The sequence below is a fragment of the Okeania sp. SIO2C2 genome, assembly GCF_010692625.1.
In the GTDB taxonomy this organism is placed as follows: Bacteria; Cyanobacteriota; Cyanobacteriia; order Cyanobacteriales; family Microcoleaceae; genus Okeania; species Okeania hirsuta.
On the sequence record NZ_JAAHGM010000044.1, the window covers coordinates 1 to 57,671 of the forward strand.

The window sequence follows — 57,671 nt, forward strand, 5'->3', positions numbered from 1 at the left end:
ATTGGCAATATTTTGGGATGCCGCAACTTATCATAATTATCAAGAATTTCGAGAATATTTGATAAAAATTAATCAAGATTTACCAGAAGAAGAATGGTTGATAAATTGTACAAAATTTACCCCGAATTCCCCGGAGCAAAACCCTATTGAAGATATTTGGTTACAAGTCAAAAAATTCATCAGACAGTTTGATCATCTTTGCAATTCTTTGAAAGTAGTTAAGTGGCTATTTAAGTTTTTTGCAGATGGTCAAATATTCGATTTCCCAAAGCTTTTTCAGTATGGAATTTTGCCAGAACCTATTTAGGATTACTATATGTTCTAGTATTTCAGTATTAACGAAGTATTTGGGATTTTGAGAAAAAACATCCCGCACTTCATCTAACTTTTTTCCTAGTGTTTTGTTTTCCAAATCAGCACTTTTTATAATCGTTAAAATGATATTTGCGACTTCTTCAACTCCAGCAGAGGAAGAAAAAATAGAATGACGATAACTATAGGTTTCTTCAGTTACTTCACCAATTAAGCAAGAATTTACCCCAGATAAAAGCGATTCTCGTAAATGTTCAATATCAAATCCAGAAGGTAATAAATTTGTTAGGCAATTTACAAGATCGTTCATATTTAAGCGATGGCGTAAAACTTCTGTGTAATTTAATTTTCCGAAATTATCAAATTAAGGTGTTTAACATTTCTAAATCCTGTTAGCGGAGTTTTTCCGCACCGAAAACCCTTTAACAGTTTACTATTCCATATTTCCTATTCCCTATTCCCTATTCCCTAGCGCGTAGCGCTATAAAAAAATTAGTTGCCAGTAGAAATTTTTCCTACCAACAACTAATAATAATTAATTATTAAATAATTAATCGACTTACCTAGGAACAGGCAAAGAAAGTTGAGGTTTAGTATCTGGTTGATGACCATTACCATTACCATTAGAATGCTCTGGAGATAATAATACTTGACGAACTAAACGAGCGATCGCCCGTTGAGTCAAACCACTTGCAACTTCTTGCCCCATCTTTTGCATTTCTGGTTTAGCTAATAAACTTGGCACCAACTGTGCTAACTGCATAGCATCAAAACCAGGGGTATCTTGAATAATTTGCCAAATACGTTGAATATGCTCTGCTCTTTTTTCTTCTGGAGAATTTGTAGATGTAATTCTGGTCGGTTTTTCTTCCTTCATACCCAACAATTCACCCACTCTATTTCTCATATTAGAAAAAGTATTTCTGGATGCTAAGTCGAGACTATTAATCAACTCTTCAACTAAACGCACCCTAATAAAATCACCACGTTCAGATAATAAGAAATCTAGAGCTTGGTCTAACACCTTGCTAATATCATAATCATCACTATTACTCGCATTTCTTAATAAATTTTCTAATCTATTCCAACGAAAATCACCATCTTTAAAAAGTAAATCTTTCAGAGAAGTTCTTAACTCAGGAGCAGGGTCAGTTAGTAAACGTTTAGCCACATAAGGATAAGCTTTACTCAACACCTTAAAATTAGGCTCGACATTAATCGCAATACCTTCCAAAGTCACCAAAGAACGAATAATCAAAGCATAATAAGCAGGCACAGTAAATGGATACTCATACATTAAAGCTGATAACTGGTCTGTAATACTCTTAAAATTAAGTTCTGCCACACTAGCACCAAGAGCATTATTAAACACACCAGCTAAAGCAGGAATAATCGGAGTTAAATCAGTATCAGGAGTCAAAAATTCCAGCTTAATATAATCCTGAGCCAAAGCTTCAAAATCACGATTTACTAAATGTACAACTGCCTCTAATAAACCATATCGTTGATAAGGTTTAACCTCACTCATCATGCCAAAATCTAGATAAACCAACTTACCTTCTGGACTAGCCAATAAATTACCAGGATGAGGGTCAGCATGAAAAAAACCATGTTCTAATAACTGTCTCAAAGAACATTGCACGCCTACTTCTATCAGATATTTAGCATCAATATTTTTAGCTTTTATAGCTTCCAAATTAGTCAGCTTAGTTCCCGTTATCCACTCCATTGTTAATACACGACGACCCGTATATTGCCAATAAATTTGAGGAACATAAATATCTGGAAGATGACCGTAGAGTTGTTTAAATTTTTCCGCATTACGACCCTCTTGAGTGTAGTCCATTTCCTCAAATATTCGATTCCCAAACTCATCCATAATAGCTACTAAGTCACTGCGGAGTCGCTTAATACTTTTATGTGCCCAAATAGCTAGTGTTCTTAATATATAAATGTCTAAAGCAATATTTTCTGCTAAACCAGGACGTTGTACTTTTACTGCTACTAATTCCCCTGTTTTAAGTTTGCCTTTATAAACTTGTCCAAGAGAAGCTGCAGCAATGGGATTAGGTGTTAATTCTGCATAAATTTCTTCTGGACGAAAACCTAATTCTTCTTCTATAAAACGATAGGCTAATTCATTAGGAAAAGCGGGTAATTGGTCTTGTAATTTAGTCAACTCTTCTAAATATGTGGGAGAAGCTAAATCTGGTCGAGTAGATAGTGCTTGTCCCACCTTAATAAAAGCAGGACCAAGATTTGTCAAAATTTCTCTTAACCTAATTGCCCGTTTTGGTTCATTTTTAGTGGCATTACCTGTAATTTTGTCCAACCACAAACTAAAAGCAAATGATAAAAAAGTCCATAAAACACTGATGCGCCTTTTCCATACTGGCAAAGGGCGTTTACTGTAGAAAGCTGTTATTACTTCTGGGTCATAGCGTAGAGCATTACTTTCTACTGGTTTTGAATAATCTTGAGACTTAACCATATCTATATTTGTGACTGGTGTTGCCTCTATTTCTAATGTGTCTAATTTCTTACTATGTGAATTCAAATATTCTCGTTGAGGAGTAGATGATATTGTTTCCATATTCATAAAATTTCAGATTTTTTTTATAAAGGTTGTTAAATATTGTAACAATATGGCTGTCGTTTCAACTTAAGTCAAAAGTCAAAAGTCAAAAGTCAAAAGTAAGATTTTAAAAGTTGGAAAAATGTATTTTCTCAGCAAGAAAGTAAGAAACAGGTTTCACTGAGGTCATACTAAATATCGAAAAATTAATTGTTAAATCTCACTGTTGCGACATACGCAATAGTAGAACATCAAACCTAGAGAGCAAGGAAACTCAGAGTTGATTTCCACATCTAAGAAAATATTTGACTCTGTCTCTCTACCCGGAATTTCCTCTAGTCACAGAAAAATTATTAGTTAATCAAGAATCGAAAAATTAATTGTAAAAATGGCTATTGCGACATACGCAACAGTAGAACATCAAACCTAGACTGCAAGGAAATTGAGAGTTGATTTTCACTGCCAGAAAATATTTGACTCTATCTCTCTACCCGGAATTTCCTCTAGTCACAGAAAAATTGTTAGCAAATCAAGAATCGAAAAATTAATTGTCAAATTTCACTATTGCGACATACGCAACAGTAGAAATTAAGTCTAGAGAGCAAGGTAACTCAGAGTTGATTTTCACTGCCAGAAAATATTTGACTATCTCTCTACCGGGAATTTCCTCTAGTCACAGAAAAATTGCTAGTAAATCAAGAATCGAAAAATTAATTGTTAAATCTGACTGTTGCGATATACGCAATAGTAGAACATCAAACCTAGAGAGCAAGGAAATTGAGAGTTGATTTTCACTGCCAGAAAATATTTGACTATCTCTCTACCGGGAATTTCCTCTAGCCACAGAAAAATTATTAGTAAATCAAGAATCGAAAAAATAATTGTTAAATTTCACTATTGCGACATACGCAACAGTAGAACATCAAACCTAGAAAGCAAGGAAACTGAGAAAGGTGAAATAATACCAAATAGAAATTTGATTTTATTTCAAAAATTCTTGCAGTTTTACTTTAATCAGTAATACCCAGATTGTTGTTTCTGTCAGGATAGTAAAAGAAAATAATCTGAAAAATCTTTGACAAAATTTGAGCGTATCTCTCTACCTAAAATTTCCTCCACTCACAGAAAATTAATTGTCAAATCTGACTATTGCTCTATACACAATAATTAGAAAATACACCCATCTCCCTATCACCCCATCTCCCTATCACCCCACCTCCCCATCTCCCCATCTCCCTATCACCCCACCTCCCCATCTCCCCATCTCCCTTTCAGCTATAATTACCAGGAATCCTCAACAAAAGAAAAAGCCTTACCCCATGCTAAAAAACGACCCACTTTGGTTCAAAGACGCCATAATTTATGAAGTACCAGTTCGAGCTTTCGCTGATAGTAACGGTGACGGTATTGGAGACCTCCGGGGACTTACAGAAAAATTAGACTATTTGCAAGACCTGGGAGTAACAGCAATCTGGACCTTACCATTTTTCCCCTCTCCCCTCAGAGATGATGGTTATGACATTGCTGACTATAGAAGTATTAACTCCATCTACGGCAACATAGAAGATTTTCAACAACTTCTAGATGCTGCCCATGACAGAGGTATTCGGGTCATTATTGAACTTGTAGTTAACCATACCTCCGACAAACACCCTTGGTTCCAAAGAGCACGTCGCGCTCCCAAAGGTAGTGTAGAAAGAGATTTTTATGTTTGGAGTGACAGTGCTGATAAATTCCCAGAAGTTCGGATTATTTTCCAAGACTTTGAAAATTCTAACTGGGCATGGGATTCTGTGGCTCAAGCTTACTATTGGCATCGCTTTTTTTATCATCAACCAGACCTCAACTACGAAAACCCTGCGGTACAAGATGCTGTTTTAGAGTTGGCAGATTTTTGGTTGAGCATGGGGGTTGATGGAATGCGCCTTGATGCAGTTCCCTATCTTTGTGTTGAAGAGGGTACTAACTGCGAAAACCTGCCAGGAACCCACGTCTTTCTCAAAAAATTACGGGGCCACATAGATGCCAAATATCCTAATAGAATGTTATTAGCAGAGGCTAACCAATGGCCTGAAGATGCAGCTAAATATTATGGGGCCGGAGATGAATGTCACATGAATTTCCATTTCCCTTTGATGCCTCGTTTATTTATGGCTTTGCGGATGGAGGATAATTTTCCAATCTCCGATATTCTCAAACAAACTCCTTCCATACCCAATAACTGTCAATGGGCTTTGTTTTTGCGTAACCATGATGAGTTGACTCTGGAAATGGTCAGCGATGAAGACCGAGATTATATGTATAAAGCTTATGCTCAAGACCCACAGGCTAGAATTAATTTGGGTATTCGTCGCCGTTTATCCCCTCTATTGGGAAATGACCGTCGGCAAATAGAGTTGCTGAATAGTTTATTGTTGTCTTTACCTGGGACTCCGGTTTTATATTACGGGGATGAAATAGGTATGGGAGACAATATTTATTTGGGCGATCGTAATGGTGTGCGGACTCCGATGCAATGGACTGCCGACCGGAATGCTGGTTTTAGTCGTACTAATCCCCAAAGGTTGTATGCTCCTGTGATTGTTGACCCTGAGTATCATTATGAAACGATTAATGTGGAGGCTCAACAGGCTAATTCTAATTCTTTGTGGTGGTGGATGAAGCGTTTGATTTCTACGAGGGAACGTTTTCAAGCTTTTGGACGGGGTTCGTTTGAATTGTTGCATCCGGAAAATAGAAAGGTCTTGGCTTTTACTCGTACATATTCTGGTCAGCATATTTTAGTAGTGGCTAATCTCTCTCGTTTCGTGCAAATAGTAGAGTTAGATTTATCAGCTTTTAATGGTATGGTTCCTGTGGAAATTTTTGGTCGAACTAAGTTTCCAGCTATTCAAGAGAATCCATACTTTTTTAGTTTAAGTCCTTATGCTTTTTACTGGTTTACTTTACAACCACAACAAACTTATATTGAGACTCCAAAACCTCTGAGTAAACTTCCTGTTTTGACTGTAGCAGGTAATTGGAAAGATATATTTTCTCAGGCAGAAATCAAGAGTAGATTAGAGTCAATTTTACCTAATTATTTGAGCAGCTTCCCTTGGTTTGGAGGTAAAAATAAGGTGATTCAATCTACAGAAATTACAGAGGTAGTTCCTATTGATTATGGGCAAAAAGAAGCTGCTTTAATATTTTTAGAATTTAATTATACAGAGGGGCCGACAGAAACATATTTGATTCCTTTAAGTTATTTAATTCCCACAGAAAAAACTCCTAAAATTTCTCGGGAACAGATTGTTGCAGACTTACAAATACAAGAGCAAGAAAAGCCTGGAATTTTATTTGATGTGCTAGGAGACGGAGATTTTCTAAATCTGCCGTTGAATGCCATCAACAAAAAACAAAAATATCGCGGCAATAGTGGTGTTATTCAAGGAAAATCCACTGATGTATTAGCAGAGATAATGCAGAGAACTACAGGGAATATTAATCCTCATATTTCCTCTGAAAGACATGATAAAACTCTGATTAATTTCGGTACATCATTAATACTTAAATTATTGCGAAAACTAGAAACTGGTATTAATCCAGATTTAGAAGTTGGCAACTTTTTAACAGAGAAAGCTAGGTCTGAAAATTCAGAAATTGCCGAGAATATTGCTCAAATAGCAGGATATCTAGAATATCACCAACAAGAAACTAACTTAATAACTATTGGTATATTAGAACAATTTATTCCTGAAGCAATGGATTGTTGGTCTTATACTTCTGATATTTTGAGGGATTATTTTGATAGAATAATGGTGGAACAAACCTCTGTAAATGAGTTAGAAATTCCTCAGATTACTGTTAATAATGCTTTAAATATTGAAATCACAGAAGAAGTCTCCGATTTGATTGGTTCTTATATAAGTTTCGCTGAAAACTTAGGCAAAGTTACAGGAAATATTCATCATGCCCTAGCCTCTGATTTAGAGAATCCAAATTTTGCTCCCGAACAGTTTACACCTTTTTATCAAAGGTCAGTTTATCAGTACATGAGAAATCAGACAGGAAGAATTTTATTAAAGCTCAAAAAACACTTATCAGGATTTTCACAAGATAAACAACAATTAGCAAAAAATGTGATTAATCGTCAGGACCAAGTTATGAAACATTTAGGTTCTGTCGTAGAACGAAAAATTACCGCAATGCGTACTCGTTGCCATGGAGATTATCATTTAGAAAACGTTTTATTTACAGGCAAAGATTTTGTAGTTGTTAATTTTGAAGGAGAAGGTGTTCGACCTTTAAATGAACGTCGCATGAAGCGTACCTTACTTCGAGATATAGCAATAATGTTAGAGTCATTTTATTATGCAGCTAACGTTGCTCTCCAGGAAGAAATTAAAAATGGGATAATTCGTCCTGAAAATTTACTTGCCATGGAACAATGGTCTACATTTTGGTATACCTGGGTGAGCATATCTTTTTTAAAAGCTTACCTCAACAATACAATGTCAAGTTCATTCTTGCCTAAAACCGAAGAAGAAATACAGGTACTTTTAGATGTTTATCTCTTAGAAAAAGTTATCTATGAACTTGATTATGAACTTACTTATCGTCCTGAATTTGTGGAAATTCCTTTGGCAAGAATTCAACAATTAATTCCATGATTTATCAAGAAAGAATTCAGGAGTCAGTCCTCAGGAGTCAGAATTCAGAAGTCAGATAGGGGAACCGTCGGATTGGCGACGTACAGAAGTTATTTTTGTAATACCAACTTGAAAAAAGAATGCAAATTGTACTTCAATTATTAAGTAATTAACACAGACTGAATAACTTTTTTAATAATTATTAGCTAGTTATTGTTAATTATTCTTATCTTTACTTCTCCCCTACTCCCCCGCAATGCGAAAATGTAGCAAACATTTATCAAATTGGTATAAGGGGGATTTGAGCAAGCCTCCAAAAACATTTTGCCTTAAAAAGTGGGGTTGCGCGACCCAATTATTTTGATAAATTAAAGATAAATAAATGGGTTTAATATTCCCACTAAGTTTGATGATTTGCTGGTATTCAATTAGTGGTATTCAGAACTGCCACTAATTGATTCTAACTCCTTCTTCAAAGAGCAAATTTAGGAATAATAGCTGTGAGTTTATTTTTCGGTAAATTTATTGATACTCAATCACAAATTTTGCTAAATTATATCCTTAATGAATGCTTGATTTTACTGTAAGCATTCAACTATTAGCATTTCCGTTTGTCATGCTACGCAAACAAATTTTGAAAGAATCAAGCAACGACTAAGATTCGCTGATGACCAATTTCATTAATAACTTTTCATTATTATTCGAGACTAATTCTTCCTGTCAAAATAATGAGTTATATCATGTCCGGTTGAACAGTGATAAATAAATAACTACGGAGTCCTCAGGAGTCAGGAGGTAAGAAAGAAGAAGGAACAGGAAGAACTGGAGTTGAAGGAGAAAGTTTTTTGTAAGCATTCAGCATTTCCTGCGGAATGCTGCGCAAACAGCAGTCAGCTATCAGCTCTTGAGAAACATCTACATTTCCCGCTATAGAATTGTATGAATTGAACTCAAACTAATAGTTCTTATGGTTCATTCTCTGATTAAAAATGTAATATAAGTTAAACAAATGCTTGCTTCATTCATTAAAAAGCTAAGAACTGAATACTTACAGTTTTTTTATAACTAATTATCCGGACATGATATTAATAACTCATAGCTGATAACTGATAGCTGATAGCTGACCGCTGAATGCTTACATTTTTCGAGATTCATACAGCCATTATTTTGAATCAGATGTTTGAATTAACCTGATGAGATAAAACTTCTCAATAAAATACAGCAGTTTCCTGCTTGATGAAATACTTATCTTGATGATTTTAGGGAGTAGGGAATAGGGAATAGAGAATAGGGATGATGAGTCCAAGGATAGAGAACAAGCAAAAAATATTTACCGAAAAATTGTGGTCTAAAACCTCCCCTTTTAAGGGGATAAAAAAGAGAATATTCCAGACTTTCAATCCCAATGCTTTCCTAGGTCATGCTGCGCAAACAGCTAGAGGTACTGATAACTTATAACTGAAATGAACCCGTCAATTTCAGAACATTAATCACCGAATCTGCTGTAATTTTCTGGCAAGATATATACTGTATTAATTAGCAACATTGTAGTGCTAAAATAAAAGTAAAGTATATAAAAATTGGGATATTAAATATATTAGGTGGATAATAAACATAAAAATGGGACAAAAAGTGTTCAACTAAATTCTATGAAATTGAATTTCGCAGGCACTACTGATAAAGGTTGTATTCGCTCAGTTAATCAAGATTCTTACTACATAGACCCTGAAGGACGATTTTTTATTGTTGCTGATGGTATGGGAGGACACGCAGGTGGCCAAGAAGCTAGTAGAATTGCTGCGGAAGTAATTAAAAATTATCTTGTTAGCCATTGGCAAGATGTTATAGAATCACCAAAGTTGTTAGAAGATGCTTTTCTCAAAGCTAATGAAGCCATTTTATGTGACCAACTAGAAAACCCGGAACGTTCAGATATGGGTACTACTAGCGTAGTAGTTATATTCAGAGAACAAGAACATTGGTGTGCAAATGTAGGTGACTCTCGCTTCTATCGACTTCGAGACCAAAACTTAGAACAAATTACACAAGACCAAACTTGGGTAGCTCAAGCAGTGAGACAGGATGCTCTAACTCCCGAGCAAGCTAGAGTACATCCTTGGCGTCATGTACTGTCTCAATGTTTAGGTAGGAAAGATATGGGTAAAGTAGACACCTTATCTGTTGATATTCAAACAGGCGATCGCTTATTACTTTGTAGTGATGGATTGACAGAAGATTTATCTGACACGCTAATTGTCCCGATATTAAGTTCTAGTGATGATTGTGAACCTATTGCTCAAGAACTTGTAAATGCAGCTAAAGATCGAGGAGGTCGGGATAATATCACAGTAGTAATTGTCATTGTTGGTAATTAAAAATGACCGAAACATTCTGGTCAATAGCGTTCCCTTTTAACCCACAAAATGTAGCATAAAAATCTAAGTCAAAAGTCAAAATTCAAAATTCAAAATTCAAAAGTAAGAAGAAAATTATAGTGGTCAAGAGAATATTCCAGATTTCAAGTCTCCTTATTGCAAGAGATACTGATAACTGATAACTGATAACTGATAACTGAAATGACCAAAATTATTGGTTTGATTAGTGGCACTTCCGTCGATGGTATAGATGCAGCTTTGGTTGATGTTGCTGGTGGTCAAACAAATTTAAAAGTTGAACTGCTAGCAGCAACTACTTATCCCTACTCAGAAAAATTACGCTCGCAAATTCTTAGTGTTTGTGGCGGTGCATCTCTGTCAATAGCTGAATTGGCAGAACTTGATGATGCTATTGCCCAAGAATTTGCCCAAGCAGCATTTACAATTAATCAAAAAAGTGATAGAAAAGCAGAAATTATCGGTTCTCATGGTCAAACTGTTTATCATCGTCCACCATCTCAACAATTAGGTTATAGCCTTCAGTTAGGACGTGGTGAAGTAATTGCTGACATTACAGGAATTCCGACTATTAGTAATTTTCGAGCTGCTGATATTGCTGCAGGAGGTCAAGGTGCGCCTTTAGTTCCTTGTGTAGATATTCATTTACTGAGCCACCCTGAATATAGTCGCTGCATTCAAAATTTAGGTGGAATAGGAAATGTCGCTTATATTAAAAGTCAAAAATCACCAGACTTCAAAAATAGTATTTTAGGTTGGGATACAGGTCCGAGTAATACACTATTAGATTTAGCAGTACAACACCTTTCTCAAGGTAGTAAAACCTATGATAAAAATGGAGAATGGGCGGCCAGTGGAGTACCATGTCAAGACTTAGTAGAAAAATGGTTAAAACAAGACTTTTTCCAACAAAAACCACCAAAATCTACAGGTAGAGAATTATTTGGCAAAGACTATTTATTTAACTGTCTTGCTGATGGAGAAAATTATCATTTAAGTGCTGCTGATATACTAGCAACTCTCACAGAATTAACAGCAGCTTCTATTAATCATAGCTATCAAAATTTTTTGCCAAACTTACCAGATCAAATATTATTATGTGGCGGTGGAAGTCATAATTTATATTTAAAAGAACGGATACAGAATTTATTAGTACCAATTCCAGTAATTACCACTGCTGAAGTAGGTGTAGATGTAGATTTTAAAGAAGCGATCGCCTTTGCAGTTTTAGCTTATTGGCGTTCTTTAAAAATTCCCAGTAATTTGCCAGAAGTTACCGGAGCTAAAGCCAAAGTAATGTTAGGAGAAATTCATCAACCGATTATTTAATTAGGAGTCAGGGAGTAGGGAAGTAGGGGAGATTGGTTCTTGAAGTAATTATAGAATTATCAACATAATATTATATAACCGGATTTTAGATTACGCAGTAATATCATATCCGGATCATTAGTGATAAAAAAACTTTCTCTTTCTTCTTCTTTCTTTCCTCCTGACTCCTGACTCCTGAGTCCTTCCTCCTCCCTTATTATTTATAACTGTTTCACCAGATATAGTATTATTTCCCAATAGACATCTCCAATAATAATAGGACTTACGCAGAGACTCTACATATAGCGATAAAGAATACTATTTACCACTACAGATGGTGATTTAAAAGTCAATTTGCGTCAGTCCTGAATAAAAAATAAAATCAATTATCCCACTGTTATTCATCAATTATTTCCCCCTACTTTGTACAGACGTTGTATGCAACGTTCCTACTACTTCCTACTCCCTCTTTTATAGAAATTTCTAATGAAAACAACCAATTATTTTCAAAGATTATCTCAATATAACCAATGGATGAACGAAAAAATTTACCAAGTTTGTGTATCCATACCCGATGAAATACGTCGGGAAGATAAGAGAGCATTTTTTAATTCAATTCACGGCACACTCAACCATATTTTATTAGCAGATAAATTGTGGTTAAGTCGTTTTGAAAATTATACTTTTGAAATTTAATCGTTAAGACAAGAATTAATTGCTGAATTTGATTTATTATGGGAAGAACGTCAAAAAACAGACAAAGAAATTCAGAGTTATGTTGATTCGTTAAAAGAGGAAAATTTGTCTGAACCTTTGACTTTTATAAGTAGGTCTCAGAAACGAGAATGTACATTTCCAGTTTGGTTTTTACTCTTACATTTTTTTAATCATCAAACTCATCATCGTGGTCAACTTACTACTTTAATTAGTCAATGTGGTAAAGATTTCGGAGTAACAGATTTATTGTGGTTACCAGAAGCTGAATTTTAACGAAGTCAAAAGTCAAAATTCAGAAGTTGTTTTTAAGTAAGCATTCAGCTATTAGCAGTCAGCTCTCAGCAATAATACCCTGCTTTTAAGGAGATAGTTTAAATGAATATAGACTTTAACGACTTTTGTAGTAAAATTAATTATAACTCAATTAATACAGCTTTAAAACCACACGAAAAGCAGTAGCTGATAGCTAATAGCTGACGGCTGAATGCTTACGTTTTTAAGCAACCCTCCAAAAAAATTCGCCTTAAAAGGCGGGGTATTAGACCCAATTATAAGGAGGCTTTAGACCACAATTTTTTGGTAAATAATATACAGCATATTCCAAGCATGAAGTACAGATATTAATAATTAAATGTGGCTTTGTTGCATGAAAGTAGGGTTCTTAACATCCATTCCGCAGCTATATCGCTCTGTTTCGCGATTATTGATGTTCTATTGATCTATTGTCCAATAGTTATTACTCTGCACAGAAAGCGTACGCTCTGTTTCGCGATTATTGCGCGATTATTGATGTTCTATTGATCTATTGTCCAATAGTTATTACTCTGCTGATTAAACCTCAAAGCTTTTACAGGTAAAAGTTTCAGTCTTTTTCACCTCAAACATTGATGTTCTATTGATCTATTGTCCAATAGTTATTACTCTGCACAGAAAGCGTACGCTCTGTTTCGCGATTATTGCGCGATTATTGATGATCTATTATCCAATAGTTATTACTCTGCACAGAAAGCGTACGCTCTGTTTCGCGATTATTGCGCGATTATTGCGCGATTATTGATGATCTATTGTCCAATAGTTATTGCTCTACTGATTAAACCTCAAAGCTTTTACAGGTAAAAGTTTCAGTCTTTTTCACCTCAAACATTGATGTTCTATTGATCTATTGTCCAATAGTTATTACTCTGCACAGAAAGCGTACGCTCTGTTTCGCGATTATTGCGCGATTATTGCGCGATTATTGATGTTCTATTGATCTATTGTCCAATAGTTATTGCTCTGCTGATTAAACCTCAAAGCTTTTACAGGTAAAGTTTCAGTCTTTTTTACCTCAAACATTGATGTTCTATTGATCTATTGTCCAATAGTTACAGCAGTTTCCGCACTTTATGAAGTACATATGCGGAGCAAGTGCGACAGCTATATATTTTCTTTCATGCAACAAAGCCATTAAATGTTCCCAGTGTGGGCATCTTGCCCGCTATAGCATCTTGCCCGCGAGGGATGTACTTCAGCAAGGTAGAATCCCCTTTCATTAATTGATAATGGATAATGGATAATGGATAATTACCTCTGGTTAAAACCGTTCTTGATTGAATATAAGGAAATATTATTTCTTCTCTTGGTCGATGGTCGGACAGCGAGGAGACCTCGCCATCTCTCGACCGCTTTTTTCCCCTTAAAAGGGGAGGCTTCAAGGCGCGAATTATTTAATTATTAATTATTAATTATTAATTATTCGGTAACTCTACACTGAAAAATTTAAAACTATAATTTCATTAACTTTACCTCTTTTCAAACCTTTAGAATTGATATTTCGTGCTGCCTTAACTATGTGAATTTTATCCTGATAATCTTGATATAAATCCATAATAAAATCAGTCTGAGAATTACTCAACATAACTCGGCAACCTTTCGCTGTTAAATCATCAACAACTTGCTTCAATCTTTCCTGTTCATTCCGGTTAAAACCATTAGCATCATATCCAGTAAAAGATGCTGTATCAGAAACCGGGTCGTAAGGTGGATCGAAATAAATAAAATCACCTTTTTGTGCCTTCTTAACAGCCTCTGCAAAATCCATATTTAATAGTTTTACTTGAGGTTTGTTGAAATATTTACTAACAGCTTTTAAAACATCTTCATCTAATATTTTAGGTTTTTTGTATTTGCCAAAAGGAACATTGAATTGACCTTGAGAATTTACTCTAAATAAACCATTGTAACAGGTTTTATTCAAATAGATAATTCTGGCTGCCCTTTCTACTGCTGACAGACTTTTATATTCAGACATACGGTCTAAATTTCTTACTTCATAATAATCATCCGAACTATTTTTTTCTTGATGTTTTTTTAACTCCACAATTAAATCATCCAAAGAATCTTTCACCACCTGGTAACAGTTAATTAATTCCGGATTTTTATCATTAATAACTGCCCTAGTTGGTTGTAACTCAAATAAAAGCGCTCCACCTCCAATAAAAGGTTCATAATAGGTATGCTTTTTTAGGGATTTTTCATCAATATATTTGATTAATTCAGGTAATAATTGTCTTTGTTAGAGTCGAATGAGATATCACTATCCCAAACTCTCCTTCAGAACCGAACATGAAAGTTCCCCTTCATTCAGCTCCTCCTAGCTAGTTTGACTTGCGATCGCGACTACCATCTTGAAAAATTTTCTGATGATGGCAGTAATTGTGCAGGAATTTTTTGTTAGCCATATTATTTTTATCCCCTAAATATTGGAGAATTATATGGTCTATTTCCAGATTGTCTTCACTGGTAAAATGGGTGCATCTAAATTTTGAATAAAGCCAAAATTTTATCGCTTTTAGACAACGGGCAACAGGCAACAGGCAACAGGGAATATATAGGAAAAAAGTATTTTTGCAAATATGAGATGCACCCGGTAAAATATTAGGGAATTATATGGTCTATTTCCAGGTTATCTTCACTTGTAATTATACAGAATCAGGTTATATAATACAGGCTTACGCAGAGACTCTACTTATGGCTAGAAAGAATACTATTTACCCCTACAGATGGTGATTTAAAAGTCAATTTGCGTAAGTTCTGATAATATATGTTAATTCTATAATTACTCCCCCACTCCCTTCCGTATCCCTGTATCCGTGCCATAATAAGTGTGAGCAACTCCCCTACTCTCTTTTGATGAGAGTATCCTTATGGTTTCGCAATACTTTCCCATCTGGTGTGATGAATTTCCATCCCTGTCCTTTATCTACTCCCCAATATTTGTTTACCGTATGCTTTTTACCCTGCATGGGTGCACGATAGTATCCCCATCTGAGAAGTTGATGAAATAAGATATTATCCATCTTTGCGAACACTCTTGAACTTACCACAGAGTCATAATAATTGCACCACTCCCTAATTTTAGGTGTTAGCACTTCTATTAATTTCTCTTGCGGTGCATTGCGATACAGTCGGATTGTATGTTTTAGGACTCTGGTATGGCGTTTTATAGCTTCCTTTGTAGGTTTTATGAGAGTTTTAAACCCTAGTTTGTTACCATTTCCATCCGTTGCACTATTTATATCTTTGACTCGGTATTGCCTGACATTAAACCCTAGATAGTCAAATCCTGTCTGAACTTTTCCATCTCCTAGAGTATGAGCAATTCTTGTTGTTGAGTCTTTTAATTTTAGACCCATATTTTCCAACCAGTCATTGATAATTTCCAGACATTCCTCTATCACCTTTTTGCTTTCGTGCAAAATAACAAAATTATCCGCATATCTGTGGAATAGAGGTGGATTGAAATTGATATCGGGTTTTCTTCCATATAGTTTAGCCATTGCTTTGTTGGTATATTTCTGGGAAAATTCCTCTTGTAATACCTCCTGCATTCCATGTAAAGCTATGTTCGCTAATAACGGAGAAATTACACCACCTTGTGGAGTACCATTTTCGGTTTTGTAGAAGACATCCTTCTCAATAACACCTGCTTTGAGCCATGCCTTAATTTGACGGCGCATAGCTGGATAAGTATTGAGTTTATTCAATAATCTTCTATGGTTTATTTGGCCGAAGCACTTTTCTATTTCAGCATTTAGAACATAGTAACTCGTTCTTTTGATGTCACTATAGATAGCTGCGATCGCATCTTTAGCACATCTTCCCGGTCTAAAACCATAAGAATTAGCCTCAAATCTTGCTTCCCATTCTGGTTCTAGAGCTATTTTAGCTAATGACTGTTTAGCCCAGTCTTCCATTGTGGGTATTCCTAATGGTCTTTTCTCCTGTTTATTTGACTGAGGAATTTCCATCCTGCGAACAGATTTAGCTTTGCCATCCAGTTGAATTTTTTGGGCTACTTTAGCTATCCCCTCCATTCCTGGAGTATTTTTACCCCTATTATCCTGTGTTACTTTCCTGAGTGCGAGTAGTTTAGCTGATTTAGACTTTACCAGTAATTTCTGTAATTTCCTGACAGTTTTGGTATCACCATTTAGCGACGCTTTGTAGATTCTTTTCTGAAGGCGAAATACTGCTCTATTAACCGATTTCCAGTTAACATCACTCCATTTCATTTCCACCGTAGTTGTTTCACTCGTATTGGTCATTTTGCCTCTTACTTAGTTTCTACTCTCTAGACTTAGGGATGTCCGTCTGCATATCCTGGAAATTACTCCAGACATTGGCTTTTGACATCATCCTTCCCCAATAAAGTTTATAGCTTGGCTGCCTACTCAATGAGAACTTTATTCAGGTTACTTCGTTCCGTAGAGGTTTTGTCTGGTCGGGTTGGGTTCTGACTATACGCCGAGGAATGCTCTTATCGGTAAGAGAAGGATGTTAATCAGAAAGAGGAAATTCTCTGATTCTCATTCCTATAGCAGGGAACAGGGAACAGGGAACAGGGAACAGGGAACAGGGAACAGGGAACAGTAGGAAAAAAATTTCCCTGTCTAAAGATCATTATCAAAATCATAAGGGTCGCGCAACCCCGCCTTGATTGGCGCAATATTTTTGGAGAGTTGCTCAAATCCCCGTTACAAAAATAACTTTTGACTTCTGAGTTCTGAGTTCTGAGTTCTGACTTCGTTAACAGTCTATGTCCGCACCCCATCTGTCTATTGCTATATTTGGATAGAGACTTGACCTATCGTATCTCCATCTTGGACTAACGACGCTTCCAATCATCAGTTCACAAATGTTAACCCTTTCGACCTCCCTCGCAGGGATTTAACCTAGATAGTTTAGTTATTACCTGCTTTTTATCCCGCTTCACTAATTCGAGCGCCACTCTCCTTAATGGGGATAATGGATTCAATCGAACATCTCGATGCTAGGACTTAAACCTAGAAACTCTCTACAGTTGTAGTTGATCTAAAAAAATCAACCCAGGTCATCCCCCGCTCCTAAAAGCAGTTTCGACCTAACGAATCGCACTACCTCCTGCCCATTTTAAAAAAGGTCTAGCTACTGAATTTTTGCTCACTCAAAAACCTCTATAAATCTAAGAAAGAAAATTATATAGCAGGGAACAGGGAACAGGGAACAGGGAACAGTTGGAAAAACATTTTCTAGTCTAAGATTCGTCATTATCAGGACTTACGCAAATTAACTTTTAAAGTACCATTTGTAGGGGCGAATGGTATTGGCTAACGCCAAGCTCCGAATGGCGCCCTTGCTATATGTAGAGTCTCTGCGCAAGTCCTACAAATTAAATGTTTGTAGTGCGGACATCTTGCCCGCGATGGGTGTATCTCACACTTAGTGGAATCTGCTGTATCAAAAGCTTAAAACTCAGACAATGCCAGATTTTTCCTTATTCCTTCTGCTATACAATCAAAAAACAGGGAATTGGTCTGCTATTTTCCCTGCCAATTCCCTCAATATTTTGTATTTGTTATTACTGAGTTCTTAGTCTGCAAAATTGTAACTTTACGGATCTACTGACTTGTCTGTACTATCCTTTGATAAATCTGATTCTAAATTCTTATTTTCAGATTTTTCCTCAGAAGAAATGGAAGTACCTTTTACTTCCAATTTTTCACTATCTTGAGTAGTTATTGCGTCTGATGACACCGAACTATCTTGAGTTTCAATACTTTGTGTATTAGTCTCTAAAATAGCTTTTTCGGAATCCGTAGATGTATAATTTATATCTGAAGATATAGTTGATTCTTCCTCAACTTCTTCCAAAGTAGTCTCTTTTTGTACATCAGATACAACAGGTGCTTCTTTATCTACTAAAAGTTCTGGATCAGATGAATTTTCTTTTCCATCACTAACTAAACTATTAACCTCAGAAGTAACTTCTTCACTAGAGGCTAATTCTTCTGTCTCAACTTGATTTTCTTTGGATACTAAGTCAGAATTTGTATCTGTATTTTTACTATCTTTACCTTGAATTGCATTTTTAATATTACTCAATAGACCACTAACAGGTGTCAATAACTGAGAAAAACCACCACCTTTTTTAGATGAACTTTTCTGTGAATTCTGGGGTGTTTCTGAAACATCTTTCGTCGTATCTGTTATGACATTTTGTTCTGCCATATTTGTAACTGCATCTACCTCAGAATCTTTTGTTATATTGCTTGAATCTAAAGTAGTTTCAGATGATACTAATTCAGATTCAGTTTCCGCAGGTTTAACTTCATTTTCTTCCTCTTGAATAGAGGTAGCTATTTCCGTAATATCTGATTTTGAGATAGTGTCTACTTCTTCTGTAGATGGTGCTTGAGGAACAGTAGTTGATTGTTCTTGAGTTTTATCTTTAGTACCTTTCTGAGTAGATATTTTTGTTTGCTCTGCTACTGGAGTAACTTGGCGACGCAATGTCAGGGTTTGCCAACCAAAATAACCCAATAAAGCTACACTTGCCATTTGACCCAATAACACTGCACCTGTAATTCTACCTGCACAGAACCATAATACTAAGGCATAGAAAAGACCCACACCACTCCAGATAAAATCATTTTTTCGATGGACTTCTGGAAAGAAAAAGGCCACCAGATATAAGGCTAAACTACCAAGACCAACAGTTAAGGCCAGTATTTTTGTCAGCATAAGTTGATGTACTCCCACTATATGTTTGGTATATGGGCTAATTTTATCGTTCAATAACTCCTGCTATAGCAGAAGGAAGAAGAAAGAAGGAAGAAGGAAGAAGGAAGAAGGAATTTGGTTATCTATAGCGCTACGCAAATATGTTAGGACATTCATCTATTTCCTATTCCTATCTTGGTCAGCATTCCCTTGGGTATGTCGCACCTCGGGGAGTCGCACCGTTGTTCCCTTACAACTAAAATTTATTGTCAAGCGCCAAAAGACGTAGTGCTATAGGACAGACAGGATTTACGCAAAATATTACATTATACGCCATTTGTAGGGGTTGACAGCGGTTAACCCCTACTATATTTGGTGGTTATACGTAACTCCTAACATAAGGAAGAAGTAGAGAAGACTTTATTCATCTAGGAAACAAGGAAAAATCTGGCGTTATCTGAGTTTTAAGCTTTTGATACCTTCTAACCTTGTGCTTAGACTGCTATAACTTCTACATTTTTAACTTCAACCGCTCGGAGTGGACTAAATAGGGATATGTCGCCAGAGTCTTCCCAGCTTACATCTGAATTATTTGAACTAATTGATCTTGATTTATTAATTAATTAAACAGTGATTAAACTCACGATTTTACCTACTTTCAAGTCACAGACAATTAGTAAGTTTGTTTTGTAATATTTACCTAAATAACATGGGAGCATGAAAGCCATCTTCTTTTAAGCGATGGATGAAAGGTGACTCGTCGGATTTTAATCCACGGTAGCCTTAAGACTAATTGTTCTATAATTTTAAGTAAAATTAAATTTAGGTGTGAGATGTGGGAAAAATTTTGGTTAGCAGTTGCTGTTACTTTATCTTTACATATATTTGCTGGGATAGATTTATCTGATATTAAATTGCCCTTTACTTCTCTATCTCCTGTGGTTAAAGCAGACAGTGAGATACCCGATACATTATTTGTGGAAAAAAAATTTCCATCTTCAAATCTAACAAATATCAAGATTTTGATTAACCGATAATCTAAATTTATTGCTGCAAAAAATAAATAATTTTCATTGATATTATTTGCAGCAGTAGAGTAATTCTGAAGTTGCAATAAATTAGAATAAATGTGTTTAAAATTTTACTAATTTTTTTGATAGGTATGACTCCTTGGATAGTTTCTTTGTGGATACTGCACAAGTTTAAAGCACGAACTAGAGAAAGACTTATGTCTATTAGATTGGCAGTAAACTATACAGGAATACCAACTATATCTAGTCAACCAGAACAACAATATATTGAAGGATTAGGATATATTATAGGAGACCTAAGTTGTAAGTTCAATGCTAGGTCTCCCCTCATCCGTTGTGCTGTTAACCCTTTCGGTCCATGTAAGGATTGTTCTGATTATAAGTCCATAGATACCTAATATTAATAATTTAATACCAAATTCATTTCTAAATTCCATAGAATAATATCTCGATTGGGGTTGACTGTAGATTGAGATAGACAAGTTAATAAATTTCTTCAAGAAGGGAGAAGGAAGAAGGAAGAAGCAAAAAATAATTGTGTGCCACCTCAAATAAAATTTTTATCAGACCTAACACCTAATTATGTGCCACCTCAAATAAAATTCGACTTGTGCAAATATTCCAATCCTAAAAATATTGCTGCTATAGTTCCAGAAACACTTATTTCTCCTATCAATACTCTTTTAATAACTTCATCGACAGGTATTAGCACTACTTCAATTTCTTCTGTAATATCAAGCTCTTGTTGTTGAGACTTAATGACATTTTCAGCAACAAATAAATGAATAGAATTGGTATCTTTAACAGGATTATCATATAAAGTTGTTAATTTAATTAATTTCTCAGCAACATATCCAGTTTCTTCAGTAAGTTCTCTACTAGCAGCTACTTCAGGAATTTCTACTTGAGGATTAAAAGCACCTGCAGGTAGCTCTAATAAAACTTCTTTGACTCCATGTCTATATTGACGCACAAATACAATTTCTTGTTGAGTTGTTAAAGGAAAAATAAGTGCAATATCTGGTCTAACATTAATAAAAAAATCATCTATAATTTTGCCATTCGGTAATTCAACTTCATCCTGTCTTACCTGACACCATTTATTATTAATTACTAACCTAGATTGTAAAAGCTTCCATTTTTTTAAATTAGTCATAAATCAATAGATATGAGTAACCATTTAATCAATTCAACTAGACCCAGAAAGGGTGCAGTGGACATGGCAAGAACCCACATTCCGCACCACAAAATGTAACATCAAAATATAAGTCAAAAGTCAAAAGTAAGAAATAAGAAGTAAGAAATAAGAAATAAGAAGAAAATTATAGTGGTCAATAGGAGTCAAGGATTCAGTAAGTATTTATGCTGGCATATTTAACTGAGAATTTGACTCCCGATCGAGGTAAATGAAGATAATTTATATAGTATAAATACTTAAGCAAGCTACGGATTTTATACTAATTTTCATGTGACAAATTGAAGTGCCGAATGTGGGCAAGAATATCAAAATTCTGATTACATCCGATTTTTAGAGATTATCTGGCAGTAACTCTTTAAATAAATTATTTAACTCTTGAGGATGAATCGGAGAAAGTATAGCATCATCTAAAATAACAGCAGCTCCAAAATGTCGATGGTGTAAAATTTCCCAGTCAATAATAGTTAAATGATTGCGTGTCATAAAGGGCAGTTTTCTATGCCAATGTATCTTCATTTCTAATACTGACCCCCCACCTTCTCTCTCTGCTAACGAAATTGGTTCTGTTTTGTCAAACTCTCCGTGGGGATGAATAATTAATATAGCTAATTTCCCAATTTCATTCCTTTTACTGTTGAGACTTTTCTGTAAATCTAAAGCTAATTTATCGGCTGATTTTTGACTTTGCCCTACGGTAATTTGCAAATCATTTTGTGCAGACAAGCTAAATCCTGAGAGAATATTTCCTGCATTAGCTACAGGTAGATTAATGTTAGGTATTGCAACTGATAATAAAATCAAAACTATAGCCAAGATGAGAGAATTTACCTTGTTAATCATTGGTTTGAAGACAAAATAACGCATAAATAAATAAAAGCTGAAAATTGAAAGAAGTCCTAGAAATTTATAACATTTTCAAATAAGATGTCAAACAAGTGTTGGTGATTTTCTGACATTAAAAAGTCCCGGAAACCTTTTTACCGAAAAATTGTGGGTATGCGCCTCCCCTTTTAAGCTATCCCTGATAAGGAACTTCTGAAAACCTTGTGGGAAGCAGGGGAGTAGGGGAGAAAGGAGAAATAATCATAGTAGATAGGAAAAACTACTTAAGTTAAGTTATCAAAAAAAATGTACTTTTGAATACACTTTTTCTCTGACAAAAACCTGTTAAAGACTTCTACATAACTTGTCTATTTTGTCAATTTTTATGTTAAGAAAGATGTTTATAAAGCATAGCCTTTTAAGGGGATAAAAAAAAAGATAATTCCGTATTTCAAGCCTCCTTATTGCAGAGGTACTGATAACTGATAACTGAAATGACACCGATGTTTTTCTTTTCTTTTATCTATCAATTTCTGCTGTATGTTTTTCTCGTTCCAACTTAAATACATTATCTTCCAGATTAAGTGGAATTAGTTCTCTAAATCAATCATTTAACTCTTATACCAATTTTATGTGAGAGTAGGTGTTAGGTCTTAGGTGTTATACCAATTTTATTTTAGGTGGCACACAATTATTTTTTCCTTCTTCCTTCTTACTTCTTCCTTCTTCCTTCTTCCTTCTTCCTTCTTCCTTCTTCCTTCTTCCTTCTTCCTTCTTCCTTCTTCCTTCTTCCTTCTTCCTTCTTACTTCTTCCTTCTTCTTAAAAATTTAACCACTGTATTACCATCTTTGGTGCAGGCAATAAAATCATTACCAATAAACCTAACATTAATAATCCTAAAAAGTCGCGTTTGTCATCTAATTCACTAACATCATTCAAAGCAGGTTCATCAGCAAGAGGCATTAAAAATAAAAAGATTGCTAGAAATAAAAATTCCTGATTTATAAAAGCTAATAGTAATAATAAAAAACGAGAAATTTGACCAATAACCATACCAGTTCGTTGCCCAAACATTGCGTGTACTATATGACCGCCATCAAGTTGTCCAATAGGCATTAAATTATATGCAGTTACTACTAAACCTACATAACCTGCTACTGCTATTGGATGTAAATCTATGCCTTTGTTATAAGTTAATTCTGTACCTAATGCTAATTTACTTAATACAGCTAATAAAAAAGAAAAAGTGGGATTTAAAGAGTCTATTGATAATATTCCTGATTCCTCAGATAAAGGAACTATGTTAGATTGTGATAAACCCCAAATTAATAGTGGTATTGTAACTACTAATCCGGCAATTGGACCTGCTATACTAACGTCAAATAGAGATTTGCGATTAGGTACGGGACTTTGCATCCGAATAAATGCTCCAAAAGTCCCTAAGAAAAACGGTACTGGAATAAAATATGGTAGAGTAGTACGAATCTTGTATAAATGAGCTGTTATGTAGTGGCCAAATTCATGTAATCCTAGAATCACGATCATAGCAACTCCATAAGGTAAACCCTGGATTAATAAATTAGGGTTAGATTGTATGGCATCTTCAGAAATACCAACTATTTCTCTAGCTCCTACTAAAGTAGTGGTGAATAAAGTTATTAGCAATAATCCTAAAGCCAAGAGTACAGGTTTTTGAGACTCCTGAGAAATCTGAGTTTCGTCATTTTTGCCACGGGGGTTAGGAACTAGAGCAAAAAAAGGTTTACCTTGAAAGCTATTTTGAAATACTACTAGGAAGCGATCGCCAAATGTTCCTTCTATATTTTCTGTTACTGTTTGATACGCTTTTTCAGGGTTTGAGCGTAACTGACCTCGACAAATAACTGCTTGAGGTCTAAATTCAAGATTCCTCAGATAGTAAACTGTCCAAGGAAAACAATTTCTCAGACTAGCTTCTTCTGTTTTATCTATTGTTAGTTTAGGTGGAGTTTGATTGAGAGTTTGAGTAGGAACTATTTTTGGTTTAGTGTGGGAATTACTATTATCTTTTGTCGATGGATCTGATTCTGACTGACTAGGTTGATGCTGTCCCCATTGCACTAATAACCAATATAAGTAAGGACAGAAAATAAAGGGAATGATAATTAATGCTGGTGGTAGTTGCTTTTCACCATAAATTAACATCCAAGTTGTCCATATTAAAGCTGGTGTCATCATTACTAGCCATAATATCCAGATTGGAGTGCGGGTAATTTTACTTACGCTGCGTTGTAACATGAAGTATGTCATCAACCCTAATAAAATCAATAAAAAGAGCATAATACTTTAATGAGTTATGTTTATTTTTAACTAATCTAAGAATACTACTTTGATAGAACAGCCTTTTGTCTCCAAATATCCCCAGTTTGTCCTAGAAAATATTTTTGCTTTTTCGCCAAATCGGGATACTTTAGGAGGAACATCTTATTTTATTGTAGATAATCAGACCAACATTCTCATTGATTGTCCTGCCAATATTGAAAATCATCAAAAGTTTCTCTCTCAACATGGAGGAGTAAAGTGGTTGTATATTACTCATCGTAGTGCTATTGGCAAGGCACAAGAGATTCAAAAAGCTTTCAACTGTGAGATTCTGATTCAAGAACAGGAAGCGTATTTGTTGCCTAACCGCAAAGTAACAACCTTTGAGCAAGAGTTTAGTTTAAGTCAACATACTAATGTTTTCTGGACGCCTGGTCATTCTCCTGGTTCGTCCTGTTTATACTACTCGGAAAATGGTGGGGTCTTATTCACAGGTCGTCATTTATTGCCTAATAGTCAAGGGCAACCTGTGCCATTGCGTATTGCTAAGACTTTTCATTGGCCTAGACAGCTTCAGAGTGTTAAATTTTTGATTGACCGATTTTCACGACAGACTCTACAGTACATTTGTCCTGGTGCTAATACTGGTGCTTTGAGGGGTAAGCGAGTAATTGAGTCAGCTTATGATAAGTTGACATCTTTGGATTTATAAGTTTTTTCTGGGGTTAAACCATAACTTTTAATCGGTTGCTCGGATATTTTCTATTACCGAATAATTCAGGTTTAAAGCTTCTCCTTTAAAGTAGCAGTCAGCACTCAGCTATCAGCAGTCAGCTTTTCAAGGTGTATAATGGGGGATTCAAACCCCCATAAAAAGTCCACCACTAATTTTTTCAAATAAGCGTGGGGGACTTAAACCCTCGAATTTTTAGTGCTCCAGCTAAATGCTGGCAAGCGGAGCATGACTATCACGAAAAGCTGATAGCTAGTGCTGCTACGCGGAAGTCAAAAGTCAAAAATCAAAAGCGAGTGTGTAATTCTGAGGTCCCCTCAGAATGTAAGACACACTCAAGACAGTCAAAAGTATTGATTGGTAAGGCTTTTAAGATTTTGTAACTGGTTAGTTATTTCTGCCATCCTGCACTAGTTAAAGGGGAAAAAAGCCGTCGTTAGCGTAGCTTCCCGCAGGGTGGGATGGCTAGGTCTCCTCGACATATCCAATCGACCAAGAGAAGAAAAAATTTTCACGCTCCGCGTCAATCTTCTTCTTTTCAAGCAGAGGTAATTGTTAATTATTAATTGTTGAACAGTTGCTCGTCATTAGGTAGGAAAAAAGCTTGAACTAGCAACCTTTTAGCAATTAGCAATTCCAAAAATTTGTAAATATATAGCACTACGTCTTTTGATTAGGAAAGTAAATTTGGGTTTTAAGGGAACAGGGAACAGGGAACAGGGAACGGAGGAATGTCAAGAGGGTATTTGTGTAGAGCTATACAAATTTGTCTCCCTGTAGTATCTAAATATATTTTTAGTAGGAAAATAGCCCAGAATAACTTACATAAGCTTATTTTTACACAAAATTTTGGTTTGCTCAATTTTAGTATCAGATTTTTTTGAGGAGTTAGTTACCTGAGTTGGTAAAATTAAGACTTATGTATCTAAAGAATTAAAAATTAGAATAGCTTATGGCAACTGTTTCTGCTTATCCCAATGCCCCAGATTTATCTACTGATGATTATTTGGTTATTGGTTTGGCAACCTGCTTTATCAAGGAAGATGGTGAAATTTCTCAAGTAAAAGTTGTTGAACCAATACCCTCAGCAGCTCTCGAAGCTATTGTTAAAGGAATTCCTACTTCATATCAAATGGCTTGTGGGACTACTTTGGGTGCAGTTTTATCTGGGGACACACCTATACTACCTCAAGATTTTCCTCCGGAAGCTCAATTCTCTGATAATTTTGCCTCAAGAGCGATCGCTACTACTCGTACATATAAAATTCACCCAGAAGTTAAATCTTTAGTTCCTCTGGGAACTCGTCGTGATGATTTGAATTATTCTTTGGAGCGTAAGCGGATACTAAATGCCGAAAATATTGTCAGTTCAGAAGACAATGTGAAGCAACATGAATATACTCACAAAGTTCTTTAATGTTTCTGTTTATTTACTTAGGTAAAATTGTAGAAGTTACAGTTATCAAAAATTAGGTATATAGTCGTGCTAAAACTTTATGGTGGCGCTCGTAGTCGAGCATCAATTATTCTCTGGTATCTTGAAGAAATAGAAGCTGATTATGAATTTATTACTCTCGATATGCAGTCAGGAGAGCATCTCAAATCAGATTTTTTAGAGATTAATCCGATGGGAAAAGTTCCTGCTATTGTTGATGGAGAATTTAAACTTTGGGAGTCAGGAGCTATTCTGTTATATGTTGCAGAAAAATATGGCAAAATGCCTGATTCTTTAGAACAGAAAGCGGAAATTTTTCAGTGGGTTTTGTTTGCTAATGCTACTCTCGGACCGGGAATTTTTGTAGAGGCAAGTCGTGAAAAGGAAACTCCTCGTTTATGAACTCCATTGAATCAAATTTTTGAGACTCAACCTTATTTAATGGGTGAAAAATTCAATGTAGCAGATGTAGCTTTAGGTTCAATTTTAGCCTATATTCCCATGATGTTAAAGTTGGATTTAAGTTCTTATCCTCATGTTTTGACTTATATCAAACGTATATCTGAAAGACCTGCTTTCCAAAAGACAATTGCTAATCCTTCTTAGATTTATCTAAGTTTTTTTACTAACGATAATCAAATAATTTTCAAGTAAGAAGTATAGCAGAAGTAAGAAGGAATAAGGAATAAGGAATAAGGAATAAGGAATAAGGAATAAGGAATAAGGAATAAGGAATAAGGAATAAGGAAGAAGAAGGAACCGAAGTTGGAAAATATTACCGAAAAATTGTGGTTTAAAGCCTCCCCTTTTAAGGGTATAAAAAGAAAAAAAATCCTTTTGACCAATCCTCTTATTTATAATAACAGGTAATTCTTAATTCTCAATTCTTAATTCTCAATTCTTGAAGTTGTCTGAGTTTATAGCTATCAATATGTCCTAACCTTTCCTTTGACTGCTATAAGTAGAAATAAAGACATATAACAATTAGGAATCAGATGTGATAATTTTATTGCTTTGGTATTTCCCATTCCCTGTTCCCTATTCCCTATTCCCTAAAAATCTACAATAATCTCACAACTCAAATAAGAGCGCTATAAATCAAAAAAAATAATCAGTGTTGCATATTAAATTGATAATTAGTAATAGCTAATTTTCAAGAAGCAATTAATTATTCCCTAAAAGTCGTTTTATCCTCCTACAATGCAACACCGATTTAGCTTATATTCCCATGATGCTAAAGTTGAATTTAAGTTCTTATCCTCATGTTTTGACTTATATTAAACGTATATCTGAAAGACCTGCTTTCCAAAAGACAATTGCTAATCGGTCTTAGATTTATCTATCTAAGTTTTTTTTACCCACGATAATCAATCAAATAATTTTCCAGTAATAAGTAAGTAGAAAAAAGACATAAATCAAGAAAAATAATCAGTGTTGCATATTAAATGGATAATTGGTAATAGCTAATTTTAAATAAGCAATTAATTAGGGCTTGCTGATTAAATATAAAAGCATTGATATATAAAGGTTTTAGCCTTTTTGGAATCTAAAAAATTGCGCCTGTTTCAGTCTAAAACGCTCATGCATGGAGCGTATTTTAGGTGCATAGTTGGGCAGAACAATGTTGGGCAAAACTTAGCTCCTACCTCCTTGCTCATTCCCATTTCTCCCCTCCTGGGAGGGGCGAGGGGTGGGTTGTCTCCTGTCTCCTACCCCTACTAAAAGACTTTTTCAGCAAACCCTAATTATTCCCTAAAAGTAGTTTGTCAGCATTCAGTCGTCAGCATTCGGCCATCAGCTATTGCTTTTAGTTTTAAATAAAAGCTTTACTAATTGAGTCAGAATTAAATCTAACTACAAAAGCTGGCATTAAAGTTAAAGTCTATATTCATTTAAACCCCCTCCTTTTACTGAGAACTGACAGCTAATAGCTGTTTACGCAGCATTCCGCAGGAAATGCTTACAGTAGTTTTATCCTCCTATGATGCAACACAAAATTACCTTGGAAAACAAATTATCTATCTTATAGATGAGAAACCTAAATTTTTGTTTATAGGTTTATTGAACTTATGCTATTAATACTGGTTAAAAAAGTTAGCTATCAGCTTCCCAATTATTATGCCTAATAAATTCTGATAAATAATTAGAATGGTAACTGATAGCTATCTTTAAGATTAATCTTTATTTGAAACCAACTGCTGCTTGCCACACAAAAGCTAACAACAAGAAGAAAACAGGAATTACTGGTAAAACATCAACTAACGGGTCAAAAACTGAGTAAGCTTCTGGCAGTTTTGCCAATAACATTGTTAATTCCATAAAATCTACCTACCTTTTTCACAAAATTTTTATGATATTTAGTATATCTTAACTTGAGCAATTAACATCAAAACTTATCTCCTCATATCTAAATCTCAACTAATGGAAATATTGGTGTTGGTAAATCCAGTAATTAATATCTGAGGGACAAAAATATTTCAAAATTTCAGGTAGTAAATGAACGGCAGGCTAAAATATTTGAGCATTTCTACGGACTAGGAATAGCACAAAGTTTTAGGATTTAATCTAAAGTAGAATGTCTACTATTAATAGAATATTGAATAACAAAAGAATGTCTGAGATAGAAACAAACCAGTGGTTAAAGTGGATCTGTTCGAGTCAAAATATTGATGAGTTAGTGGAAAACTACGACCGATGGGCAAATACCTATGAGACAGATATTGAGGAATTTTGGAAACCAGTACCTTTAGCAGCATCACTTATGCTTGCTCAATATGTGGCCAATAAACAGGACACAATTCTTGATGTTGGGGCAGGAACAGGTCTAGTTGGTGTGGCCTTAGCTGAATTAGGATTTGAACAAATCATAGGTATGGACATATCACCTAGTATGTTGACCAAAGCAGCAGAAAAAGGCATATATAAATCCTTAGTTTGTTGCTTTATTGGTGATGAGCAATTCAGAAACTTAGAGAAGGCAAGTGGTATTGTCGCTACAGGAGTATTTGCGGAAAACCATGCTGGTTCAGCAGAACTGAATCAACTCCAAGACAATATCAAGTCTGGAGGTGTCTTGGTTTTCACGGCACGTCAGAGTTTCTTGCCTAAACTTGAGAAAGTCTTAAACCAACCAGAATGGACTCTTCTTGATTCCAAAGTCATGCCGATTTACGATGACCCTATTAATCTTTTAGCGTACAAAATTTGTTAAAAATGAATTCAGAACTGAAAAGACTTGAGCAAGTCAATCAAGAGTTGGCAAAATCTTCTAATCTCAGTCGTCGTGAACTGCTTGAGATGAAAGTGATTCAAGAGAGCCAAGAATTTGTTCATCGAGTCGGTGCTACAAATGAACCAAAACAAAGTCTACCATTTACTAAGTTATATCTACCGATGGCCTTCACAGGTATTTTAGAGCCAAATAAGTTAGTTGATGAGACTCATCGTGCAATTCAAATCCTATTACCTGGTACTGGAACTACCTTTTCTGTTGCTGAGACACTATGTGATATTGCTGGTACTTTTCATGGCAGAAAAAGTAAAAACCGTGGACGTGGGCGTAAGAGTAACCAAAGTTTACTAACTGAATTACTACCGGATGGTGAGATATTCCGTGTAGCATCTTTTCCTACTGACCTTCCTCTCAACGGTATGGGTTCAGATGCTCCATTTGAGTTTGCTAGCGAGCAAGGTCTCATGATCGTGCTTCGTCATGTCCACCTGGTTTTGTCACGACTTTATCCTGATCGCCCAGTTTTTATTGCTGGACGTAGTCAAGGTGGTATTGCTGCCATACTTTATGCACAGCATTATGATGACTTAGCTGGGGCAATAGCAGTTAATCCACCACATCCGGGCCCAGAGTTGTTCCAGTTTACTGTTCAATATTTGGAGGAGAAGGCTGAAGTGTTGGCTGACCTTCTTCATGCTCCGGGTGTTACTTTGCATCCTCATAGTTGGGAAGCTTACAAGACTTTTACTCCTGAGTTTAATTATCCATCTAAAACATCTCTTTCTCCAATCCTAATTTTGGTTAGTTTGGGCGATCCATTTAACTTGTTTCCCCAGTATGCTGATGCACTGAAGGAATTTGCAGAAAATGACGAAAAATGTAAGTTACATATACTTGATGCAGGGCATAATCTTTGGGATAGAAAATCAGAAGATACATATCGAGAGGTCATTCGTTTGCAAACTCAATTCATTTTGAACCAGATGAAATATGATTTTGCTCTAGCTTGAATGTTATGGGAGATAAAACAGATAGTATGATAGTCTAGATAACTTAAGTTTGTTAATTTAAAAAAGCTATGAAATCAAATAATTAGAAGTTAATAAAATATGAAGTTAATTAGGGTTTCCTGAATAAAGTCTTTTAGTAGGGGTAGGAGATAGGAGACAGGAGACAGGAGAAAGGAGAAAGGGGAATGCGAGGAGGTAGGGGTAAGAATTGTAAATTTGGGATTTTTCTACCCAAATCTTGACCAAAATCCGCTCCTAATTGAACCATTACCACTTAAAACCTTGCACTTTTTGATACTTAAAAAAGCTAAAACCTTTATTTATAAATACTTTTAGATTTAATTAGCAAGTCCTAATTAGGATAAAAGAATAAAATTTTGGAGGTATTACTTTCACATTTTTATTAGGATGCAAATATTTTTCAGTCCTAAAAAATACTAATCAACCAAGATATTGAAGTCCTTGAAGCTGTTCAGCACGTTCAATCATCTTTAGGTAGCTAGAAAAGCTGATTTATGATTTTTATAATTAATATTATAGTGGTTTTCATTGACATAGAAGACAACTATTTCTGTGACTTCTTAAACTTTAGATATATCTATGATTTTTACCGAATAATTAATAGTCAATAATTAATAATTAAATAATTCTGGTTTAAAGCTTCCCCTTTTAAGGGGAAAAAGCGGTTGAGAGATGGCGAGGTCTCCTCGCCATATCCAATTGACCAAGAGAAAAGAAATAATATTTCCTTATATTCAATTCCGTAACGGTTTTAACCAGAGTTCATTAATGGATAATGGATAATTACCTCTCCCTTTTAGGGAGAGGATTGACGAATTCGGAAAAAATTTATTTTTTTCCCCGATCAAGGGGAGGCAGAGTAAGCTAAATTGTTTAATTATTTAATTATTTAATTATTAATTATTCGGTAATTATCAATTATCTATTACCAATTATCAATTAATGAATGTAGTCTACCTTTGTGAAAACTGCTACAAGTCAGAAGCGATTGAATGGGAAGAAAGAATTGTTGCCCGCATGCAATAGTTGACTAAAAAAACATTAGATGATTAGATGTTTAAAGCTTATCTAAATCTGCACAGCTATTTTTTTAACCGGAATTTACGATTGATTAAAATCTTCATCTGTGATTAGTTATTTTCTGCTTTAGTCAAGATATTCGCTTCAGATTGCTGAAAAATTTTATGTTATAAATTTAGAGCTTACTTTTTGCTAAAAAATTCTTGGTTGGCAACTAAAGAAAACCAAAGTTTAATCATGGGAAAATAAAGTATGGAGAAAGTTGAGTAAAAATGTTCTTAAATCTACTGGCTTTTTTGGAGAAATTTACACAGGAGAATATTCCAGATATATTATTATGTGTGTTGATGAATATCAGAAGATTAATTTGATGTTTTTATCCCATAGTAAGTTACTAAAAAAACATGAGACGTTTAACTCGTTAGGTAAAGAAATTAAGTATAATTTGTTGCGCAAAATATAATTTTGTAGTTGAAATTAAACATCTATTAAATATTTTAATCAGAAAATTATCAAACAATTTAGAGCTGACTTAAAGAAAACAAAAGTTTAATCGTGGGAAAATACAGTATGGAGAAAGTTGAGTGAAAATGTTCTTAAATCTACTGGCTTTTTTGGAGAAATTTACACAGGAGAATATTCCAGATATATTATTATGTGTGTTGATGAATATCAGAAGATTAATTTGATGTTTTTATCCCATAGTAAGTTACTAAAAAAACATGAGACGTTTAACTCGTTAGGTAAGGAAATTAAGTTTGACTTATTACTCCCAAAAAATTCCGAAGGTGATTGACAGTAGTTTTGATGTGGGTAGACCACAGTAGAGAGGTTCCATGGAATGTCTTTACAAGATTTGATGTGTGAAAATGTGGTTCATCAAGAGTGAAAAGCTTTGTCATCTCAACCTTTCCACTAAAAATAGAATTTTGTAGTTGAAATTAAACATCTATTAAATATTTTAATCAGAAAATTATCAAACAATTTAGAGCTGACTTAAAGAAAACAAAAGTTTAATCGTGGGAAAATACAGTATGGAGAAAGTTGAGTGAAAATGTTCTTAAATCTACTGGCTTTTTTGGAGAAATTTACACAGGAGAATATTCCAGATATATTATTATGTGTGTTGATGAATATCAGAAGATTAATTTGATGTTTTTATCCCATAGTAAGTTACTAAAAAAACATGAGACGTTTAACTCGTTAGGTAAGGAAATTAAGTTTGACTTATTACTCCCAAAAAATTCCGAAGGTGATTGACAGTAGTTTTGATGTGGGTAGACCACAGTAGAGAGGTTCCATGGAATGTCTTTACAAGATTTGATGTGTGAAAATGTGGTTCATCAAGAGTGAAAAGCTTTGTCATCTCAACCTTTCCACTAAAAATAGAATTTTGTAGTTAAAATTAAACATCTATATAAATATAAATATTTTAATATCTTAGAAAATCCTCAAACAATTAAAATTAAGAACTATGTATAAAGTCACAATTTTAGGAACAGGAAAAATTGGATCGGCGATCGCCAAGCTCTTACATTACAGTGGGGATTACAGCATACTTGTTGGAGATATAGACCCTAGAGCTTTAGAAAACTTAACCGCATCTTTGCCAGTCAATACTTTTGTCATAGATGTGACTAATGAAGTTGCTCTTGCAGAAAAACTAGAAGGCCAAGACTGTGTTGTTTCTGCTTGCTCCTATGAGGTCAATCCTATCATTGCTCGTGCCGCTGCTAAAGCTGGAGTTAGTTATTTCGATCTAACCGAAGATGTGGCCACTACTAATGCAGTTCGCTCCATTGCTGAAACAACTCCTGATGGTTCGATCTTTGCACCCCAATGTGGACTTGCTCCAGGGTTTATTGGCATCCTTGCTCATCACCTGTGTAGTGGTTTTGAGAAGCTTGACGAAGTAAAAATGCGTGTCGGTGCTTTACCCCAATATCCATCTAATATGATGATGTACAACCTCACCTGGTCTACAAAAGGTCTGATTAATGAATACTGTAATCCTTGCGAAGCTATTGATAACGGTCGTAAAATTGAGGCAATGCCTTTAGAAGAGGTAGAACATTTCTCTGTAGATGGGGTAAATTACGAAGCATTTAATACTTCTGGCGGTTTGGGAACCCTTTGTGAAACTCTTGAAGGCCAAGTGCGTACTCTCAACTACAAGACCGTGCGTTATCCAGGTCATCAATATCTGATGAAATTTTTAACTCAAGAATTGGGTTTAAGCGATCGCCGTGAACTCCTGCAAGAAATATTGGAAAATTCTATTCCTATTACTAAGCAAGATGTGGTAGTTATTTTCTGTACTGTAACTGGTTAGAAAAATGGCTATCTTCAACAAATCAGCGATGTCCGCAAGATTTATCCCCTCAATTTATATGGAGAAACTTGGAGTTCTATCCAGCTTACAACTTCTGCTTCTCTTTGTGCTGTTTTGGATATGTATCTCCATGAGGAAATTCCACATACTGGTTTCCTCAAGCAAGAGCAGATTAACTTAGATACCTTTGTGGCAAATCGTTTTGGTTCTTATCTATGCTAAAAAGTTACAAGTATCCTAAGTAAGATAAATTTGCTATTTTAATTTTGAGCTGTATACAGGAATGCTATTTGATTTCTAACTAGAGACTTTAAGCTTTTCCCACATTTGAAAAGATGAACATAATATTTCTTATTTTTGCTCAAATCATCAAAGCTTTTATCATTACTCCCTTGCGATATTAATTCATAGTATTCCCCAGAATCAGAAAATATATTTAGATCGAGTGTTCAGTTTTGTTCCCAATCTTAACATTAAATAATACAAGTTAAATTACCCGTTAATTATGACGGGAATGAAAACTTGAAGAGAAGGAGCTAGATGATTTTTAGTAGATTTAATCGTACTTTGTTTGACTTTTCCAAAGTAAATTATCAACCTGTATTTTCTTTTCCTTTTTTCAAAGACTCTAACCAAATAGGAATCAAAATCAAAGCTACCACTAACACCAAAGCAGCTACACCAAATTGTGCCACCCAAGATACTAACTTTTCTAAAGGTACAACCTGTCCCAAAAAGAAGGATAAACTGACCATTGTCAATGCCCAAATAGTCGCTCCACTAGCATTGCATAATAAAAATTTCCAGTAAGGCATTTGAGCAATTCCCGCCAAAGGGCCAGCAAAAATCCGTAGTAATGTAATAAATCGACCAAAAAATACTGCTTTAGCTGCATTTTTACTAAACTGATTTTTCGCGTCTATCAGTTTTTCTTCTTTAATCCGAAATATCTGACCTAATTTCAACATTAATGGCCAGCCACCATACTTGCCAAGCAAATATCCACAACTGTCGCCGAATACTGCACCTATAATTGCACAGCTAAGTACATATCTATAAAGTAATTCCCCACTACCTGCAAGGAACCCACCTACGAGTGTAACTGTTTCTCCTGGTAAGGGAACTCCTGCATTTTCGAGGGCTATTCCTAAAAAAATGGCTAGATAGCCGTATTTATTGGCAATTAATTGAATTGTTTCTAATGATACAAATTCTAGGGACATTATACGGTAATCTTTAAGCGAACTTGATCAAATTTATCATTTTTTTATATTTTATTGCCAAATAGTGGTCTGTAAGGTCTGTAAAGATGGTTTTGAGGGGTAGCCAATCTCAAAAAGCATTACCCAAAAATCATGTCTTACAAAAATCTATCCATCATTTCAAAGTTGATAGACCAGTAGTTATATCTAAACGGAACTTATTTATTACTCAAGCAATATTTATAGATTATAGAGAACTAATTGATGTACCCAAGAAGTATTAAATATATCACAAAAGTTAACAACTTGCACTATAATTGACAATAATTACTGTCAATTTTGTATTTTATACAGGGAACTCTATTTCTAGTAAAGTGAATTTCCTGAGTATCATTACAACTTCTGGATTGTTGATAATTAGGGTGTAATGAATTATCTTTAATCTAAAACAATTTATATTTCAGAGCAAAGTAAAAAATTATTTTTTTTCCTTTTAATTAATGGTGATACCTATGAAAGCTATTGATGTCAGTCAACATATTATTCTCATTCCGAATCACCGCTTAGACTTAGCTGGAGCAAATGTGATTAAGCAGCAATTCATATCTCTACTAGAAAAAAACTACAATCTTTGGATTATTGATATGGCTAATGTGGAGTTTATAGATAGTTCTGGTTTAAGTACATTAGTTATTGGTTTAAAAAAGGCTCGTGAACATGGCTGTAATTTAGCTATCTGTAACCTTAACCCCACAGCTAGATTGGTTTTTGAAATTACTCAGTTAGATAGAGTTTTTCAAATTTTTGATAGTATTGATGATGTTTTTTTAGATTCTCATGGAAAATCAATAACAGCTTAAGTTAAGCTGATTTTTAAATGCTCGGCTCAGATGCTAAATTTAATAGTAACTGAGCCGTTCTTACAGTAGTTCACTAATTATAAAAATACTATTCTCTTGAGCTCAAACTTGATAATAATGCTAAGATAGAATATCATACCTATCTCAGCAAATATTTACTTAAATTAAGCATTTCCAAACGTCGGCATCTCTACAGAAGAACCTGGTTGTCCCTGACCAAAAGCAGGTAAATCTAGGCCATTAGCACGACGATTTCTAACTGCTAGACGATAACTAACGCTTTGTAATTCTGCGTGTAACTGACGATTTTCCTTTTGCAATATTTCCACTTTTTCAAGTACTTCTGCAAGTCGTTCGGAGAATTTTTGACGATAGACTTCTGGTAGCTCTTGTACTACTTGTTCTAACATTTGGGAGCGGTCTGTTAATTCTTGCACAGAATGACGTAAATTATATACTTCTGCATCTCGTTCAGAGATTTGTTCTTGATAAAAATTTACTTGTTGTTCAACTTCATTGAGTTGTTCCTTTAAACTTTGCATTTGAGATTGGTAACTTTCAGGAACTGTTGATGTTGGTACTATACTTGTATTTCCCTTAACTAATCGAAAAAGTTCTTGAGACAATTGTTGAATTAATTGGTCTCGCATTTGTAATTCTTCGTTAAGACGAGATACTTCAAGTTGAAGTTGTTGTGAATTTAACTTTTGCATCTGCTTCACTTTAAGTTTGCTCCTAATTATTCAGTAGTTCCTATATAACTTATATTTTATATTTAGAAATAGTATAGCTCTATAGCTAATATAATTAGACATCTCCAATAATAAAAAATAAAATCAATTATCCCACAGAAATTATCAATTTTTCCCCCTACTCCCTACTCCCTTTTTTCTGGAGATGTCTATTGATAATGTAAAGGAAATAGGAGAGGAGTCTCCCCTATTTAAGATGCTCAAGTTCTACTTTTTTGTTAATTTGCCTTTTTTGGGTTAATCAAAACTCTCAAATTTGTTAGTCCAAATAATTAGGGTGCATCTCAATGCAAGAATAAAGCCAAAAAATTATCGCTTTTAGGCAACAGGCAACAGCTCATCTGGCAACAGGCAACAGGGAATAGAGAATAGGGAATATATAGGAAAAAAGTATTTTTGCAAATATTGAGATGCACCCAATAATTATGTACTGCCGTGAAATATGACTATTCCACTGCTGCTGCTAATGGTTCTGGTCGTTCTTGAGTATCTGGTGCAGTAGTATCTGGTGTAGTATTTTTGGGTACTTCCTGTTTAATCGTTAAGTAACGAATAACCTCTTCACTCAAACGCATTGCCCTCTCCAATACAGCTATTTGAGTCGGAGGACCTTGATAATTCATCTGAATATATGTACCTTCTCGATGATCGTTGATCTCATAGGCTAAACGACGCTTACCACGATGTTGAATTTCTATGTCGTAAGCGCCCTGTTCTTGCAATAAATCTTTATATTTTGCAATTTCTTGTTCTACCTGTTCTTCATTCAGGTCTGGACGCAAAATATACATTGTTTCATAAATGAATGGTTTCATGGAAATAATCTCCTTTCGGACTACATGGCTTCTAGCAAATTTATGCAGAAGCAAGGATCTTTTATCTTACAAAATTTTCACCACAAATACAAAATAAAGGGTGTGAGTGTGAAAAATATTTAGCGCACTTGCATATAAACAGCTTCAGAAATAGTAGGTATTTCTGCGTAGCGACCCATGACTGATTGAACTACTGCATAGATAAATGATGCTAGAATTCCGATGAATATCATATTAGAGAGAGTTTCCAGAATAAATCCTCCTAAACTTGCTCCCAAGATTTGCAGAATTAGACCACACAAGATTAAAATAATATCCAATAGAATTGCTTGCATGGTATTGAAACGAATAAAGTGAGATATATTTTCATTTCTCACTACGAACAAGAACAGAGCAAAGAAAACTATTAAGCCAAAGAAGGGTATACCTCTATAAATCTGTAACAAAGGGGCTAGAAGAACTGGTATTATCTGTATGGGAGGAAACTGTTGGAATAAATATCTACCATATACTAACCCATCTAGCAAGGGTAAGAGATAAGGTAAGCTAGCAAAAATTCGGTCTTGAACAGTTGTAGAACCACGCCAATTCATTGTAAAATACTCCTGAGTTTGATGATAAGTAAGTAAATATAAATTCAGGATAGCGCAGTAGTTAGATAACTTCAGCCCTGGATCGTAATTTTGTGGCCTAAAAAATCACTAAACTTTCAAATTTTCAGTAATTTTAAGAAAAAAATAAAAATACTTTCTTTCTTTGGGGAAAAGTCAAAGGTAGGCCTTTCCTTACTAGGGCTCAAGTTTCAAGCACAAGTGCCTAGTTTTTCACTATAATTAGGTAGATAGTCACCATCTAAAAAATGATGCAATAGAAGCAATACTTGTATGAGTCTACCTGTTGATGCCTCTAAAAATATTATTCTATATTCTTCAAATAAGTAGTCCTAAATAATTGATCAAAAAAACAAAAAAGTAGATAACTAAAGTGTTAAGTGTTTAAAACTGTGTTTTGCTCAGTAATGAAGATATTTTCTACACAACTCAAATCTGAGCGAACTATTTTGTTTACTTTTAAGATACATTTAAATGATTAGCTTCAAGGCTAAATGCACTATTTTAATCTACTTTTAATTTTCATCCTGACTATAGTTTTTTTATTTGAGATGTAAATCTAGATAGAGTTTTTTGTTATAAAAAAAAGCGCACCGAACAAATACCCTATCTCCTGGTGTTTGCTACTAACTATATTAATGCTGTTTTTCCTCCTTTACTATTCCCTGTTTAATAGTACTTGGTTTTCACTTCCCAGATAAAAATGCTATATCAAACTAATAATTTTTTGTAATTATATGAAATCCGGTTATACAATTATTGCAAAACTACCTCCACTCAATGTAGACATTTCACGGAATATCTCTAGATAATTGCCATGCTCAATTCTTCTTTTCTCCTGACTCGGTCTTCCTGACTCCTGACTCCGAGGGCTATACGATCAGTAATTATCCGGATTCTATATTATTCTATACTGGCAACGCGGAAACCCATTTGACACTCATACTGATCTGCTTGAGTATCTGATAACTTAGGAACTGGATGACCACAACGTAATTGACCACCTTTCCATCGGGGTTGACCACTTCTATCGGCTAACAAACAACTTTGACAAACTTGTTGAGGAGCAACTAGCTGATTTTCCATTAAAATAACTAACATAAATTACACCTCCAGGAATATCCCATATGGTGTATCTATTGTAAGCGATGATTATAGCAGAATTAGGTATATTGGTACAGAAATTAACATTTACTGAAGATGCAGTGATGAAATAAGCTTATGAAGTCAAAAGTCAAAAGTCAAAAGTCAAAAGTAAGAAATTAACTCAAAAGTTAAAAATTATGGGATGAAGTCAAAAGTCAAAAATTAAAAGTCAAAAGTAAGATTTTATAGGCTCGAAACTTTAATGTCATAGTAATTTCAGGAAATTATTTCATATCTACATATCTAAAAAAGTATGAAAATTTTGACTAACTTCCACTGATTTTAACAGAATTTGTAGTAATCAACTATTTATTCCCCCGCACTAGACCAAATTTTATTAATCCTCGTTCATATCCACTACTCATTAACTCCAAGGAAAGGGCAGCTTGAATTGTTGTCCAACCACTAAAGAGTAAGTTCATAATTACTTTAGGGTCAAAAGCTGATTCGATCACAATATTCCAGAAGGGAGCAGCAGCAGTTGACCAGTCAGCAGTGCAGATATTTTGAAAGCCGACATTTTGGGCGATCGCTTCATACTCTGGCAAAGAAATAACATAAGGTAGAGCATAGACCCGATAAATTTCGGCTAGATGTCTCCTTTCATCGTCAGTTAGTTGTCCATCGGGGGCACCAACTGGACGATGACACCAAGTAGCCATAATTATAGTTCCACCTGGTTTGAGGACTCTATAGCATTCTTGTAAGAATTTTTGTTTATTAGGCATATGTTCTCCACTTTCGAGAGACCACACCAAGTCAAATGATTCATCAGCAAAGGGCATTTCTAAAGCATTTGCCACTATAAAATTAGTAGTTTGACTTAAGTTGGCTACATCAGCTCGTTCTTTAGCTCTTTGGGCCTGGACGGGAGAAAGGGTAATGCCAGTGGCAGTGGCATGAAATTTTTCGGCTAAGTACAATGTACTACCGCCTATACCACAACCGACGTCCAGGATCGAGGTAGGAGGCCAAAAATTTGATTTTTCATTTAATGCTCCCCATTGAAGTAGTTCTTCAATCATGTCTATTTGAGCTTGTCGTCTATTTTTTTTCTGCTTACCATCTTGTCCATAATAGCCATGGTGCATGTGTTCGCCCCACGCTTGTTCCCATAGACTGGAGGAAGCATCATAGAATTGTTGAATCTGTTCGATTAAGTTTGAGGTCATAATTATTAATCAATTAAGATTGAGGATTTATTTTCCTGGACTATTATATAGCAATCATATTTCAGTTGTAAGATTTTAGTAGTAATTAGGAGTCAGGAGTCAGGAGTCAGGATTAAGAATATAAAAGGATTTTGATGGCTTTTAATTGTTATTAAATATCTCATAAATTCTTCCTGATTACTACATGATTTAACACAAAATTCAAAGGTGAAAAGTTATTTTGTATGGAAAAAAGTTTGACTTTTTGTAATTTGAGAGTAAGCATTCAGCCGTCAGCTATTAGCTATCAGCTATTAATGTTGGGAAAGGTAAAAAACCTTTGAAATTGAGTTTGAATAAAAAGTTACTGTCAAAGTCTCTTTCCTCAACCTGAGAAGTAATTATTAATTATTAATTATTAATTGCTGACAGCTGACTGCTAATAGCTGAATGCTTAAATTTGAGATGTTAATTTATGCCATTATTAATGTGAATTACTGTAAGCATTTCCTGATAGCTCTTGAAAGAGGAATCAGAGTTGAAAGGTAAGCATTTCCTGCGGAATGCGGAGCTAACAGCGGTCAGCTATCAACTATCAGCTTTATTACCTTTAGTGAATAATTTAAGCTCGTTGTTCTTGTGCTTCAATTCTTTGTTTAAAAATGTAGTAGAAGTTAAGCAAGTGCTTGCTTCATTCATTAAAAAGCTGAATGCAAGGACATGACAAAGGGAATAGCTGACCGCTAATAGCTGTTTGCGCAGCATTCCGCAGGAAATGCTTACGTTGAAAGATTTAATAGAATTAAAAGTCTGAAATAAATTAGCTACTTGCTCACGACTCAATATTACTCAAATTCTTAAACTACTAATTCCTGAAAGCTGACCGCTAATGGCTTAATGGTTACGAATTAGTATAAGTTATTTGTGATTGAAATAACTCGCCTAAATTTTAAATATACATACTAAAAATTTGAAATGAGTTTAGCTAGAACTGTATGTAAAGGTTTTATTGCTGTTATTATTATTGGTGCTATATTACTCATGTTACCTATTTCTATGAGTGATGGAAATTGGAGTCATCCTGTGACTGCTTTATTCACAGCAACTTCTGCTGTTTGTGTGACTGGACTTTCTGTTGTGAATGTGGGGGAATATTATTCTTTTTGGGGGCAATTTTTCCTATTGTTATTGGTTCAAGTTGGAGCTTTGGGTTATATGACTGCTGCAACTATTCTTTTGTTGTTGCTTGGTCGTAAGTTTCGTCTGCGGGAAAAAGTGGCTCTTCAGCAATCTTTGGAACAGGTAGGATTGGCTGGTGTAGAACCTTTAATTAAGTCTATTTTGGCTACAACAATTATGTTTGAATTGACTGGTATTTTGTTACTTTTGTTTGTTTTTGTTCCGAGTTACGGGTTTAAAGATGGTCTTTGGCATTCTATTTTTCATAGTATAAATGCTTTTAATAACGCTGGTTTTAGTTTATATGCAGATGGGTTTATTAAATATGCAAAATCTCCGTTACTAAATTTGGTAATTACTGGCTTGATTATATTTGGGGGATTGGGTTATCAAGTTATTATGGAAATATATTTATGGCTGAAAAATTGTTGGAAAAAAGAGCAAGTTTTTCACACTTTTTCTCTACATTTTAAAGTGGTTACTAATACAACTATTTTTTTATTGATTTTTGGTGTTATTACTTTTTTTATTGCTGAATTTAACAATCCTCAGACTCTAGAAAATTTTAACTTAGGGCAAAAATTAATTGCTGTTTGGTTTCAATCTGTTACTACTAGAACGGCGGGTTTTAATACTATTGATATTGGGAATTTGACTGATGCTGGTTTATTTATCACGATTGTTTTAATGTTTATTGGTGCTAGTCCGGGTAGCACTGGGGGGGGTATTAAAACTACAACTTTTAGAATATTATTGAATAGTACAAAAGCAACTTTACAGGGTAGGGAAGAAGTTTTATGTTATCAACGTAAGATTCCAACTATCGTTATTATTAAAGCTATTGGTGTGGTTTTTGCCTCAGCTTCATTAGTGGCGATCGCTACTACTTTAGCTGCTTTTGCTGACCCAGAATTAGAGTCAATTCAAATTTTCTTTGAAGTTATATCTGCTTTTGCTACAGTTGGTTTATCTACGGGGGTTACTTCTAATTTTACAATTCCTGGGCAATTAGTATTGATTTTAACTATGTATATAGGTAGGGTGGGTGTCTTACTATTAGTGTCTACTATTTTTGCTGAACAAAATCCTAGTGCGGTTCAGTATCCAGAGGAAAATTTATTTGTATAATTTTTGAGTTTTAGGGAGTAGTTCAACAATTAATAATTAATAATTACCTCTCCTTGAAAATAAGAAGATTGACGCTTAATAAAAATTGTTTTTTCCTCTTGGTCAATTGGAGACCAGTGAGTAGACCTCGCCATCCTACCCTACGGGAATCTCTGAAGACTGACCGCTTTTATTCTTTAAAGGAGAGGCTTTAAACCTTAATTATTCGATAATATAAAAGAAGAAAAACAACTGCAACTTAGTAACTTGAGAAACGCTATATTAATGCTAAAGTTAAAAACACAGCAAAAAAACTAAGAGAACAAATTTAGTTAGTTGTGAAAAACTTTTCTCAGCATTGGTAAAATATGAAAATAGATATTTTGGAGGCAACGTTATTTTTACTATTTACAATATAGAAGCTATAACGTTGAATTTTTAGTGAAATTATCGTCTTGGAATTTTTGGCAAAATTTAAAATCTGAAACTAAACAATTTGCAGTAATTGGTTTGGGAAGATTTGGTAAAGCAGTGTGTCTAACTCTGCATAATTTGGGCTATGAAGTTTTGGCTATTGATAGAGAAGAAAAAAGAGTAAATCAAGCTTTAACTGACAAAATATCTTCCCATGCTTTAGAGCTTGATTCAACAGAAATTAATGCCATTAAACAAGCTGGTATTTCAGATTTTGATACAGTAATTGTCGCAATTGGTGATTATTTGTCGGAAAGTATTATTACTACTCTCAATCTTAAAGAAGTGGGAGTAAAATTTGTAGTAGCTAAAGCTTCTTCAGAGACTCATGTCAAACTTTTAAACAAGATTGGAGCAGACTATGTGGTATTTCCAGAGAGAGAAATGGGTTGCGAACTAGCACGATTATTGAGTAAACCTAGAATACTCGATAAATTTGATATAGACCCAGATAATAGTATTGTAGAATTTATTGTACCAGAAAAGTTTGATGGTAAAACTATTGCTGATTTAGAACTACGGAATAAATATGGTTTAAATTTACTGGCAGTGAGCGACGGAAGTGAAAAATTTCAAATTAATCCGAAGCCTAGTACAATTTTAACTAAAGGAATAATAATGATTGTACTTGGTTCTAATCAAGATATTAATCGCTTGCCAAATTAATGGGTGCATCTCAATGCGTGAATAAAGCCAAAAAATTATTGCTTTTAGGCAACAGGCAACAGGCAACAGGCAACAGGAAATATGTAGGAAAAAAGTATTTTTGCAAATAATTTAGATGCACCCAAATTAATATTACCGAATAATTAATAATTAAATAATTAAATAATTAAATAATTAAATAATTATGGTTTAAAGTCTCCCCTTTTAAGGGTAAAAAAGCGGTCGAGGGATGGCGAGGTCTCCTCGCCATATCCAATCGACCAAGAGAAGAAACAATATTTCCCTATATTCAATTCCGTAACGGTTTTAACCAGAGGTAATTATCAATTATCAATTATCAATTAATTAAAGGGTTTTTCATTTAAGTAGACTACAAAACTATTTTTGCTTAGGGAGTAGGAAGCAGGGAGTAGGGAGTATAAAAATGCTTTTATTACGGAAAAATTGTGGTTTAAAGCCTCCTCTTTTAAGGGGATAAAAAGAAAAATTTTCCTTTTAGTCAATCCTCTCCTTTAAAAGAAGAGATAATAATTAATTAGGGTTTGCTTATGGAAAGTCTTTTTGCTGGGGTAGGAGACAGGAAACAGGAGACAGGAGACAGGAGAAATAGGAATTTAGAAGAGGTAGGAGTAAAAATTGTCCCTTGATTTTTCTGCCCAACTATGGGCCTAAAATACTAATATGCGCCTAAAATACTAACTTTTTGAGCCTGAAGAGCTGAAAACCAGGTACTTTTTTCGACCCCTAAAAGGCTAAAGTCTTTATATGTCAATGCTTTTAGATTTAATCAGCAAGCCCTAATTATTAATTATTAATTGTTGAGTGTAGTCTATCTATGTGAAAACTGCTATAAAATAATCGTAAATTAAGATAAAAATAATTCAAGGTTATTATGGGAGAAATTTCACATTATCAGGAAGCAAAAATCACAACTAATTTGGTGCAAAAATATTTCCCATGGCTATATAGTTTTTGGAAGTTTGCACGTCCCCATACAATTATTGGTACAACATTAAGTGTATTGGCAATATATCTAATTGCTATGGGTGATCGCTCTAATTTTTTTAATCAATCTTTTTTCATATATAGTTTAATTCTGTTATTGGTAACTTGGATAAGTTGTCTATGTGGAAATATTTATATAGTAGGATTAAACCAATTAGAAGATGTGGAAATAGACCGAATTAATAAACCTCATCTTCCTATAGCTGCTGGTGAATTTTCTCGGTTTTCTGGTCAACTAATTGTGGCAATAACGGGAGTTTTAGCTTTAAGTTTAGCTCTAGTTGGCGGACCTTTTTTATTAGGTACGGTGGGAATAAGTTTAGTAATTGGTACATTTTATTCTTTGCCTCCTATTAGATTAAAAAGATTTCCTTTTTGGGCAGCTTTATGTATTTTTACTGTGCGGGGAGTAATTGTTAATCTAGGTTTATTTTTAAGCTTTGTTTGGGGATTAGAAAAAGTTGAGGAAGTCTCAGGAAGTTTAAATAAATGGATAGAAGGAGTAGGTGAAATAATTCTCCTCAAAAAAAGCTTGATAATTCCAGAAATTCCTCCCACAATATGGGCGCTAACTTTGTTTGTGATAGTCTTCACTTTTGCTATTGCAATTTTTAAGGATATTCCAGATATTGAAGGAGACCGTAAATTTAATATCACTACATTTACAATTAAATTAGGGACATTTACTGTCTTTAATTTGGCAAGGTGGGTATTAACAATTTGCTATGTCGGTATGATTATATTGGGTGTAGTTTGCTTGGCAAATGTTAATTTCATTTTTTTGGCAATAACTCATTTTTTAGCTTTATGTTTAATGTGGTGGCGTAGTCAAAAAGTAGACCTGCAAGATAAAAAGGCGATCGCTGATTTTTATCAATTTATTTGGAAACTATTTTTCCTAGAATATCTAATTTTTCCTATGGCTTGTCTTTTTTAAGTTAAAAGTCAAAAGTCAAAAGTCAAAAGTAAGAAAGTTGATAATTTTGGTAAGGTACACACATCGCGTCTTTTTTAAGTCAAACGTCAAAAGTCAAAAGTTAAAAGTAAGAAAGTTGATAATTTTGGTAAGGTACACACATCGGGTCTTTTTTAAGTCAAAAGTCAAAAGTTAAAAGTTAAAAGTAAGAAAGAGGAATATGCTGTATAAATCATGCAATTACTGATTTTATTTATCAGTGAAAATGAACAATTTGACCAAAATAAACTGGTAGATATTGTTAAAAATATCCCAGGAATTGAAAATATCCGAGAAGGAGAATTTGTCGGTTCTATCCTGGAGTTTGAATTTAGGGAAGGAGAGGATTTTACCACAGTGCGTTTGAGTGGCGATCGCGAAACTATTAGTATTTCTGGGCTAGGAGATGCTAGTTTAAAAATTGCTTTGTCAATTCGAAAACGCTATCCTCAACCAATTATTGCCGTGGATTCAGATTACAGTTTCGAGCTAGTTTTAGATAAGATAAACTCCCTCGACCAACTGCGTCAAAAAATATTAGATTCGTCTTATCAAACAGTCAATTAAGATTAATATTTTGAGTAACATCGTGGTAGACAATAATGTACAAAACACAAGCAGCAGATACAACAATAGAAGCTGAAAAAATCTGGTTTTAACTCATAGGTAAAATTCCTATAGAAACCAGAATAATGCAACATCATAGATCATCTATTCAGTCACAACAAATCTGGTGGGATTTATTTAAACAGCAACATAATAATTTAACCAATAAACAAGTAAAAATAGAGTATATAAAATTAAAATTAGGAGAGCAATATTGCTCAATAAATAAATTAATTGATAAAGATTTTATGATTGTTTCTGAAATAGATTTAGCTGTAAATCTTGGTGAAATATTAGATAATTTGAACATTCCTTACTATTTAGGTGGTGGTCTTGGTAGTTCCTTCTGGGGAGAACGGAGACAAACAGAGGACGCTAATATTGCAGTAATTTTAGAACCAGAAAAAGTAGAACAATTAATAGCAGCTTTAGCAAAAGAATTTGATGTAAGTGAAGTTGCTATAGATGATGCTATGAGGGGTAGTAATAATACCTTTAATGTTATTCACACAGCATCAGTAATCAAAGCTGATATCTATCCTATTAAACAATCTAATGATTTTGATTTGTCCGCAATGTCGCGACGGAAACAAGTGAAACTATTTTCTACAAATAAATTGATTTATATTGTTTCCCCTGAAGATATTGTGTTACAGAAATTAAGGTGGTACAAAATTGCGGATAATTATTCTCAAAAACAATGGCGCGATGTATTAGGAGTTTTAAAAGCTAGACGAAAAATATTAGATTTTAACTATTTGAGACTGTGGAGTAATTATCTAAAATTAACTCCAGAATTAGAAAAAGCTTTTGATGAAACAAATGTGGTGGGATAGTAAAAAAATAGACCTGGAAGATAAAAGAGCGATCGCTGATTTTTATCAATTTATTTGGAAACTATTTTTCCGAGAATATCCAGTTTTTTCTATGGCTTATCTTTGATATTACTCAGATTTTGGTTGCCTCAAAAATTTCTGGGAATTAGGAAAAGTCTGGTCTGGGAAAAAAGGTAATAATTTCAGATTTTCTATTTTTTGTGAGGGGTATTTTTTCTGAGAAATATGGGTGTAGGGGATGGCAAGTCAAATTCTGATAGATGAGATGATGATCTGGATTTTTATCAATAGGTGGTCTTTGATATTACTCAGATTTTGATTGTGTCAATAATTTCTGGGAATTAGGAAAAGTCTGCTCTGGGAAAAAAAGGTAATAATTTCAGATTTTCTATTTTTTTTCGGGGTATTTTTTCTGAGAAATATGGGTGTAGGGGATGGCAATTCAAATTCTGATAGATGAGATGATGATTTGGATTTTTGTCTATTTATTGGGAAAGTATTTTTCGGAGAATATCTAATTTTTTCCATAGCTTATCTTTGATATTACTCAGATTTTGGTTGTGTCAAAAATTTCTGGGAATTAGGAAAAGTCTGCTCTGGGGAAAAAAGGTAATAATTTTAGATTTTCTATTTTTTTCGGGGTATTTTTCTGAGAAATATGGGTCTAGGGGATGGCAAGTCAAATTCTGATAGATGAGATGATGATCTGGATTTTTATCAATAGGTGGTCTTTGATATTACTCAGATTTTGATTGTGTCAAGAATTTCTGGGAATTAGGAAAGTATTTTTGGGAGAATATCTAATTTTTTCCATAGCTTATCTTTGATATTACTCAGATTTTGGTTGCCTCAAAAATTTCTGGGAATTAGGAAAAGTCTGGTCTGGGAAAAAAAGGTAATAATTTCAGATTTTCTATTTTTTTTCGGGGTATTTTTTCTGAGAAATATGGGTGTAGGGGATGGCAAGTCAAATTCTTATATATGAGATGATACTCTGGGTTTTTGTCTATTTATTAGGAAAGTATTTTTGGGAGAATATCTAATTTTTTCCATAGCTTATCTTTGATATTACTCAGATTTTGGTTGCCTCAAAAATTTCTGGGAATTAGGAAAGTATTTTTCGGAGAATATCTAATTTTTTCCATAGCTTATCTTTGATATTACTCAGATTTTGATTGTGTCAAAAATTTCTGGGAATTAGGAAAAGTCTGCTCTGGGAAAAAAGGTAATAATTTCAGATTTTCTATTTTTTTTCGGGGTATTTTTTCTGAGAAATATGGGTGTAGGGGATGGCAAGTCAAATTCTGATAGATGAGGTGATGATCTGGATTTTTATCAATAGGTGGTCTTTGATATTACTCAGATTTTGATTGTGTCAAGAATTTCTGGGAATTAGGAAAAGTTACCTCTGGGAAAAAAAGGTAATAGGGATACTTCTTGAAAAGTCTATATTTAATGGAGAAGCACAAGTACAATAACTGTATAACCGGATTTTATATGACTAATATAAATATGACTAAATCACCAGGAAAAGTATATATTGTTGGAGCTGGACCCGGAAGTAAAGAATATTTGACTGTCAAAGCATATTCTCTCATTACTCAAGCTGAAGTATTAATTTATGATGCCTTAGTTGATGACTCAATTCTAAAATTAGTACCAGAAAATTGTTTAAAAATAGAGATGGGTAAACGTGGCGGTAAACCTAGTATGTCTCAGTCAGAAATTAATAACTTATTAGTAGAAAAATGTCGTTTAGGCAAGCAAGTAATTAGATTAAAAGGAGGAGACCCTTTTATTTTTGGTCGTGCTGCTTCAGAAATTCAAGCATTAATTGAAGCTAGTTGTGATTTTGAAGTTGTACCAGGAATTTCTTCTGCATTAACAGCACCTTTACTAGCAAATATTCCTCTGACAGATGCAGTAATGAGTAGAGCTTTTGTAGTCTTAACTGCTCACGATATAGAAGCATTAGACTGGGAAAGAATTTCTCAGATTGAAACTTTAGTAATTTTAATGGGGGCACGAAATTTAGATGAAATTGTGCGTCAGTTATTAAGACATAAAAGAACATCTCAAACTCCGGTGGCAATTATTCAAAATTGTGCCACTCCAAAACAACAAATTTGGATTGGTAGTTTAGGGAATATTGTTGAACAAACCTATGCTGAATATTTGTCCCCTTGTGTGATAATAGTAGGGGAAGTAGTCAGGTTACGAGATTATTTAAAATCTCCAAATAATATGGTTAGAGAAAATTCAGTAGCAAAAACTGAAATGGCACCTTTAGCAAATAAAACTGTTTTAGTTACTCGTGCAGCAGGTCAGTCTAGTAAGTTTAGCGATCGCCTACAAAAAGCAGGGGCAAAAGTAATTGAAATGCCAGCTTTAGTTATTACTCCTCCTTCAAGTTGGCATGATTTAGACCAGGCTATTAATAATATAGATAGTTTTGATTGGTTAATTTTGACTTCTACAAATGGGGTAGATTATTTTTTTGAAAGATTGGCAGAGAAAGGTCAGGATAGTCGTGCTTTATCTGGTGTAAAAATAGCAGTTGTTGGTAAAAAAACGGCAGGAAGTTTGAATGCTCGTGGTTTGAAACCAGATTTTATTCCACCTAATTTTGTTGCTGATTCTTTGGTGGTAAATTTCCCAGAAAATTTAAGTGAAAAAAAGGTTTTATTTCCCAGGGTAGAGACTGGTGGTAGGGAAGTATTAGTGAATGAGTTAAGTAGTCAAGGTGCGGAGGTAATAGAAGTAGCTGCTTATGAGTCTAGTTGTCCAGAAAATATTTCACCGGAAGCTTTATTAGCACTACAAAATTGTCAGATAGATATTATGACTTTTGCTAGTTCTAAAACGGTGCGAAATTTTTGTTATTTGACGGCTGAAAATCAAGATAATTTACCGCAAAATTGGTTAGAAAATATTTGTATTGCTTCTATCGGACCTCAAACTTCTCAAAGTTGTCAAAATTTGTTAGGTAGAGTAGATGTGGAAGCTGAAGAATATACTTTGGATGGGTTGACTGAAGCTATTATTAAGTGGGTAGGAATTATAAGTCAAAAGTCAAAAGTTAAAAGTTAAAAGTAAGAAAAAAGGAATTAAAAGTCAAAAGTCAAAAGTAAGAAAATCTGATTTCTGACTCCTACTCTCACTTATAAGACTTTTTCAGCAAACCCTAACCCTAATTAGTATATAAAGACTAAAATACATTGAGTTTCTTGGGAGAGGGGTATTAATTATTGAACTGCTATTTTATCTTTTATAGCGCTACGCATTACGGTTAGGACATTTCTCAACCCTGTTAGCGGAGCTTTTCCGCACCGAAAACCTTTTAACAGTTTACTATTCCCTATTCCCTATTCCCTAGCGCGTAGCGCTATAAATTAGCTAAATTGTATGTGATTTGACATCCTCCCGACGCTGCTCTGCGAGACAGCGCGGGATTCCCATCCATCATTCAAACAGACACTTGCTGAACGAACGACTCAGGGCGGGTTGACACCTCGCTGGAAAATGCTGGCTTGCCAGTCTAACGCTTCTGAGGTGTCCGTTTAATTTCTCCGAGTGCCCCTCGGCGACTTGATTGAAAAGTAATAGTAGCCTCAACCTTGGTTTTTAGTTGAGCAATATTTGTATGTTAACAGATTATCTGTAAAACCGCAAGATTGATTGGCATTCCCATACGACGCTCCCCTAAGGGAGAGCGCGGGTCTTCTGCCAACATTTAGATAAAATCCAGTTATACAGTTATCGCACTTTCTACTTCCATTCAATGCAGACATAAAATGCCGGAATATCCCCAGATAATTCCTACTCTCATCCTTTCTTCCTACTGACTCCTGACTCCTGACTCCTGACTCCTCTCATCATAAAACTTGAAGTAACGTAAAAATATCCAAGTCAATGTACAACCTAATATATAGTACAAAAAATCCCACCATACAAAAGTATTTCCTAACAACAGTCTGCCAATTAAAGTTGCTCGAATAGTTTGTAAAAAAGGTGGTTTCCATAACTGCATAAATTCTAGAAAACAGGTGACAATAAATACCCAAAAAGCTACTAAACCTGGTTTAAGTCGAGGTCGAATAAAAATTACTAAAAAAATCCAGAATGCTTCATAAAAAATTGAACTAAAAGAATTATTTAGCCATTCTGAAAATAGTCCTTCATAAAATTTAGTTGCAAAACCTAAAATTACAGTAAATATCAAACAAATTATAATTTTAATTCTATATCTTTTCATCTTTTCAGAAAAATTATATGAAATATAAAAAAGAATGCTACGAAGAATTTTCCTCCTGAAAAGACTTTATTTAAAAATGCCTATTTGGCGTTGCTGAATGATAATGATTTTTAGATTAAGTATCAACGCAAAACATAAGTTTTTCAATTTGACCTTCAGCTACTTACCATTACATTTCAGCAACGCCGTCTATTTGACTAAAAACAGAGTTTTACTTTAGCTAAATGATATAGCAATTTCCATGCTTATGGGGTCATTTCAGTTATCAGTTATCAGTACCTCTGAAATAAGGAGGCTTAAAATCAGGAATATTCTCTTTTTTTATCCCCTTAAAAGGGGAGACTTTAGACCACAATTTCTCGGTAAAAAATTCCTTTGCTTTAGGTAGTAGGGAGTAGGAAATAGAAAAAAGGATAAAGGAGAGGCTTTAAACCTTAATTATTCGGTAAACGACCAACCACTTCATGTCTTATAACCCCAAACAATTTTAAGCGCCCCCGTTGTAGGGTATTAAACCCGCCACAGAAAAGATAAAAGAAGGTTACAAAATTGTTTTTATAGACAAGGGAAAACAGGAAACAAATATTTGTTGCTAAATAAATACAGCGTATTTCAGGTTAATGAAGTACAGTAATATCATGTCTGAAAATAGCGTGAGAAAAACAACTTTCTTCCCCTCTTACTTCCTCTTTTCTATTGTAACTCCCTAATCTGATAGCTTCCCTACCTATAAGTCCCCAATCCAATGCCCTATTTAGGGTTTGCTGAAAAAGTATTTTAGTAGGGGTAGGAGACAACCCACCTCTAACCCCTCCCAGGAGGGGAAGACAGCTATACTGGAGACAGGAGAAATGGATCGGGAGCGAGGAAGTAGGAGCGGGCGTTTTGTCCCAAGATTGTTCTGCCCAACTATGCGCCTAAAATACGCTCCATGCATGAGCGTGAAGAGCTGAAACAGGCGCACTTTTTTCGTTCCCAAAAAGGCACTTGTCTTTATATGTCAATGCTTTTATATTTAATCAGCAAGCCCTATTTAGCTTTATAGCTATTTATAACTATTCAACCAGACATAATATATACCAGAAGGAAGAAGGAAGAAGGAGGAAGTCTATTAAGCAAAAAAACCTAAATTTCCTGTAGATATTCACCCTTGAATTTACATAAACTATACTAACGGACATGATATTAATTATGAAGAACTATTTGCTCAAATTCTCTTCTACAAATAATTATCTTTTCTGTGCCGGGTTTAATATCAAATCCATTTAATTCGGTATAAAAACATTCTTCATCTTCACGGCATTGCTGAGGGGCGGGATGAATATCAGTGGGATAAGTATCCTGCCTGCGGTGAAAATATCAGGAACGGGCAAGATGCCCATTCCACAAAACTATAATTGTCCTTTATTGTCTCAAAAATATCTTTATTTTCCGCTCAAAACTGAATCCAAAATTGCTTGAGCTGCACGACTACAAACTCCTTCTTTTCCCAAAGCATGACGCATTTCCTGATAATTTACTATCATTTTTTCTCGGCGCTGAGAATTTAATAGAAGTTCCAAAGCTTCAGAAACAATTTTTTCAGGAGTAGCATTTTCTTGAAACAATTCTGGCACAATAGCTTTCATTTGTACCAAATTTGGTGGCGACATAAATGGAATTGAAAATCTCAAAATATTCCTAGCAATCCAAACAGTTATTGGATTAACTTTATAAACTACTACTTGCGGTACATTTAGCAAAGCTATTTCCAAATTTACAGTACCAGATTTAGCGATCGCTAAGTCGGCTGCAGCCAGAATTTCTAAATTTTTACTTTCTTGTATTTCTTGATTATTTTGTAGCAGAGATGGATAAATTTTTGCCTGTAGTTGATACTTCTTAATTGCCTCTTCAATAGGATGACGATAACTTTCTAAAGAAAGAGGAATTAGAAAATGAACTTGAGGTAATTTTTCCTGAATTATTTGTGCTGCTCGAAATATTACTGGCATTAAATATTTAATTTCTTGTCGTCGAGATGCTGGTAATAAAGCGATCGCTATTGTATCTGATTTTATGCCCAAATTATGACGTGCTTTTTCCCTATTAGGAGCTATTTTTATTCTGTCAATTATGGGATGACCTACCCAAGTAACTTTAGCTCCTTTTTGTCGAAAATAATTTGCTTCTTCCGGAAAAATTGCCAAAATTTTGTTTGCTAAATTTACTATTTTATTTGTTTTACCCTTTCCCAGAGACCAAACCCATTCTTGAGGAGCAATGTACCAAATAATTGGTAAATTCGGCCAGGTTTTACGGATATAATTACCAATACTAATATTAGGTCCCATATAGTCAATTAAAACAACTATATCAGGGGATTCGTCATGTAAATATTCCTTTGCTTTTTGTTGTAATTTCAGAGTAGGAAAAACGAAAGGCAAAGACTCAATAATTCCGACAGCACCAATTTTTGTTGTATTTCCTAATAAAGTAGCACCAGCAGCAGCCATTCTATCGCCCCCCAATCCTACAATATCCAACTTTAAACCCTGGAGTTGAGCTTGACGGTAGAGTGCTTCAACTAATAGAGACCCTTGTAAATCTCCAGAAACTTCACCTGTACTAATAAAAATTTTCATAAGACATAGGGGACTGGTCATTTCAGTTGTCAGTTATCAGTTATCAGCAAAAGAGGTGCAAATATAAAAACTCAAACCTCAATTACTTCATTCCAACTGAAAGAAACTATATACCAATCGAAGCAAAAATTAAGACATTTCTAAATGATTGAACTCAATCATAGATTATTTTTGACTTTTGCTTTGTCCATAGCGCAACAAGACTTTTAAATAATAGTATATTAATTAAATTTATAATTAATTGATTAACATATTGATAATTTAAATTGATTTTGACAAAATAGGATATATCCTATACTTATATCTTGCTTTCAATATTTTCGACCTTTTTTTTGACACTAAAGCTTGACAGTGTAGCGTCTTTTTATATTATTATAAAAGCACAAAAATTTGTTAGCATTCATCCCGACACCAAATCAAAGATTATGGTGCGGGTCTTCTGCTAACATTCTGATAAATGCGGGATGATTTTAATAGTTTTGTGGAAGTGGAAGTGGAATGGGCCTCTTGCCCGTTCCTAATATTTTCACTGCAGGCAAGGACAGGCAGGATGCCTGCCCCCACTTATCACTTATATTCATCCCGCCCCTCAGCAATTCCAAAAATTAAGGTTAGCCCAAAAACTACTTTCTCGTAAAACCAAAGGATCTAATAACTATCACAAAGCAAGGGTCAAAGTAGCTAGGATACACGCAAAAATCAAAGATTCAAGGCTTGACTATACTCAACTGTAAGGCCGGAAGGGAATAAATCTTGGAAGGCAGGTGCATTGTTAGCGCAACTCCTCTGTAAAGAGGCAGCAGAAAACCCCTACCAGCAATGGAGCGAGAATCCCGCCCTGTCTCGTAGAAAAGCGTCGGGAGGATGTCAATCCAACTTAAAGAGACTATAATTCTTGATATAAAATGACAAATCTTGCCTCTTTTCCATAGCATTACGAAGAGCTTCAGATAAATTTACGTCTTTGTCTCTATCTATAATACCGATTATAATAATTCTAGGTTGAGGAGCTGTCTGTTGTTTAGTCTTGGGTGAACATTCTCCTTTGTACTTTCCTAAGTTCAAAGTGTATCCTGATTTGTCTTTGAGGTCGTGCTTTTCTAGAGTTTCCTGCAACCATTCATCCAACTTGCCAGCTCTAATTTTGGACCTCTCGAAGCTAAGTGCTACAACACAGATTGTCTAAGAAAAATAAGAGTTCTGCTAACTACGAGAAAGCAAGGATTAAAGTAGAGAAACAGCACAATCATATTGCATTCAAACGCAAAGACTATAAGTTCAAATTAGCCCATAAATTATGTGACATGGCTGAGACTATCTTTGTGGAAGACATATCCAAGTTGATATTCTTTTAACCCCAACCACCCTTTGGCTTCTCCGTAAAAAACCTCTATCCAATTTCTATTTGAGTAAGTATTTACTATTCACTCAGATGTCACTTTTGAATTCTCAACATTTTTTCTTCATTTACTTGTGTAAGTCCCAATAGACAATTTAATAGAAATGATAGACATAATTGAAAAAGTTTGGGAAGTATTGCTTTGTATCAGTTGGAGCAATTTTTTCCCTCTATTTAACAAAAACTCTATTAACGATCAATCTCTTCTAACCTTGCTCCCTTAGACATTTTTCCCGGCATCGGTCCACGACGTTTAGACTCAAGAGACATACTTAAAAAAGAATACAATTTTTGAATATACTTGTTATGAAAATCTAACTCTAATTCTGCTAAAGCTTCAGTCAGAGACCTACCAGAACGATAGAGAGTTCGGAAAGCCTTCTTCAATATTGCTAAATCTGCACTTGTCAAACCTGCACGCTTTAATCCTAATAAATTGAGCGATCGCACCAAACAAGGATGACCTTCCACCAACATAAACGGTGGTACATCTTTAACTATACGACTCATACCACCCACCATTGCCATTTTACCAATATGTACAAACTGATGAATACCCAATACCCCACCAATAACAGCTTTTGACTCAATTTTGACATGACCTGCTAAAGAAACAGCATTAGCTATGACCACAGAATCTTCAATAATACAATTATGCGCCACATGGACATAAGCCATCAGTAAATTGTCATTACCAATAACAGTACTCTCACCTGCATAAGTAGCACGATTAACTGTAACGTATTCTCTGATTTTGTTATTGTTGCCAATTTTCAACCCGCTTGGAGCACCTGCATATTTTAAATCTTGTGGTTCTAGACCAATAGCTGCCCCAGGAAAAATTCGATTACCAGAGCCAATTTCTGTTGGTCCTTCAATCACAACATGAGCGCCAATGGTAGTTCCCGCACCTACCTTGACCTGTTCCTCTATTACAGCATAGGGACCCACTTGTACAGTGGGATGCAGTTCGGCACTTTCAGCAATAACAGCTGTTGGATGAATCAGAGTAGGCATACTTCAATCCATTATTGAAAACATCAAATTTCCTTCTGCGGCTTTTTGACCATCCACTTCTGCAAGACCTTGCACTTTACCAAACTTGCCACCTTTAACAGATAATAATTCTGTCTTTAATATTAGTTGGTCTCCTGGAACTACTGGGCGACGAAACCTGACCTTATCCATACCTGCAAATACAAATAATCCTTTCTGAAGCTCTGGCATTTGAGCAAAGACTATGCCTGCAACTTGAGCCATTGCTTCTATGATTAATACCCCTGGCATAATTGGTCTTCCAGGAAAATGTCCTTGAAAATGGGGTTCATTAAAAGTCACATTTTTAATACCTACCGCTCTTTCTCCTGGTACATATTCTATAATACCGTCTACCAAAGCAAAGGGATATCGGTGGGGTAATAGTTTGTGAATTTCTTCAATGGTCATAATATTTACCCCAGTAGTCCCAGTATCTTGATTTGGCTGAGTTGAAGAATTTTCTGTGGTTTGTGCTGAATCTGTTGTAGTTTTTTCAGAGGTTGACATTATGTACAGTTCTTAATTGGCAGTCTTGATTTTACCATTATTCACTTCTAGCTGCTCTAAACAGACAGAGATTCTAAGCAGATGCTAGGCAACGGGATAAATAAACATTGCTCGCTTCTTCTTAGCTGTCACCCAGAAATTTATCCGGGTGGGACGAGTCAAAACGCCCCTAGACACTCACTTGTATTGACATTAAGTTATACAGATTGTGCTTACTTTTTCTGAGCTTTCGGGAGATTATATCACTATGTCAAAATGCTACACTCCCTGTCCTGCCATTGCTGCTAGTGATATAGTCATACTGCCGTTGAATGTATCAACCGTTGTTTCTTATTTACCGGGATTTCTCGGTACTAGGATAGTTCCAGGTGCAAATGAACACCTTACTCAA

Annotated in this window: 42 protein-coding genes and 3 pseudogenes; 25 read left to right on the forward strand and 20 right to left on the reverse strand. The window is 34.7% G+C overall.

Translation table 11 applies throughout. The features are described 5' to 3' along the window. Positions 1–307 (forward strand): annotated as a pseudogene (locus F6K18_RS26025) (IS630 family transposase); the annotation flags it as partial. A gap of 564 nt (positions 308–871) precedes the next feature. Here the strand turns inward: F6K18_RS26025 and F6K18_RS26030 are convergent. After that, positions 872–2,911: an AarF/ABC1/UbiB kinase family protein gene (locus tag F6K18_RS26030; protein ID WP_287525193.1), complete on the reverse strand. Its 2,040-nt coding sequence runs from the start codon at positions 2,909–2,911 to the stop codon at positions 872–874. Between the two features lie 524 nt (positions 2,912–3,435). On the opposite strand from F6K18_RS26030, the gene F6K18_RS26035 reads away from it, so the two are divergent. From F6K18_RS26035 to F6K18_RS26055, 5 genes and pseudogenes are all read left to right on the forward strand, one after another. Continuing rightward, the gene (locus F6K18_RS26035) at positions 3,436–3,675 is read left to right on the forward strand and encodes a hypothetical protein (protein ID WP_287525194.1); all 240 of its coding nucleotides are present in this window, start codon (positions 3,436–3,438) and stop codon (positions 3,673–3,675) included. Positions 3,676–4,206: 531 nt separating this feature from the next. Next, positions 4,207–7,539, forward strand: coding sequence for a maltose alpha-D-glucosyltransferase (gene treS, locus F6K18_RS26040; protein WP_287525195.1), 3,333 nt, complete (start codon positions 4,207–4,209; stop codon positions 7,537–7,539). Between the two features lie 1,628 nt (positions 7,540–9,167). Then, positions 9,168–9,893 carry a Stp1/IreP family PP2C-type Ser/Thr phosphatase gene (locus F6K18_RS26045; RefSeq protein WP_287525196.1) on the forward strand — a complete coding sequence of 242 codons (726 nt, stop codon included), beginning with the start codon at positions 9,168–9,170 and terminating at the stop codon, positions 9,891–9,893. A 201-nt stretch (positions 9,894–10,094) separates the two neighbouring features. Continuing rightward, complete coding sequence (locus F6K18_RS26050) at positions 10,095–11,240, forward strand: anhydro-N-acetylmuramic acid kinase (protein ID WP_287525197.1); 1,146 nt, start codon at positions 10,095–10,097, stop codon at positions 11,238–11,240. 465 nt (positions 11,241–11,705) lie between these two features. Then, a pseudogene (locus F6K18_RS26055) lies at positions 11,706–12,209 on the forward strand (DinB family protein). A gap of 1,471 nt (positions 12,210–13,680) precedes the next feature. On the opposite strand, the pseudogene F6K18_RS26060 reads toward F6K18_RS26055, so the two are convergent. From F6K18_RS26060 to F6K18_RS26070, 4 genes and pseudogenes are all read right to left on the reverse strand, one after another. Beyond that, a pseudogene (locus F6K18_RS26060) lies at positions 13,681–14,475 on the reverse strand (DNA adenine methylase); the annotation flags it as partial. Between the two features lie 97 nt (positions 14,476–14,572). Then, on the reverse strand, positions 14,573–14,788 hold the full coding sequence (locus tag F6K18_RS37380) for an HNH endonuclease (RefSeq protein ID WP_375341351.1): 216 nt from the start codon (positions 14,786–14,788) through the stop codon (positions 14,573–14,575). 306 nt (positions 14,789–15,094) lie between these two features. After that, complete coding sequence (locus F6K18_RS26065; RefSeq protein ID WP_287525198.1) at positions 15,095–16,522, reverse strand: reverse transcriptase domain-containing protein; 1,428 nt, start codon at positions 16,520–16,522, stop codon at positions 15,095–15,097. Positions 16,523–17,846: 1,324 nt separating this feature from the next. Beyond that, on the reverse strand, positions 17,847–18,977 hold the full coding sequence (locus F6K18_RS26070) for a Ycf66 family protein (RefSeq protein ID WP_287525199.1): 1,131 nt from the start codon (positions 18,975–18,977) through the stop codon (positions 17,847–17,849). Positions 18,978–19,789: 812 nt separating this feature from the next. Here F6K18_RS26070 and F6K18_RS26075 point away from each other — a divergent pair. Continuing rightward, positions 19,790–19,993 carry a hypothetical protein gene (locus tag F6K18_RS26075; RefSeq protein WP_287525200.1) on the forward strand — a complete coding sequence of 68 codons (204 nt, stop codon included), beginning with the start codon at positions 19,790–19,792 and terminating at the stop codon, positions 19,991–19,993. Between the two features lie 92 nt (positions 19,994–20,085). Next, positions 20,086–20,385, forward strand: coding sequence for a DUF6464 family protein (locus tag F6K18_RS26080; RefSeq protein WP_124146172.1), 300 nt, complete (start codon positions 20,086–20,088; stop codon positions 20,383–20,385). A gap of 194 nt (positions 20,386–20,579) precedes the next feature. Here F6K18_RS26080 and F6K18_RS26085 read toward each other — a convergent pair whose 3' ends face one another. From F6K18_RS26085 to F6K18_RS26095, 3 genes are all read right to left on the reverse strand, one after another. After that, positions 20,580–21,143, reverse strand: coding sequence for an NUDIX hydrolase (locus F6K18_RS26085; RefSeq protein ID WP_287525201.1), 564 nt, complete (start codon positions 21,141–21,143; stop codon positions 20,580–20,582). 372 nt (positions 21,144–21,515) lie between these two features. After that, positions 21,516–22,025 carry a hypothetical protein gene (locus F6K18_RS26090; protein ID WP_287525202.1) on the reverse strand — a complete coding sequence of 170 codons (510 nt, stop codon included), beginning with the start codon at positions 22,023–22,025 and terminating at the stop codon, positions 21,516–21,518. A gap of 802 nt (positions 22,026–22,827) precedes the next feature. Continuing rightward, a complete protein-coding gene (locus F6K18_RS26095) occupies positions 22,828–24,285 on the reverse strand; it encodes a site-2 protease family protein (RefSeq protein ID WP_375341352.1) in 1,458 nt (485 codons plus the stop codon). Positions 24,286–24,376: 91 nt separating this feature from the next. On the opposite strand from F6K18_RS26095, the gene F6K18_RS26100 reads away from it, so the two are divergent. From F6K18_RS26100 to F6K18_RS37390, 4 genes are all read left to right on the forward strand, one after another. Continuing rightward, positions 24,377–25,021 (forward strand): MBL fold metallo-hydrolase, encoded by a 645-nt coding sequence (locus tag F6K18_RS26100; protein WP_287525204.1) that lies wholly within the window; start codon positions 24,377–24,379, stop codon positions 25,019–25,021. A 973-nt stretch (positions 25,022–25,994) separates the two neighbouring features. Then, positions 25,995–26,459 carry a hypothetical protein gene (locus F6K18_RS26105; protein ID WP_287525205.1) on the forward strand — a complete coding sequence of 155 codons (465 nt, stop codon included), beginning with the start codon at positions 25,995–25,997 and terminating at the stop codon, positions 26,457–26,459. A gap of 66 nt (positions 26,460–26,525) precedes the next feature. Beyond that, positions 26,526–26,879, forward strand: coding sequence for a glutathione S-transferase family protein (locus F6K18_RS37385; protein WP_375341353.1), 354 nt, complete (start codon positions 26,526–26,528; stop codon positions 26,877–26,879). A 6-nt stretch (positions 26,880–26,885) separates the two neighbouring features. Further along, positions 26,886–27,083, forward strand: coding sequence for a glutathione S-transferase family protein (locus F6K18_RS37390; RefSeq protein ID WP_375341354.1), 198 nt, complete (start codon positions 26,886–26,888; stop codon positions 27,081–27,083). Between the two features lie 1,575 nt (positions 27,084–28,658). Here F6K18_RS37390 and F6K18_RS26120 read toward each other — a convergent pair. Then, entirely contained in the window at positions 28,659–28,796 is a 138-nt protein-coding gene (locus tag F6K18_RS26120) for a photosystem II reaction center protein K (RefSeq protein WP_287525206.1), read from the reverse strand. Between the two features lie 256 nt (positions 28,797–29,052). Here F6K18_RS26120 and F6K18_RS26125 point away from each other — a divergent pair, with 256 nt between their 5' ends. From F6K18_RS26125 to F6K18_RS26135, 3 genes are all read left to right on the forward strand, one after another. Further along, on the forward strand, positions 29,053–29,688 hold the full coding sequence (locus F6K18_RS26125; protein WP_287525207.1) for a class I SAM-dependent methyltransferase: 636 nt from the start codon (positions 29,053–29,055) through the stop codon (positions 29,686–29,688). A gap of 2 nt (positions 29,689–29,690) precedes the next feature. Further along, positions 29,691–30,719: a S9 family peptidase gene (locus F6K18_RS26130; protein ID WP_287525208.1), complete on the forward strand. Its 1,029-nt coding sequence runs from the start codon at positions 29,691–29,693 to the stop codon at positions 30,717–30,719. A gap of 2,515 nt (positions 30,720–33,234) precedes the next feature. After that, positions 33,235–34,092: a saccharopine dehydrogenase family protein gene (locus F6K18_RS26135; protein ID WP_287525209.1), complete on the forward strand. Its 858-nt coding sequence runs from the start codon at positions 33,235–33,237 to the stop codon at positions 34,090–34,092. A 593-nt stretch (positions 34,093–34,685) separates the two neighbouring features. On the opposite strand, the gene F6K18_RS26140 is transcribed toward F6K18_RS26135, so the two are convergent. Beyond that, complete coding sequence (locus tag F6K18_RS26140) at positions 34,686–35,315, reverse strand: DedA family protein (RefSeq protein WP_287525210.1); 630 nt, start codon at positions 35,313–35,315, stop codon at positions 34,686–34,688. Positions 35,316–35,401: 86 nt separating this feature from the next. Here F6K18_RS26140 and F6K18_RS26145 point away from each other — a divergent pair, with 86 nt between their 5' ends. Together F6K18_RS26145 and F6K18_RS26150 are read left to right on the forward strand one after the other, a co-directional pair. Further along, positions 35,402–35,578, forward strand: coding sequence for a hypothetical protein (locus F6K18_RS26145; RefSeq protein ID WP_287525211.1), 177 nt, complete (start codon positions 35,402–35,404; stop codon positions 35,576–35,578). 228 nt (positions 35,579–35,806) lie between these two features. Next, complete coding sequence (locus F6K18_RS26150) at positions 35,807–36,154, forward strand: STAS domain-containing protein (protein WP_287525212.1); 348 nt, start codon at positions 35,807–35,809, stop codon at positions 36,152–36,154. Between the two features lie 164 nt (positions 36,155–36,318). On the opposite strand, the gene F6K18_RS26155 is transcribed toward F6K18_RS26150, so the two are convergent. The 5 genes from F6K18_RS26155 to F6K18_RS26175 form a co-directional block, all read right to left on the reverse strand. Beyond that, positions 36,319–36,876, reverse strand: coding sequence for an Npun_F5560 family protein (locus F6K18_RS26155; protein ID WP_375339357.1), 558 nt, complete (start codon positions 36,874–36,876; stop codon positions 36,319–36,321). A 476-nt stretch (positions 36,877–37,352) separates the two neighbouring features. Then, positions 37,353–37,721 carry a 30S ribosomal protein S6 gene (gene rpsF / locus F6K18_RS26160; protein WP_287525213.1) on the reverse strand — a complete coding sequence of 123 codons (369 nt, stop codon included), beginning with the start codon at positions 37,719–37,721 and terminating at the stop codon, positions 37,353–37,355. 119 nt (positions 37,722–37,840) lie between these two features. Then, positions 37,841–38,314, reverse strand: coding sequence for a Tic20 family protein (locus tag F6K18_RS26165; protein ID WP_287525214.1), 474 nt, complete (start codon positions 38,312–38,314; stop codon positions 37,841–37,843). 921 nt (positions 38,315–39,235) lie between these two features. Then, on the reverse strand, positions 39,236–39,433 hold the full coding sequence (locus tag F6K18_RS26170; RefSeq protein WP_124146187.1) for a hypothetical protein: 198 nt from the start codon (positions 39,431–39,433) through the stop codon (positions 39,236–39,238). A 350-nt stretch (positions 39,434–39,783) separates the two neighbouring features. Then, a complete protein-coding gene (locus F6K18_RS26175; RefSeq protein WP_287525215.1) occupies positions 39,784–40,650 on the reverse strand; it encodes a methyltransferase domain-containing protein in 867 nt (288 codons plus the stop codon). Positions 40,651–41,604: 954 nt separating this feature from the next. Between F6K18_RS26175 and F6K18_RS26180 the strand changes: the two genes are divergently transcribed. From F6K18_RS26180 to cobA, 7 genes are all read left to right on the forward strand, one after another. Beyond that, positions 41,605–42,936, forward strand: coding sequence for a TrkH family potassium uptake protein (locus tag F6K18_RS26180; RefSeq protein WP_287525216.1), 1,332 nt, complete (start codon positions 41,605–41,607; stop codon positions 42,934–42,936). A gap of 420 nt (positions 42,937–43,356) precedes the next feature. Continuing rightward, entirely contained in the window at positions 43,357–44,055 is a 699-nt protein-coding gene (locus tag F6K18_RS26185; RefSeq protein WP_287525217.1) for a TrkA family potassium uptake protein, read from the forward strand. An 892-nt stretch (positions 44,056–44,947) separates the two neighbouring features. Next, positions 44,948–45,997, forward strand: a complete 1,050-nt coding sequence (locus F6K18_RS26190; protein WP_287525218.1) for a homogentisate phytyltransferase — start codon at positions 44,948–44,950, stop codon at positions 45,995–45,997. 213 nt (positions 45,998–46,210) lie between these two features. Then, positions 46,211–46,582: a hypothetical protein gene (locus tag F6K18_RS26195; protein WP_287525219.1), complete on the forward strand. Its 372-nt coding sequence runs from the start codon at positions 46,211–46,213 to the stop codon at positions 46,580–46,582. Positions 46,583–46,707: 125 nt separating this feature from the next. Continuing rightward, positions 46,708–47,457, forward strand: a complete 750-nt coding sequence (locus F6K18_RS26200; protein ID WP_287525220.1) for a hypothetical protein — start codon at positions 46,708–46,710, stop codon at positions 47,455–47,457. Further along, positions 47,432–47,563: a hypothetical protein gene (locus F6K18_RS26205; protein ID WP_353735174.1), complete on the forward strand. Its 132-nt coding sequence runs from the start codon at positions 47,432–47,434 to the stop codon at positions 47,561–47,563. Before F6K18_RS26200 ends, F6K18_RS26205 begins: the two co-directional genes overlap by 26 nt. A gap of 1,406 nt (positions 47,564–48,969) precedes the next feature. Beyond that, complete coding sequence (cobA, locus tag F6K18_RS26210) at positions 48,970–50,547, forward strand: uroporphyrinogen-III C-methyltransferase (protein ID WP_287525221.1); 1,578 nt, start codon at positions 48,970–48,972, stop codon at positions 50,545–50,547. A 748-nt stretch (positions 50,548–51,295) separates the two neighbouring features. Here the strand turns inward: cobA and F6K18_RS26215 are convergent. Further along, positions 51,296–51,679: a DUF2809 domain-containing protein gene (locus F6K18_RS26215; protein ID WP_353735175.1), complete on the reverse strand. Its 384-nt coding sequence runs from the start codon at positions 51,677–51,679 to the stop codon at positions 51,296–51,298. 1,457 nt (positions 51,680–53,136) lie between these two features. Continuing rightward, positions 53,137–54,336 (reverse strand): lipid-A-disaccharide synthase, encoded by a 1,200-nt coding sequence (lpxB, locus tag F6K18_RS26220; protein ID WP_287525226.1) that lies wholly within the window; start codon positions 54,334–54,336, stop codon positions 53,137–53,139. A 575-nt stretch (positions 54,337–54,911) separates the two neighbouring features. On the opposite strand from lpxB, the gene F6K18_RS26225 reads away from it, so the two are divergent. Beyond that, positions 54,912–55,070, forward strand: a complete 159-nt coding sequence (locus tag F6K18_RS26225) for a transposase (RefSeq protein WP_353735176.1) — start codon at positions 54,912–54,914, stop codon at positions 55,068–55,070. Between the two features lie 133 nt (positions 55,071–55,203). Here the strand turns inward: F6K18_RS26225 and F6K18_RS26230 are convergent, their stop codons facing one another. The 3 genes from F6K18_RS26230 to fabZ all read right to left on the reverse strand — a co-directional run bounded on the left by F6K18_RS26230 (position 55,204) and on the right by fabZ (position 57,280). After that, positions 55,204–55,464, reverse strand: a complete 261-nt coding sequence (locus F6K18_RS26230) for a hypothetical protein (protein ID WP_287525223.1) — start codon at positions 55,462–55,464, stop codon at positions 55,204–55,206. A gap of 460 nt (positions 55,465–55,924) precedes the next feature. Beyond that, positions 55,925–56,752 carry an acyl-ACP--UDP-N-acetylglucosamine O-acyltransferase gene (lpxA, locus tag F6K18_RS26235; protein WP_287525224.1) on the reverse strand — a complete coding sequence of 276 codons (828 nt, stop codon included), beginning with the start codon at positions 56,750–56,752 and terminating at the stop codon, positions 55,925–55,927. A 3-nt stretch (positions 56,753–56,755) separates the two neighbouring features. Beyond that, positions 56,756–57,280: a 3-hydroxyacyl-ACP dehydratase FabZ gene (fabZ, locus tag F6K18_RS26240; protein ID WP_287525225.1), complete on the reverse strand. Its 525-nt coding sequence runs from the start codon at positions 57,278–57,280 to the stop codon at positions 56,756–56,758. Positions 57,281–57,671: the final 391 nt, after the last annotated feature.

Bases quoted from the DNA above. Each gene is read 5' to 3' on its own strand.
- F6K18_RS26145 (WP_287525211.1), top strand. From the start codon at position 35,402: ATGGTTTTGAGGGGTAGCCAATCTCAAAAAGCATTACCCAAAAATCAT.
- F6K18_RS26180 (WP_287525216.1), top strand. From the start codon at position 41,605: ATGAGTTTAGCTAGAACTGTATGTAAAGGTTTTATTGCTGTTATTATT.
- F6K18_RS26070 (WP_287525199.1), bottom strand. From the start codon at position 18,977: ATGCTGACAAAAATACTGGCCTTAACTGTTGGTCTTGGTAGTTTAGCC.
- F6K18_RS26085 (WP_287525201.1), bottom strand. From the start codon at position 21,143: ATGACTAATTTAAAAAAATGGAAGCTTTTACAATCTAGGTTAGTAATT.
- F6K18_RS26090 (WP_287525202.1), bottom strand. From the start codon at position 22,025: ATGATTAACAAGGTAAATTCTCTCATCTTGGCTATAGTTTTGATTTTA.
- F6K18_RS26030 (WP_287525193.1), bottom strand. From the start codon at position 2,911: ATGAATATGGAAACAATATCATCTACTCCTCAACGAGAATATTTGAAT.
- F6K18_RS26130 (WP_287525208.1), top strand. From the start codon at position 29,691: ATGAATTCAGAACTGAAAAGACTTGAGCAAGTCAATCAAGAGTTGGCA.
- rpsF (WP_287525213.1), bottom strand. From the start codon at position 37,721: ATGAAACCATTCATTTATGAAACAATGTATATTTTGCGTCCAGACCTG.
- F6K18_RS26140 (WP_287525210.1), bottom strand. From the start codon at position 35,315: ATGTCCCTAGAATTTGTATCATTAGAAACAATTCAATTAATTGCCAAT.
- fabZ (WP_287525225.1), bottom strand. From the start codon at position 57,280: ATGTCAACCTCTGAAAAAACTACAACAGATTCAGCACAAACCACAGAA.
- lpxB (WP_287525226.1), bottom strand. From the start codon at position 54,336: ATGAAAATTTTTATTAGTACAGGTGAAGTTTCTGGAGATTTACAAGGG.
- F6K18_RS26195 (WP_287525219.1), top strand. From the start codon at position 46,211: ATGCAATTACTGATTTTATTTATCAGTGAAAATGAACAATTTGACCAA.
- F6K18_RS26050 (WP_287525197.1), top strand. From the start codon at position 10,095: ATGACCAAAATTATTGGTTTGATTAGTGGCACTTCCGTCGATGGTATA.
- F6K18_RS26175 (WP_287525215.1), bottom strand. From the start codon at position 40,650: ATGACCTCAAACTTAATCGAACAGATTCAACAATTCTATGATGCTTCC.
- F6K18_RS26150 (WP_287525212.1), top strand. From the start codon at position 35,807: ATGAAAGCTATTGATGTCAGTCAACATATTATTCTCATTCCGAATCAC.
- F6K18_RS26200 (WP_287525220.1), top strand. From the start codon at position 46,708: ATGCAACATCATAGATCATCTATTCAGTCACAACAAATCTGGTGGGAT.
- F6K18_RS26165 (WP_287525214.1), bottom strand. From the start codon at position 38,314: ATGAATTGGCGTGGTTCTACAACTGTTCAAGACCGAATTTTTGCTAGC.
- F6K18_RS26135 (WP_287525209.1), top strand. From the start codon at position 33,235: ATGTATAAAGTCACAATTTTAGGAACAGGAAAAATTGGATCGGCGATC.
- F6K18_RS26170 (WP_124146187.1), bottom strand. From the start codon at position 39,433: ATGTTAGTTATTTTAATGGAAAATCAGCTAGTTGCTCCTCAACAAGTT.
- F6K18_RS26065 (WP_287525198.1), bottom strand. From the start codon at position 16,522: ATGACCAATACGAGTGAAACAACTACGGTGGAAATGAAATGGAGTGAT.
- F6K18_RS26120 (WP_287525206.1), bottom strand. From the start codon at position 28,796: ATGGAATTAACAATGTTATTGGCAAAACTGCCAGAAGCTTACTCAGTT.
- cobA (WP_287525221.1), top strand. From the start codon at position 48,970: ATGACTAAATCACCAGGAAAAGTATATATTGTTGGAGCTGGACCCGGA.
- F6K18_RS26045 (WP_287525196.1), top strand. From the start codon at position 9,168: ATGAAATTGAATTTCGCAGGCACTACTGATAAAGGTTGTATTCGCTCA.
- F6K18_RS26075 (WP_287525200.1), top strand. From the start codon at position 19,790: ATGTGGGAAAAATTTTGGTTAGCAGTTGCTGTTACTTTATCTTTACAT.
- F6K18_RS26105 (WP_287525205.1), top strand. From the start codon at position 25,995: ATGGCAACTGTTTCTGCTTATCCCAATGCCCCAGATTTATCTACTGAT.
- treS (WP_287525195.1), top strand. From the start codon at position 4,207: ATGCTAAAAAACGACCCACTTTGGTTCAAAGACGCCATAATTTATGAA.
- F6K18_RS26125 (WP_287525207.1), top strand. From the start codon at position 29,053: ATGTCTACTATTAATAGAATATTGAATAACAAAAGAATGTCTGAGATA.
- F6K18_RS26095 (WP_375341352.1), bottom strand. From the start codon at position 24,285: ATGTTACAACGCAGCGTAAGTAAAATTACCCGCACTCCAATCTGGATA.
- F6K18_RS26190 (WP_287525218.1), top strand. From the start codon at position 44,948: ATGGGAGAAATTTCACATTATCAGGAAGCAAAAATCACAACTAATTTG.
- lpxA (WP_287525224.1), bottom strand. From the start codon at position 56,752: ATGCCTACTCTGATTCATCCAACAGCTGTTATTGCTGAAAGTGCCGAA.